Genomic DNA, 54,709 nt, shown 5'->3' on the forward strand with positions numbered 1-54,709 from the left:
CCTTGTTTCTTCAGGTATTCGGTATTGGTATTCCTTCCCCACCCCTTGTGGATGCGCCGAGGAGCGGAGGTCCAGACGGATCAGGGATCGCGTTGTTTGAGCGAAGCGAGTTTAGCGAGACCCCGTCTGGACCGAGCACCGCAGGTTGCCCGCAGCGAAGCGCAGGGACGCAGCAACCAGGGTCGCCTTTTCTTTTGCTTAMTTTTCTTTTGGCGAAGCAAAAGAAAAGTGAGTAGCTGCCGGGCTACCCCCGGCCAGCAAAACTCAGAAGAGCGCACACCGCCGGAGCAAGACCCGAGCTGATCCAGAGCATAGAGGCTCCGGCTGTCACTGAACCGTCATGAACAGGCGACACACTGTGGGACCTCTCCCGGAAGCCGTTCCTGCTCCGCCACTGACCTCAAGCCCCTCCCCCCTCCCCTGAATGGACATCACCTACGGCGCCGACAAGACCGGCCTGCTCTGCGGCTACCGCTTTGAAAACGGCGCGCCCGGCGTGCCGGTGGACCTGATGGAGGCGGCGGCCTGGCTCAGGAGCGAGGCGCCCAAGGGAAAGTCCGACTTCGTCTGGCTGCACTTCAACCTCAGCGACGCGGCGGCGGAGGCCAGCATACGCAAGCACCTGAACGCGGTGCCGGAGTTTTTCGAGGCGCTGCATGAGGGCTCGCGCTCCACGCGCATCGAGGACGCGCACGACACGCTGATCGCCGTGGTCAACGACGTGGCCTACGAGTTCGCCTTCGACCCCGCGGAGATGGCCAGCCTGTGGCTCAACGTGGGGCCGCACATGGCGCTGAGCGCGCGCTCGCACCCGCTGCGCTCCATAGACCGCCTGCGCGATTCGGTCAAGAACGGCAAAAAGCCGCTGGAGTCTTCGGTGTCCTTCCTGAACCACCTGCTGCGCGAGCAGGGCGACGTGCTGGTGCGCATCGTGCGCGACGCGACGGTGCAGGTGGACGTGGTGGAAGACAAATTCCTGGTGGGCCGGCTGCACAACCGCCGTGCCGACCTGGGCAAGCTGCGCCGCGTGCTGGTGCGGCTGCAGCGGCTGCTGGCGCCCGAGCCCGGCGCCCTGTTTCGCCTGCTGCGCCTGCCGCCGCCCTGGGTCAGCGAGCGCGACCTCGAGGAACTGCGCCAGGCCACCGAGGAGTTTTCATTGACCATACGCGACATGTCGGAGCTCAAGGAACGCATCAAGCTGCTGCAGGAAGAAATCGCCGCGCAGGTCAGCGAGGAAACCAACCGCAGCGTCTTCGTCCTGACCATGGTGACGGTGCTGGCCCTGCCGATCAACATCGTGGCCGGCCTGCTGGGCATGAACGTGGGGGGCGTCCCGCTGGCCGACTCTCCGCACGGCTTCATGGTGATCGTCGCGATCATCGGCGTCTTCACCGGCTTCGCAGCCTGGTACGTTTACCGGCAGAAGCAATAACCCGGCGAGGGCGCCTACAGCGTCTCACCCTCGCGCAGCACACCGGCGCTGCGCAGCGCGGCGTCCAGCCAGGGCGCGCTGGTCTGGCCCTGGGCGATACCGGCGATGCGTTTGGCTTCGTCGGCGACTTTTTTCTCGGCCAGCGGCAGCAGCGCCGCGATGCGTTCGCGCTCCACGACCACCACGCCGTCGGCGTCGGCGGTCACAAAATCACCGGGCCGCACCGTGACGCCGCCGGCGCTCACCGGATGGTTGATGCGCCCCGCGATGTTTTTGGTCGGCCCGTTCGGGTTGGTGCCCACCGAGAACACCGGAAAGCCGATCTCGCGCAGCTCCAGGCTGTCGCGCACCGCGCCGTCGATGACCACGCCCGCCAGCCCCAGCTTGCGGCAGGCGCTGATCATGATCTCGCCCATCAGGGCGCTGGTCTGGTCGGCCTTGGCGTCCACCACCAGCACGTCGCCGGGTTGGGCCAGCGCCATCGCGGCATGGATCATCAGGTTGTCGCCGGGCCGCACCTCGACGGTGACGGCCGTGCCGGCGCACTTCATGGACGGGTGCAGGGCCGTGATGCGGCCGTGCAGCGCGCCGCGGCGGCCGGCCACGTCGGCCAGGATGGCGGGCTGGAAGCGCGCGGCGCTGGCAACCACCTCGGCCGGGAGGCGTTCGAAGCCGCGGATGATGTCGGGCACAGGGGTGGCGCTCATGCTCAATCCGCCTTGACGTTGGATTCTTTGATGACGCCGCCCCACTTGCGTTTGTCGGCCACCAGGAATTCGCGGAACTTCTGCGGCGTGCTGCCGACAGGCTCCAGGCCGTCCTGGATCAGGCGTTTCGAAATCTCGGGCATGGCCAGCACCTTGGCGACCTCGCGCTGCATGCGTTCGATCGCGGCGGCAGGCGTGCCCTTGGCGGCGCATAGCCCGGTCCAGGTGACGGGGTCGAAAGCCGGGATTCCCGATTCCGCCACGGTGGGCACGTCGGGCAGCGCCGGCAGCCGGCGCGGGCTGGCCACGGCAAGGATGCGCAGCTTGCCGGACTGCGCGTAAGGCATGGAGCTCACCGGCTGGTCGAAGATCATGGAGACCTGCCCGGCCAGCAGGTCGGTCATGGCCTGACCCGTGCCTTTGTAGGGGACGTGGACGATGTCGATGCCGGCGCGCGCTTTCAGCATCTCGCCGGCCAGGTGGCCGCCCGTGCCGTTGCCCGAGGACGCAAAATTGATGATGCCGGGCTTGGCCTTGGCATAGGCGACAAGCTCCTTCACGTCCTTGACCGGCAAGGCGGCGTTCACCAGCAGCAGGTAGGGTGCGTTGGCGATCTGGGTGACGGGAAGCAGGTCGGTCTCGGGGTTGAAGGGCGCCTTGATCAGGTGCGGCTGGATAGACAGCGTGCCGGTGGTGCACATCATCAGCGTGTGGCCGTCCGCCGGAGCGCTGAGCATCGCGGAGGCAGCGATGTTGCCGCCCGCGCCGGGCTTGTTGTCGATGACCACCTGCTGGCCCAAACCTTCCGACAGCTTGGGTGCGATCAGCCGGGCCACGATGTCGTTGGAGCCGCCCGGTGAAAAACCGACCAGGATGCGGACCGGCTTGCTCGGGAAGGCGTCCGAGGCCAGGGCGCTGGTGCTGACCAGCGGCCCGATGGCGGCAAACAACGGCATCAGGGTCAGGAATGTTCTCAGGTACATAAAACGTCCATTCAGGGAAGTGGCGAAAGAAATGGGAGGGCGGCTCAGCGGCCCAGTTGCTCGCGGGCCTGCGCGATGCGGCGGCAGCCCTCAAGAAGGTGTTCAGTGCTGGCGGCGAAGGACAGCCGGAAGTGCGTGGGCACACCGTAGGCGCTGCCTTGCAGGGCCGCCAGGTTTTGCGCATCGAGTAGATGCATGATCCAGTCGTCGCTGGTCGCGATGCGCGCGCCGCCCGGCGTGCGCAGGCCGAACAGCGCCTCGCACGAAGCGAACACATAAAAAGCGCCTTCGGGTGCATGGCAGCGTATGCCGTCGATCTTGTTGAGCGCGGCCACGACGGTGTCGCGCCGCTGCTGGAACACGCCCCGGTTCACGGCGATGAAATCCTGCGGACCCGCCAGCGCGGCCACGGCCGCGGCCTGGCCTATGGAGCTTGCGCCCGAGGTGCTCTGCGACTGCAGCTTGACCATGGCCTTGATCAGCGCGGCCGGCCCTGCCCCGTAGCCGATGCGCCAACCCGTCATCGCATAGGCCTTGGAGACGCCGTTGATGGTCAGGGTGCGGTCTTTGAGTTCGGGCGCGGCCTGGGCGATGGTGGCGAACGCGCGGCCGTCGTAAATCAGGTGTTCATAAATGTCGTCGGTCATGACCCAGACGTGCGGATGGCGATTCAGCACCTGCGCGAGCGCCACGAGTTCGTCCCGCGTGTAGGTGGCACCGCTGGGGTTGTTGGGCGAGTTGAGGACCAGCCAGCGCGTCTTGCCGGTGATGGCGCGCTCCAGGTCTTCGGGCTGCAGCTTGAAGCCCTTGGCTTCGGGGCAGTCCACAAACACCGGCACGCCGTCGGCCAGCAGCGCGATGTCGGGATAGGACACCCAGTAAGGCGCGGGCACGATCACCTCGTCGCCGGCCTCCAGCGTGCACATCAGCGCGTTGAAGATCACCTGCTTGGCGCCGGTGCCGACGATGATCTCGTTCACGCCGTAGTCCAGGCCATTTTCGGCCTTGAACTTGCGCGACACCGCTTCCCTGAGTTCGGGCGTGCCGCCGACGTCGGTGTAGCGCGTCTTGCCGGCGGCCATGGCGCGCGTCGCGGCTTCCTTGATGTGCTCCGGCGTTTCAAAGTCCGGCTCACCCGCCGTCAGGCCGACGATGTCGCGCCCCTGGGCGCGCAGCTCCCGGGCACGCTGGCCGGCCATGGAGCTGGGCGAGGGTTTGATGCGGTTGAGGCGGCTGGCGAGTTGGATCATGGGAAAAAAGTTCATGCCTGTTGCGATGCGGCCAAGTTTCCGGCACGGCCTGCAAATCGCCAAACGAGTATTCGGCGCGGACAGCTATTCCTTTTTTTCCTGGCGCCCGGCGCTGCGCTACAGTGGCGGGGAATGAACCTCACCTTCAAACAGCTCGAGGCCTTTTTCTTCAGCGCGAAGCTGCAGAGCTTCAGCGCCGCGGCCGTGAAGCTTCACACCACGCAGTCGGCGATCTCCAAACGCCTGGCGGAACTCGAGGATGTGCTGGGCGCGCCGGTGCTGCACCGCAAGTCCAAAGGGCTGGAGCTCACGCCGGTGGGGCGCCGCCTGCTGCCGCTGGCCGAGGAAACGCTCAGGCTCAGGCTGCGCATAGAAACCGAAGTCAGCGTCGACCAGACCCTGGAGGGCACCTTCCGCATCGGTGTGACCGAGCTGATCGCGCTGACCTGGCTCACGGGTTTCATCAAGCGCCTGCAGGAGCTGCACCCCAAGCTCATGCTCGAGCCCGTCGTCGACGCCGGCCTGCACCTGTTCCAGAGCCTGGAGTCGCACAAGATAGACCTGGCCATCATGCCCGGCGTCTACTGGGGCAAGCAGTTCACCACGGTCAAGGTGGCGCAGGTCGAGGACCTCTGGATGGCCAGCCCCAGCCTCAAGATGCCCAAACGCGCGCTCAAGCCCGAGGAGTTCGCGCGCTACCCGGTGCTGGAGCAGTCAACCGGCGCGGCGAAGAACAAGTTTTACGAGGCCTGGCTGGCGCAGCACGGTTTCAAGTTCAACAAGGTCTTCGCCACCAACAGCACCACGGTGCTCAGGGAGCTCACCATCAGCGGCTTCGGCATCAGCCAGATGGCCCTGGAGTACATGCAGCCGGACATCGACAAGGGCTTGCTGCGCATCGTGCGCAGTGACCCCATGCCGCCGCCCATGGTGTACAGCGCGGTCTACCACAGCGACAACTTCAGCCCCGCGATGGACATGGTTGTCCAGCTGGCCATCGCGAGCTGCGATTTTTCGCGCCGCTCCGGCCTTCATGAGAAGGGCGCGGCCCCTGCCAGGCGCCGCGCAACGTAGCCCTTTTCCATGGCGGGGCTCTCCCAGAACCGGCCCTGCGCCGGGCCGAAAACCCCGAAAATACAGGGGTGTCCCAGCTTCCGTTCCACCCGGCCGTTTCCGCCTGGCTAGAAGGCCGGTTCGGCCGCGCCACCGAGGTCCAGGCCCAGGCATGGGCCGTGACCTCGCAGCGCCGCCACGCGCTGATCGCCGCGCCCACGGGTTCGGGCAAGACGCTGGCGGCCTTCCTGTCGGCGATTGACGAGCTGGTACGCGAGGGCCTCGAAAAAGGGCTTTCGAACGAAGTCCATGTGCTGTATGTGTCGCCGCTGAAGGCGCTCTCCAACGACATCCGCAAGAACCTGGAAGAACCGCTGGCCGGCATCCAGGCCGGGCTGGCCGCGATGGGCCTGCCCGACCCCGGCATACGCGCGGCGGTGCGCACGGGCGACACGCCGGCGGCCGAGCGCGAACGCATGCGCCGAGCCCCGCCGCACATCCTGGTGACCACGCCGGAGTCGCTGTACATCCTGCTGAGCTCGGACTCGGGCCGCGCGATGCTGAAGTCGGTGAAAAGCGTGATCGTCGACGAGTTGCACGCGGTGGCCGGCGTCAAGCGCGGCTCGCACCTGATGCTGTCGCTGGAACGGCTGGAGGCGCTGTGCGAGAAGCCGCCGGTGCGCATAGGCCTGTCGGCCACCGTGAAGCCGCTGGACGAGATGGCGCGTTTCCTGATCGGCCAACGCAGTGATCCTGTTGAAATCATTGACGCCGGCCACGTGCGCGAGCGCGACCTGGCGATCGAGATGCCGCGCTCGCCGCTGACCGCGGTGATGCCGATCGAGGTCTGGGACGAGCTCTACGACCGGCTCACCGAGCTGGTGGCCCAGCACCGCACGACGCTGATCTTCGTGAACCAGCGCCGCATCGCGGAACGCGTGGCGCGCCACCTGGCCGAGCGGCTGGGTGAGGAGCATGTGACCGCCCACCACGGCAGCCTGGCGCGCGAGCACCGCCTGAACGCCGAGCAGCGGCTCAAGCAGGGCGAACTCAAGGCGCTGGTGACCACCAGTTCGCTGGAACTGGGCATCGACATCGGCGACATCGACCTGGTGTGCCAGATCGGTTCACCACGCGCGATCAATGCCTTGCTGCAGCGCGTGGGCCGCGCCGGGCACGCCATAGGCGCGATCCCCAAGGGCCGGCTGTTTCCGCTGGCGCTCGACGACCTGCTGGAATGCACCGCCCTGCTGGCCGCGGTGGACCGCGGCGAGCTGGACCGCATCCGCGTGCCGGCCAAGCCGCTGGACGCGCTGGCGCAGCATGTCATCGCCGAGACCGCCTGCCGCGAATGGCCGCTGGACGCGCTCTACGACTGCCTGCGGCGCGCGCAGCCCTACCGCGAACTCACGCTGCATGAATTCGAGCAGGTGGTGCAGATGCTGGCCGACGGCTACAGCACGCGCCGGGGCCGGCGCGGCGCCTACCTGCATTACGACGCCGTCAACCGCATGCTGCGCGCGCGCCGCGGTGCGCGCATGGCGGCCGTCACCAATGCGGGCGTGATCCCGGACCAGTTCGACTACGAGGTGGTGCTGCTGCCGGACGGGCACCGCGTGGGCACGCTCAACGAGGACTTCGCCTTCGAGAGCCTGCCGGGCGACATCTTCCAGCTCGGCAACGCGTCTTACCGCATCGCCAAGGTGGAGACCGGCAAGGTGTTGGTGGAGGATGCCCGGGGGCAACCGCCTTCCATGCCCTTCTGGCTCGGCGAAAGCCTGGGCCGAACCGACGAACTCAGCGAGGCGGTGTCGCGCGTCTGCGAGACCGCCGACAGGCTGCTCGACGACGGCGTGCAGGCCTGCGAACGCTGGCTGCGCGAAGATCTGCGCCTGCCCGCCGCCGCGGCGCAGCAGCTCGCGCTCTACCTGGCGGCCTCCAAGGCCGCGCTCGGCGTGCTGCCCAGCCGGCGCCACATCGTGTTCGAGCGCTTTTTCGACGAGGTGGGCGACACGCACCTGGTGATCCATTCGCCTTACGGCTCGCGCATCAACAAGGCCTGGGGCCTGGCGCTGCGCAAACGCATGTGCCGCAAGTTCAACTTCGAGCTGCAGGCCAGCGCGCTGGAGGACAGCATCGTGCTGTCGCTGGGCCCCACGCACAGCTTCGCGCTGGAAGAGCTGCGGCACTACCTGAAGACGGCCAGCGCGCGCGAGGTGCTGGTGCAGGCGCTGCTGGACGCGCCCATGTTCGGCACGCGCTGGCGCTGGAACGCCACCGCCTCTCTCGCGGTGCGCCGCATGAACGGCGGCCGCAAGGTGCCGCCGCAGTTCCAGCGTTCCGACGCGGAAGACCTGCTGACGGTGGTGTTCCCGGACCAGCTCGCCTGCGCCGAGAACCTGGTCGGCGAGCGTGAGATTCCCGAGCACCCGCTGGTGGCGCAGACCTTGCACGACTGCCTGAACGAGACCATGGACGCCGACGGTTTTGTGCGGCTGCTGGCCGACATCGAGGCCGGCGAGGTGCGCATCAGCACACGCGACCTGGCCACGCCCTCCCCGCTGGCGCATGCCATCCTGAACGCCCGGCCCTATGCCTTCCTGGACGGCGGCGCGGCCGAGGAGCGGCGCACCAAGGCCGTCAGCACCCGGCCGCTGATGGACCCGCAGACGGCCCAAGACATGGGCAAGCTCGACCCGCAGGTGATCGCGCAGGTCCGCGAGGACGCCAGGCCCGACATCCGCAGCGCCGACGAACTGCACGACGCGCTGGTGGTGCATGGCTTCCTCACCATCGATGAAGCGCCGTTTCCCGAGTTCATTGCATCACTTGCACAGCAGCAGCGCATAGCCCGGCTCGGCCTGCCGGCGGGTGGAGAGATCTACGTCGCGGCGGAACGCCTGCACGAGTTCCGCGCCGTCTTCCCGGACGCGGCGCTGTCCCCGCCCATCACACCGACATCCAGCGCGCGGCCCGACGCTGATGCGGCGCTGCGCGAGATCCTGCGCGGGCGCCTGGACCTGCTGGGCCCCGTGACGGCTCAGGCGCTGGGCGCGCCGCTGGAGATGAGCGCCGACGCCATGCTGCCGGCCCTGCTGCAGCTTGAAGCCGAGGGCACGGTGATGCGCGGCGCCTTCACCGCTGCCGGCGCGCAGGAGTGGTGCGACCGGCGCCTGCTGGCGCGCATACACCGCGGCACACGCGAGAAACTGCGCGCCGAGTTCCAGCCGGTGCCGCCGGCGCAGTTCATGCGTTTCCTGTTCCGCTGGCATCAGCTGGAGACTGGCGAAGGCGACGAGCGCCGCGAAGGCGAAGGCGGGCTGGCCGAGGTGTTGCGCCAGCTTGAAGGTTATGCGGCGCCGGCCGCGGCCTGGGAAGAGGAGCTGCTGGCGGCGCGCGTCAGCCACTACCAGCCCGCCATGCTCGACAAGCTCTGCGCCGTGGGCCGCGTGGCCTGGTGGCGGCCGGTGGACGCCGGCGATGCGGCGGGCCGCAAGACGGGGCCGGTGCGCGGCACGCCGGTGCTGCTGTGCGAGCGCGACGCCCTGCCCCACTGGCAGCAGGCGGCCGGCGCGGCGGCGGCAAGCGATGGCACGGCGGGCGCTGAGCCGGTGCTGTCCAGCGCCGCGCGCCAGGTGCTCGAAGTGTTGCGCACACACGGGGCCAGCTTTTTTGCGGACCTGCGGCATGACGCGCGGCTGCTGGGCACCCAGGCCGAACAGGCGCTGGCCGAGCTGGTCGCGCACGGCCTGGCCACGTCCGATTCCTTCGCCGGGCTGCGCGCGCTGGTGATGCCGGAAGACAGACGCAACAAGCTGCGGCGCAGGCCCGGCGCGCTGGACCCGATGGAAGACGCGGGCCGCTGGTCGCTGACGCGGCGGCCGCGGCCGCTGGAGCCCGCGCCGGGCGCTCTGGCCGAACCGCACGTGGAGCACATCGCGCGCGTGCTGCTGCGCCGCTATGGTGTGGTGTTCCGCAAGCTGCTGGAACGCGAAGACGGGCTGCCGCCGTGGCGCGAGCTGTTCTACGTGCTGCGCCGGCTGGAGGCGCGCGGCGAAGTGCGCGGCGGCCGGTTTGTCAGCGGCTTTTCGGGCGAGCAGTTCGCACTGCCGGAAGCCGCCACGGCCCTGCGCAGGATCGCCAAAACGCCGGGGGATGAGCGGGTCGCCATCTCGGCCGTCGACCCCTTGAACCTCGCCGGCATCCTGACGCCGGGTGACAAGGTGCCGCGGCTGCCCGGCAACCGCCTGCTCTTCGAAGCCGGCGTGCCGGTGGCCGTGCAGTGCGGCGGCGAGATCCGCTACCTGCGGGAACTTGATGCGGCTGCGCAGTGGGAGATGAAGAAGCTGCTGGTTCGCCGCTAGAAGAGTGGGGCCGCGACCGGCTTACTTGAGATGGGCCTTGTAGAAAGCAGCCAGCTTGTCAAACGGAATCAGATTCACGCGGTCATACAGGTCCACGTGGCCGGCGCCGGGAACAATGAACAGTTCCTTGGGTTGGCCAGCAAGCTTGTAGGCCTCTTCGCTGAACTCCCGGGAGTGAGCTTCGGCACCGGCGATGAACAGCATGGGACGCGGCGAGATCGTCTCGATGTCGTTAAAGGGATAGAAGTTGACGAACTTGACCTCGGTCGAAATGGCGCGGTTCTGCGTCAGCTCAAGGGTCCGGCCTTCGGGGATGGCCCAGCCGCGCGGCGTGCGGTAAAAATCGTGGAACTCACGCGTGATGGGATCGGCGTCCTTGGGAAGCTCCACCGGSAGATAGTTGCCCCACCGGGTTTCACCGCCCATGAATTCCACATAGCGCTGTTCCGCGGCTTTGGCGATCATTTCCTTGCGCTGTTCGACTGACTGCGAATGCTTGAGGCCGTTGCGGGTCACTCCGCCCATGTCATACATGCTGACGGTTGCGATGGCTTTCAGGCGCGGGTCGATCTTCGCCGCACTGACGGCAAAGCTGCCGCTGCCGCAGATCCCGAGCACGCCAATCCGGTTGCGGTCCACAAAAGTCCGCGTGCCCAAGAAGTCCACCGCTGCGCTGAAATCTTCGGAATACATTTCCGGCGCGACGGCGTTGCGGGGAAACCCTTCGCTTTCGCCCCAGAAAGACAGGTCTATGGCCAGCGTCACAAAACCCTGTTCGGCGAGCTTCTGCGCGTACAGATTGGAGCTTTGCTCCTTGACCGCGCCCATGGGGTGGCCGACGACGATCGCGGGATTTCTGGCATTGCGGTCCATGCCCTTGGGGACAAAAAGATTCCCCACGACGTCCATGTGGTACTGGTTTTTGAAGCTGACCTTTTGCAGGGTCACCTTGTCGCTTGTGTAGAAGTTGTCGGCACCGGTGGGCATATTGGCTCCTGTTGCAGTGAATGAACTGGCGAGAAGCGCCAGGATGAGGATCAGTTTTTTCATTGAATATTTCTCAAGGTTGAGAGTCGACACCCGGCGCGGCCCTGTCGATGACTGCGCTCAAACGGCGTACAGGTATTTTTTGCGTTTCACACCACCATGCGGTAGCGCATTCCGGTGGTTTTCTTGCCTGATCCTCTGGCGGCACGGCGTTTTTGTGGACATCGCCCGGACGCTGGGGATACAGTGCCTCCATGAAACTGAAAGACGATACGGGACCGCACCGCCCCGCGCCACCGGGCTCTGTGCACGAGGCGCTGGCACGCAGCATCTCGGCATGGTCGGGCGGCAAGAGGGATTGCGCGACGCCCATCGCCAACCTGGGCTTCTTTCGCCGTGAAGCGCCTTCGCCACCCGTGGTTTGCCTGATCGAGCCCAGCATTGTTCTGGTCGCACAAGGCGCCAAGCAGCTGGTGGTCGGCAGCGAGGCCTATCCCTACAACGCCGACCGCTTTCTGCTCACCTCGCTGGACTTGCCCGCGAATTCGGCGGTGATCTCGGCCAGCGCGAAACACCCTTGCCTGGGATTGGCGCTGAAGCTGGACCTGCGCATGCTGGCGGAACTGATCGCGCAGGGCGGCTTGCCGCCCGTAAAGGATCGCTCCGCGGGCAAAAGTGTGGGTATAGGCACTGTGACGCCGGCCCTGCTTGAACCGTTCAAGCGCCTGGTGGACCTGCTGGAGGAACCCGCGGCCCTGCCGGTTCTTGCGCCGCTGGTGCAGCGGGAGATCCACTACCGGCTGTTGCTGAGCGACCAGGCGGCACTCTTGAGGCAGATCGCCTCGGTGGACAGCCAGGGCCACAGGATTGCCAGGGCCATTGACTGGCTCAAGCTGAACTACGCCTCGCCGCTGCGTGTTGAAGAACTTGCAGGACGCGTGCACATGAGCGCGCCGACCTTTCACCACCACTTTCGCCAGCTCACCACGATGAGCCCCTTGCAGTACCAGAAGTGGCTGCGGCTCAACGAAGCCAGGCGGTTGATGCTCAACGAGCACCTGGACGCGGCAAGCGCCTCATTCCAGGTGGGCTACGAAAGCCCGTCGCAGTTCAGCCGCGAGTACGGCCGGCTGTTTGGCACGCCGCCCAAACGCGACATCGCGGAGCTGCGCCGCCAGGCCGCCGTCAGTGCCTGAGGGCGAAGCGCTTATCGGGGCAGCCCGGCCTCAAAGCGCTCCAGTTCTTCCTCAAGCGTGCCGCGGCTGCTGAAATCCCGCTTTGCCTGGCCATACCAGTATTCGGCGTTTCCCAGGTCGCCTTCCTGGACATGCAGGATGCCGTGCAGCCAGGCGGCCGTCTGTGATTCATCACTTTGCACGAGGGTGTGCGCCTCATCCCAGCGCCCTGCGCGGATATGCAGCAGGGCTTGGCGAAGAATGTCCATCGAAAGCTCCTTGAATGAATGATTTGATTTAACGCGGTGTCCGTGTCTTGCTAGCCGGCGGGCCGGCGACGGGTGCGTGCCGCGCCATCAGTTCGGCCACCCACTCGATGAACACCCGCAGCTTGGCGCTGACATGCCGGTTTGGCGGGAAGGCCACGTACAGCGGCATGGGATCAAGATGCCAGTCCCCGAACAAAGGCCGCAGCTCGCCGCGAAGCACATGCTCCCTGGCCATATAGTCCGGCAGCCACAGCACGCCCAGGCCCGCCAGGCCGGCCGCGAGGTAGGCGTTACCGTCGTCGAACGCAAACAGGTGGCGGCCCTGCACCTTGAGGCTCTCGCCGCCCTTGTGCATGGCATAGGGAAAGGCCTTGCCGGTGCGCGCCCACAGAAAGCCGACGATGCGGTGCTCCGTGTCCTCAAGCTCCCGCGGGTGCGCGGGCGTGCCGGCGCGCGCCAGGTAGTCCGGTGCGGCATACACCCCGAGTTGCAGGTCGCCCACCTTGCGGGCCACCAGCGACTGGTCGCTCAGTTCGCCGCCGCGCACCACGCAGTCCACGTTGTCGGCGATCACGTCCACCATGCGGTCGCTGACGCCCATGTCGAGCTGGATCTCGGGGTAGCGCGCGTGGAAGGCCGGCAGGGCCGGCACCAGGATCAGGCGGGCCAGGGGGCTGGGCACGTCGACCCGCAGCCGGCCCCGCGGCGAGGCCGACGCGCCGGACAGGCTGGTCTCGGCATCGTCCACGTCGGCCAGCACGCGCAGCACACGCTCGTAATAGGCCGCGCCATCGGCCGTGACCTTGACCTGGCGCGTAGTGCGGTTGAGCAGCTTCACGCGCAGCCGTGCCTCCAGCTGCTGCACCAGCTGTGTCACGCTGGTCTTGCTCATGTGCAGCGTCTCGGCCGCCTTGGTGAAGCTGCCCGCCTCCACGACGCGGGCGAAGGCCTGCATGGCATCGAAACGGTCCATCTCTGCCCCCATAGTGATCGATTGTTTGGATTCTACGAACAGTGATGGACAGGCTTGCCTGTTTATCCGAAAGACCCGGCGCCCTACAGTATCTTCATCGTTAACCACGGGCCGATTCAGGCCTGATTTTTTGAATGAAGGAGATTGAGATGACACAACGCGACGTCGTTTTCCCGCCCGGGCGCAGGGCACTTTATGAACGCAACCGCTATTCACCGGCGCTGAAGTCCAACGGTTTCCTGTTCGTGTCGGGCCAGGTCGGCAGCCGCGAGGACGGCTCGCCCGAGCCCGACCTGCAGACGCAGGTGCGGCTCGCCTTCGACAACCTGAACGCCATCCTGAAAGCCGCGGGATCCAGCTTCGACGACGTCGTGGACGTCACCGTCTTCATGGTGGACCCGCAGTCGACCTTCGAGACTATCTGGAAGGTGGTGCCGGAATACTGGGGTCAGGCGCCGCATCCCACGCTGACCGCCGTCGGCGTGACCTGGCTGTATGGCTTCCAGTTCGAGATCAAGGTGATTGCGAAGTTGCCGGAAGGCCGATGAGGATTGGCCTGGGGAGCAGCCGGGAATCGCTCAGCCCGCGTCACCCATCGCCCGGTGAACCAGCAGCGTGTCCGTGAATTGCTCGAAGGCCACGACCTTGCCGTCCTGCAAATGCCAGACATGGGCCACGCGGGCCTGCATGTCTTTTCCGGTGGCGCGGTAAGTGCCGTGGTAGCTGCCCACGCCGATGATGTGTTCACCAGCGTCGATGAGGTTTTGCAGTTCGAAGCGATAGCCGATCCAGTCCCGGCCTAGCACGGAAAAGACGTTGTCGGCCACTGCTTGCGGCCCGACCCAGGTGCCCGCGCAGGGAAAGCCCGCCATCTCGGTCCAGCGCACCTGGGGCGAGACATGGGCCATCATCTCGCCGATGTTTCCCTGAGCCGAAGCTGCGTAGTGGGCGCTGACGATGTCGAGATTCGACATCATGGCTTCAGCCCCATTTCATCTCGCCCTTGGCGACCTTGGCGCCGATCTGCAGCGCCACGCCCATGCCGGCGTTCGGGTAGCGCCGGGTCATGGCCGCGATGAGGGCGCCGCTGTCGGCGGCCTTGGCCAGCACTTCCTCGAAAGCCACGAGGTAGTCGCGTGTGTATTGGATCGCGCTTGCGTCCACCGCCGCCGTGACCGCCATGTGGCCGGGGACCACCACGGCGGGTTTGCGCGCGGCCATGGCGTCAAGCGTCTTCACCCATGCGGCGCGGGCCTCGGCGCCCTGGGTGTCGGCGGTCCACACATGGACGCCGGAGAACAGCAGCACGCCGCCAAAGATGGCGTTCAGCGAAGGCACCCAGATGTAGCGGCGATTGGCCAGGCCGTCGGCATCGACGATTTCGATGGCCTGGCCTTCCAGGGTGAGGCTGCGGCCGTCAAAGGCTTCAGGCATCACGATGTCCGCCAGCGCCTGTGGGCCGTTCTCCTTGAGCTGCGGGCCCCAGGTGGCGAGTTTCTTTTCCACATTGCCCTTGATGGCCGCGATGGTCGCCGGTGCGGCGATCACCTTGGCGTCGGGAAACGCCGCCTTGATGGGCGCCAGGCTGAAGTAGTAGTCAGGGTCGCTCTGGCTGATGTAAATCGTCGTGAGCTTTTTGCCGGTGGCCTTGATGGCCTCGGCCAGGGCCTTGCCGTCGGGAAGCGTGAAGCCCGCGTCGATCAGGACGGCTTCACGCTCGCCGGAGATCAGTACCGGGGCACGGAAGAATCCGTGCTCGCCGGCGGGGAAATGTTTCCAGGTCAGTTGGGTATTTGCAGCCATAGCGCTTTTCACTCCTAGGATGGCCGTCGCGACAGCCGCGCCGGCTACAATTTTGATTGCTTCTCTTCGTGTTGTCATGGTTTTTCCTTCTTCCTTCTTCTTGAACAGTTAACTGAAAGGGGTTGCGGGGATGGGGGCAGCGCCGGGCTCAGGCCGCCTCGAGCGCGCCGGCCAGCGCGCTCGGGTTGGAATAGAAGGCCGCGTGGTTCACGACCCAGCGCTTCGCGCCGGATTCGACCACCAGGGTGGGCACGCCATGCGCGCCGAACTCCCGCATCAAGGCCCGCGCACGATCCGTGCGGGACTGGGTGGCCGAGAGAAGACCCTCATCGGGTTGCGCCACCAGTACGGCGGCCTGTTCAAGGCCGAGCCCGCGCAGAACGCCGGCCAGCGTTTCCAGCGAGGTCGTGTCCTGGCCATCCACGTAGCGCGCAGTCTGGATCGCATTGAGGGCTTCCAGCTCCCGGTCCGGTGCCGTCAATGACACCGCCGTGAGCGCCAGGGTGGCGGGGCCGCTGTCAAACAGCCGTTGACGATCACCGAGAACCCGCTCGCGGTACTGCTCGGTGAAGCGCTGTCCCGTCAGGCCTTCGATGCGCTGGTCGTTGGACCAGGCATAGGCGGCGAACTCAGCATTCATAGGCCTTGCGCCCTCGCCGGCGAAAAGCCCGGTGGGCAGCAGTTCGATATTGACAGCGGGAACTTCGCTCAAGGCCGACAGCGCCGGCATGGCGCCGTAGCACCAGCCGCACAGCGGGTCGAACAGGTAATAGAGGGTCTTGGTCATGGGTTCTTTGGAGTTTTTGCCAGGTGTTCTTTGCGTTCTTTGCTCACTGGCTGTGATCGTAGGCACAATGCATTGACTGTTAAAGGCATCTCTGATAAACACAATGTATGTTTAAAGCAAACAATCAAGACGAAGGCGGCCTCGGCGGGCTGGGCAACCTGAGGCGCCTGGCCTACTTCGCGGCGGTGGTGGAAACCGGCTCCTTCACGGCGGCGGCGGATCGCCTGGGGATCACCAAGGCGGTGGTCAGCCAGCAGGTTGCCCGGCTGGAGCGTGAGTTCCGCACATCGCTGCTGGTGCGCACCACGCGCAAGGTGCAGACCACCGAACTGGGCCAGGCTTTTTACCTGCGCTGCGCGCTGATCCTGCGCGAGGCCGGGGATGCCTTCGATGACCTGGCCGAAACCTCGGCGGAGCCCTCCGGCGTGCTGCGGCTCACCGCCCCCTTCGACTATGGCGTCGGCATCGTGGTGCCCGCCATCGCCGCCTTCACCCAGCGCTATCCGGCGTGCAAGGTCGATGCCGTGCTCACAGACCAGACGCTGGACCTAATGTCGGGCAACATCGAACTGGCGATCCGTGTCGGCTGGCTGGCCGAGACCAGCCTGCAGGCAAGAAAAATCGGCTCCTTCCGGCAATTGCTGGTTGCATCGCCGGCCATGAAGCCGCAAGTGGCGCGGCTCACCGGCCCTCAAGACATCGCCGGCCTGCCCTTCATCGCCAACACCGCCTTGCGCGACCACCTGACCTGGAATTTCTCGCTCAACGAGACCGAGCGCCAGGCGGTACACGTGCAGGCCTCGATTTTTCTGGACGCCACACTCGCCGTGCGCGAAGCCGTGTGCCAGGGCGCGGGGCTTTCAGTGCTGCCGGACTACGCGGTGGCAAACGACCTTGCGGCCGGTCGCCTCATCCAGGTGCTGCCGCAGTGGCTTCTGCCTTCGGGCGGCATCCATGCGGTGTTTCCGGCCGCGCGCTTTCGCCCCGCGAAGGTCCGTGCTTTTGTCGACCTGCTGGCGGAGAGGGAGCAGCAGCGGCAGGGCGCTTGACGTGTGAATGCCGGCGCCCCTCAAGGCATCAAGCCTGCGGACCGGTAAGCGTCGATGGTTCTGTCGTAGACGCGCACATCACCGCAACCACGGGCGACCAGTTGCGCGCCCTCCACCGCGGACAGGATGGCAAACGCCCGGCGCTCAATCGCGTCGGGGCTCTGTAGCGGATCATGGGTCGCCAGCACCTCGGACAGCCAGGCGACATTGGCCGCGTTGAACTTCTCGACCTCTGCCTGTACTTCAGGCGAGAGGTCATCACGCTCGGCGGCCAGCATCCCGCACAAACACATCCGGTTGCTTTTAAGCAGGGCGCCCCGAAAAACTTCAGCGTATCCCGTCATCCGCTCGTGGGTGTCTTTGCTCTTGCTCGCCAGGCTCTGCAGGTGCAGGACGAGGTCTTCGGTATAACGCCGGGCGAGGGCCACGGCCAGGTCGTCCTTGGTCGGAAAGTGGTAGTGGATGCTGGCGCTCTTGATGCCGACCTCTTTGGCCAGTTCACGGAAGCTCAGGGCGTTGTATCCCCTGGCCTGCACCATCAGCCGGGCGGCCGCCATGATGCCTTCCTTGGTATCGATCGCTGAAGAAGCCATGTCTCATCCCCTTTAAAAAAAGCTTGACGTCAAAGACGGCGAGATCCTAAAATTCTACCTATCGATAGGTAGATAACATCTCATTCGAGATTGTCTCTATCGGTAAATCCGTCATTTTAACCTATCTACCACTTGGTAGTTATTGAAAACTCATATGAAATTATTCGACAACCCTGGCACCCCCAATCCCGCGCGTATCCGCATCGTTCTGGCCGAAAAACATCTGGACGGCCAAATTGAATTTGAAAAAGTCAGCCTCATCAGCGCCGAACACAAGCAGGAAAGTTTTCTGGCCAAAAACCCTCTCGGCGTCCTGCCGGTACTCCAGCTCGACGACGGCCTGTACCTGTCCGAAAGCACCGCGATCACGGAGTACCTCGACAACCTCGACGGCGCACCGACCCTCACGGGCAGGACGCCCCGGGAAAAGGGCGTGATCCACATGATGCAACGGCGCGCGGAGGCCATGGTGCTCGATCCGATCGGTATCTACTTCCACTATGGGACGCCCGGCCTCGGCGCCGACCTCCTTCCGTTCAAGAGCCCGGACTGGGCACATCGCGGCGAATGGGCCGGGCGCGAGCGCGCCAAGGCGGAGTCGGGCTTGGCGTATTTCGACCAGGTGCTCGCGGCCACGCCCTATGTCGCTGGCGAGGACTTTTCGATGGCCGACATCACGCTGTTCGCGGGCCTGCTTTTTGCCGATGTCGCCGGGATTTCCGTTTCCAGGGACCACACAGCACTCCAGGCATGGCGCGCCAGGGTGGCGGACCGCCCAAGCATCAGGAACCGCAGCGGCCAGTCGCTTGACGCGGATGACCTTCGCCGCCTTGGCTTTTAAGCGCCACGCCTTTTCCTGCCCATTCCCATCTCACAGAACGAAAAAATGACCAGCAACTTTCCTCATCAAAACCAGGCCGCGGAGCCTGCACGTGTTGCGCGCCGCAGTCTCATGCTCGGTGTCGCCGGCGTAGCCGCCGCCGGTTTGGCCGCCGCGCCGGCCCTGGCTGAAGCCAAGGCCAAAGCTCAAGCTCGCACCGCCGGAGCAAAGCTCGGTTCCAGCACCTTCACCACCCAAGACGGCACGATCCTCTATTACAAGGACTGGGGGAGCGGCCCGGCCGTCGTTTTCAGCCACGGCTATCCGCTGTCCTCGGATGCCTGGGAAAACCAGATGATGTTCCTGCTGCACAAAGGATTTCGCGTCATCGCGCTGGACCGCCGGGGTTTCGGCCGTTCGAGCCAGCCCGGCACGGGCTACGACTTCAACACATTTGCCGACGACTTGGCGACCCTGGTTGAACTGCTGGACCTCCGGCAGGCGACCTTCGTCGGGCATTCGATGGGCGGCGGCGAAGTCGCCCGCTACATCGGCCGCCATGGCGAGAAGCGTGTCGCGAAAGCGGCGCTGATCGCCGCGGTCACGCCCTTCCTGCTGAGAACGCAGACCAATCCCCACGGCGCACCGGTGGAGGTCTTCGACGGCTTCCGCACCGCTGTCCAGGCTGACCGCTCCCAGTGGAACAAGGACGTGTCCATGCCCTACTACAGCTACAACCGCCTGGGCGCAAAGGTATCGGAGGGCGTCAGGGAAGAATACTGGCGCCAGGGACAGGCCACGGGAATGCTCGCCGCCTATCACGCGATCGGTGCATTTTCCGAGACCGACTTCCGGGAGGACCTGAAGAAGATCAGCGTTCCGACGCTGATCGTGCACGGCAGCGACGACCAGATCGTGCCGCTCGAAATTTCAGGCGCGCTGTCGAAGGCCTTGGTCAAAAATTCCGAACTGATCGTCTACGAAGGCGGCTCGCACGGCCTGATCGTCACGCAAAAAGACAGGCTCAACGCGGACTTGCTGGCCTTCCTGAAAGCGTAGCGTCGGCGTGGCGACCCCATCGCACCGGTTTCAGGACAAGGCGCTTTTTTTCTGAGTACCGGGCACGCAGTCCGGGCATCACGCAAGCGTGTTGATGCCCGGATTGCCCGACGGCTATACCCCTTCAACCGGGCCGGATATCTCGGTGCGGCAAGCCGCCGGCGATCGGCGCCTGTTCAGGCGGCATGGCTCTTCTATTTGGCAAGGTGTTGATCTAAGACAAGCTTGCGTGGCTCGCCGCCCCCACAGTCGGAACTGCCGAACCGGCACAAAAGACCAAGGAAAAGCCACATGAAACGGACCCTGCCCCCAGGCGCCATCGCCGCCGCCATCTGCATCCTCGCCGCGGCTTTGTCCGTGCAGGCGCAGCCCGCTGCGCACCCGGCACATGCCGCTGCCGCATCCGGCGCCACGTCAAGTGCTGCGACACCCGCCGGGATCAAGCGTTACGAACTGCACACCAACATCGTCGACGGAAAAATGGTGTTCGTCGGCGACAAGGGACAGGTGAACCCGACCCTCACGGCCAACGCGGGCGACACGATCGAGATCGTGCTGGAAAGCGGGGAAGGCGCGGAGCACGACCTGGTGATCCCCGAACTGAACGTCGCCTCGCCGAAGTTCAACGGCAGTAGCGGCAAGGCTACGCTGCGCTTCAAGGTTCCGCGCTCCGGCACTTTCACCTATTACTGCTCCATCCCCGGCCACCGGCAGATCGGCATGGAAGGCCGGCTGCAAGTCAACGGCCCCGCCATCGCCCAAGGCGCCGCGCCGGCCGGCAGCGACTCCAGCCAGGCCGCGCTTGCGCTCTACACCCCGGCCCCCGTGCCGCAGCGCGCGGCCGATCCGTCCGCCATCAGCGTGGCCGCCAACCCGGCCGCGGTACCTCCCGCCACAGGGGCCCGGGCGCCCAGGACCCTGAAGTACCGCATGGAAACAGTCGAGCTGCCCGGCAAGCTCGACGACGGCACCAGCTTTACCTACTGGACTTTCAACCGCCAGGTGCCCGGCCCGATGCTGCGCGCCCGCGTAGGCGACACCATCGAGCTGACGCTGGCCAATGCCCGCGACAGCAAGATGATCCATTCGATCGACCTGCACGCGGTGACCGGCGGCCACGGCGGCGGCGAACACACGCAGGTCGCTCCGGGCCAGGAGAAGGCCTTCACCTTCAAGGCGCTCAACCCGGGCCTGTACGTGTACCACTGCGCCACGCCTTTGGTGCCGCAGCACATCGCGGCCGGCATGTACGGAATGATCCTGGTCGAGCCCGTGGACGGCTTGCCCAAGGTGGACCGCGAGTACTACGTGATGCAGGGCGAGATGTACACGGGCCGCCCGCACGGGGCCAAAGGGCACCAGGAGGCCGACCTCGAGAAGATGGCCAATGAGCTGCCCGACTACTACGTCTTCAACGGCGAAGTCGGCGCGCTGAACAAGACCCACAAGCTGCAGGCCAGGGTGGGTGAAACCGTGCGCATCTACTTCGGCGTCGGCGGCCCCAACAAGATATCGTCTTTCCACGTCATCGGCGAGATCTTCGACACCGTGTACAGCGAAGGCTCCTTCACGGGCATCAAGCACGACGTGCAGACCACGCTGGTGGCGCCCGGCGGCGCGACCATCGTCGAGATCAAGGTCCAGCACCCTGGAAGCTACCTGCTGGTGGACCACGCCTTGTCGCGCGCCGGCAAGGGCGCGGTGGGCGTGCTTGAAGTCAGCGGCGAGCCGGTTCCCGGCGTCTACAAGGCCGGCGTGCTGTAAGCACGTCCCCTCACCCTCGACCTAGGAGAATCCCATGGGCTCATACAAAAAACTCTGGTTCACGCTGATCGGCGTGCTGATCGTCACCTTCTCGCTGCTGGGCTACTACGGCACCGAGGTCTACCGCCAGGCGCCGCCTATCCCCGCGCAGGTGACGGCACCGGACGGCAAGGTCCTGTTCAACCGTGAGGGCATCCTCGACGGCCAGACGGCCTGGCAGTCGGTGGGCGGCATGCAGCTGGGCTCCATCTGGGGCCACGGTGCCTACCAGGCGCCGGACTGGACCGCCGACTGGCTGCACCGCGAACTGGGCGCGTGGCTGGAACTGGCCGCGCAGCAGCTGCACGGCAAGGCCTACGCCGCGCTCGACGGGCCGGCGCAAGCCGCGCTGCGCGAGCAGCTCAAGGCCGAGTACCGCGGCAACCGTGTCGACCAGGCGGAGGTGCTGAAGCTGTCGGAACGCCGCGTCCAGGCCCTCGCCCAGACCGCCGGGTACTACGACAAGTTGTTCTCCGACGCGCCCTCGCTCCAGAAAAGCCGCGAGCACTTCGCGATGAAGGAGAACACGCTGCCGAGCGCCGAGCGGCGCCGGCAGATGACGCAATTTTTCTTCTGGACCGCCTGGGCCGCCGCGACCGAGCGTCCCGGCCAGAAAGTCACCTACACCAACAACTGGCCCCACGAGCCGCTGATCGGCAACCGGCCGAGCAGCGAGAACATTGTCTGGTCGATCGCCAGCATCGTGGTGCTGCTGGCCGGCGTGGGGTTCCTGGTCTGGGCCTGGGCCTTCCTGCGCGACCATGACGAGCCACTGCCGGCACCCGCCGCGCGCGACCCCCTGACCACCTTTGCGCTCACGCCCTCGCAGCGAGGCCTGGGCAAGTACCTGTTCCTGGTCGTGGCATTGTTCATCTTTCAGGTGTTCGTCGGCGGGTTTACCGCGCATTACACCGTCGAAGGGCAACAGTTCTACGGCATCGACGTCTCGCAGTGGTTTCCGTATTCGCTGACCCGCACCTGGCACATCCAGGCCGCGTTGTTCTGGATCGCCACCGGCTTCCTGGCGGCGGGCCTGTTCCTCGCACCGCTGATCAACGGCGGCAAGGACCCGAAGTTCCAGAAGGCCGGCGTGGATGTGCTGTTCTGGGCGCTGGTCCTCGTCGTTGTGGGTTCCTTCACCGGCAATTACCTGGCGATCGCGCAGGTGATGCCGCCCGAATGGAATTTCTGGCTCGGGCACCAGGGCTACGAGTACGTGGACCTGGGACGCCTGTGGCAGATCGGCAAGTTCACCGGCATCCTGCTGTGGCTGGTGCTGATGCTGCGCGGCGTCGTCCCGGCGCTTCTGAAGAAAGGCGGCGACAAGAACCTGCTGGCGCTGCTCACCGCCTCGGTGGGCGCCATCGGCCTGTTCTACGGCGCAGGCCTTTTCTACGGCGAGCGCACCCACCTGTCGGTCATGGAGTACTGGCGCTGGTGGGTGGTCCACCTCTGGGTGGAAGGCTTCTTCGAGGTCTTCGCCACCACGGCACTGGCCTTCATCTTCTCCACGCTCGGCCTGGTCTCGATACGCATGGCCACCGCCGCGAGCCTGGCATCGGCGTCCCTGTTCATGCTGGGCGGCATTCCCGGAACCTTCCACCACATGTACTTCGCCGGCACCACCACGCCGGTGATGGCGGTCGGCGCGAGCTTCAGCGCCCTTGAGGTGGTGCCGCTGATCGTGCTGGGCCACGAAGCCTGGGAGAACTGGCGGCTCAAGGCGCGCGCCGCCTGGATGGAAAACCTCAAGTGGCCGATGATGTGCTTCGTCGCCGTCGCCTTCTGGAACATGCTGGGCGCCGGTGTCTTCGGCTTCATGATCAACCCGCCGATGTCTCTGTACTACATCCAGGGGCTGAACACCACGCCGGTGCATGCGCATGCCGCGCTGTTCGGGGTCTACGGATTCCTGGCGCTGGGCTTCACGCTGCTGGTGCTGCGCTACCTGCGCCCGGACTACCGGTTCAGCGCGCCGCTGATGAAAACCGCGTTCTGGGGCCTCAACGCCGGCCTGGTGCTGATGATCTTCACGAGCCTGCTGCCCATCGGGATCATCCAGTTCCACGCCAGCGTCAGCGAAGGCCTGTGGTATGCGCGCAGCGAGGAATTCATGCAGCAGCCCCTGCTGCAGAACCTGCGCTGGGTGCGCACCTTCGGCGACGTCGTGTTCATCGTCGGCGCGATGGCGATGGCGCTGCAGGTGGTGCTGGGCTTGCTAAACAAGGCGCCCAAGCTGCCGCAGCCCGAGCCGCGCCTGGGCGAAGCACGCGGTTGAGCATCCGCATCCGGTGGCCACGCGCTTGCAGGATTGCGCAAGGCCGGCAGCCGCACGGACGGCTGGCACGGGCCACGCATCACTTCACCGCGGCGCGGGCGGCTTCGGCCTTGCGTTTGGCTTCGTCGGCCTTGTGTTGCAAGTCCTGGGCTTCTTTCTCCGCGTCCTTGGCTTTGGCTTCCTTGTCGGATGCCGGGCTGCCGGCCAGCGCATTGCCGGCGAGAGTGCCGGCAGCCGCGCCCACGGCGACCGCACCCATGGTGCCCATCAAGCCAGGCCCGCGGGCAGCGGGGGCGGCCGCGGCGGCCGGCGCTGCGGTGGTGGCGGGAACGGCGACGGGTGCCGGGGCCTTGGCCGCCACCGGAGCTGATGGGGCCGCTGGGGCATTGCCGGCCCGGGCGGCCGGCATCGATCGGCCCCCGCTGCCGATTCGTTTGGCGAATGCCAGCGAGGGAACGGTCATTGAAGCGATGGTCACGGCGATCACGGTAGCAGCGGTGCTGCGAAGAGAAGTGTTCATGGTGTTCCTGAAATAAAAATGGATGAGAAAGAGAGGGCTGCCTGGCTCAGTCGAATATTTCGCTGAGCCAGGACTTGGGCTTGCGCCTGCCATAACCGCTGTGGTGGCGGTAGTCCGAATCCTCGAAGTCGGGACGGCGGGCCGGTTGCTGGTAGGCCGGCTGCGGCGCGGGTGCGGCGGCCGTGTCGCGCGCGATGAGCTTGTCGAGCTCACCGCGGTCCAGCCATACGCCGCGGCATTGAGGGCAGTAGTCGATTTCGACGCCTTGGCGCTCCGTCATGACCAGGGTGACGTCGGTGCAATGAGGGCATTTCATAAGTTTCTCCTTGACCTTGAATTAGTCGTTGCTGCCGCCGAAGCCGAAGAGGCTCAGCAGGCTGGTGAAAAGATTGAACAGCGAGACAAAAAGGCTGACGGTGGCCAGCACGTAGTTGGTCTCACCGCCGTTCACGATGCGGCTGGTTTCGAACAGGATCATTCCCGCCGAAAGCAAGGCCACCACGGCCGACACGGCCAGCGCCAGCGCGGGCAGCTGCAGGAAGATCGCCGCCAGACCGGCAAGAATTGCGATCACCATGCCGGCGAACAGGAAGCCGCCCATAAAGCTGAAGTCGCGCCGTGTGGCCAACACCCAGCCGGACAAGGCCAGGAAGGTCACGCCCGTCGTGCCAAGCGCCAGCGTCATCGCCTGCGCGCCACTCGGCAGGGCCAGGTGCATGGCCAGCACAGGGCCCAGCGTATAGCCCATGAAGCCGGTGAGGGCAAAAACCGCCGGGACAGCCCAGCCGCTGTTCTGCACCTTGTGGATGAGGAACAGCAAGCCGAAATACCCGGCCAGCGTGATGATCAGCCCCGGGGCCGGCAGCTTGAAGACGACGCCCAGCGCGGCCATGGCGGCGCTGAACAGCAGCGTCATGGACAACAAGGCATAGGTGTTACGGAGCACCTTGTGCTTCGCGATGCCGGCGACCCAGCCGGAGCCGGCGGTTTGAGTTGGGAAAGCTAATGGTCGGTTCATGGTTTTCCTTTCGTGATGCAGACAATCTGCGAGGGGTCATTACAGAATAGGACTCTCATGCACAAAGAAAAAGCAGACAATTGTTGAATAACGATCCCGTGAAACCTGAAGATGAGCCTCGCATTCAACTACCGGCACCTGTACTATTTCTGGGTGGTTGCCAAGGAAGGCGGCATGTCGCACGCCGCGGCGCGGCTGGACATGGCGGTCCAGACCATCAGTGCGCAAGTGCGCGAACTGGAACGGGACCTGGGATGCCAGCTGCTCAAACCCGCCGGGCGGGGCCTGGCCCTGACCGAAGCCGGCGACCTGGCGCTGCGCCAGGCCGAGCAGATTTTTCAGTTGGGCGAAGCGCTACCCGAACTGGTGCGCAGCGCCGCCCAGGCGAAATCGGTCCGGCTGACGGTAGGCATTGCGGACGGCTTGCCGAAACTGGTGGTGCAGCGTCTGCTCCAGCCGGTGCTGGGCACACCCGACCTGCGGCTCGTCTGCCACGAAGGTGAAATGGCCGACCTCCTGGCCGACCTGGCCATGCACCGGCTGGATGTCGTGCTGTCCGACCACCCCGCACCGTCCAATCCGCACCTGAAGGTGCACAACCATTCACTGGGCATTTCGGGCATGGGCTGGTATGCGTCGCAGCATTGGTGGAAGCTTGCTCAAAAGGATTTCCCCGCGTCGCTGGGCAAGGTGCCCGTCCTGTTGCCCACTTCGCATTCCACCGTTCGCGGGCCGCTGGACCAGTGGCTGCTTCAACACGGGCTGCGCCCGCGCGTTGTCGGTGAGTTTGAGGACAGCGCGTTGCTGGAGACCTTCGGCGGCAGCGGCCTGGGCGTTTTCCCCGCGGCGCTGTCGGTACAGGATGACCTCCTGAGGCGGCACCAGGTCCGCTTGCTGGGTGCTTGCGAAGGCGTGAATGAGCACTACTACGCCATCAGCACCGAACGCAAGGTGAAGCACATCGTGGTCCAGCAATTGCTCAACCCACGTTGATCAAGCCTCCCAGCGCTCGCTGCGCCTCGTTCTCCAGCGCGATGGCATCGTCGAAATGGCGAAGGCCGATGTCGTTGAGGACCCGTTTGAAGCTGGCCGCAACCGCCGGTTGAAGCAACACCAGCCTGGCGCCGATTTGTTGGGACGCTAATTCGAGCTCCTGGTCGGGAAACACTTTCCAGACCAACCCCCAGGCCAGCGCCTGCACGGGTGAGAACTCCTCGCCCAGCAGCATCAGCGCCTTGGCGCGTGCAAGGCCTGCACAGGCGGGTAGCGTTGCGGTCAATCCACCGGTCACAAACACCCCGATGGAGGCCTCCGGCAGTTTGAAGCGGGTGCTTTCCCCCGCGACCACAATGTCCGCATTGAGCATCCACTCGAAGCCGGCGCCGACAGTCCAGCCATGAACCGAAGCAAGCACCGGCTTGGGCAGGGACACCAGCGCCTTGGACACAGCCTGCACCAATACCAAATCGTCTTCGGTGGGGGGCGCACCGACGTCTCTCCCCGCACAGAATGCCCGGCCCTTGCCTCGCAGCAGCAGCACCCGGACGGCATCGTCGCGCGAGGCCTGGTCAATGGCGGCAAGAAGCGCGCGGGCAAGCTCGTTGTCAATCGCATTGAGTTTGTCGGGGCGGTTCAAGGACACGGTCATGATGCCATCCGCGGACTCGACCAGCAGTTTGGGAGTTGTTGTCATGGATGTGATTCTGAACCCGGAAGCCATCAGCGAACGGACAAATTTCCGGCTCAAGGTTTTCTCCCAGGCCGTACACACACCGGCCGAAGGAGCGGCGGTTTTACCGCGCCGGCTTCAGGTCCGCAGGCCGGGTTCGGTCAAGGGGTCGGTCGATGGCCGCGGTTTAGGCTGCGCATAGCGCTCTACCGACAAGTCGTCGGCGCGGATCTCGGGTGCGCGGCCGCTCATGAGGTCGGCCAGCACGCGCGCAGAGCCGCAGGCCATGGTCCAGCCCAGCGTGCCGTGGCCGGTATTCAGGTACAGATTGGGCAGCGGCGTGCGGCCCACCAGCGGTGTGCCGTCCGGGGTCATGGGCCGCAGGCCGGTCCAGAAGGTAGCGGCCTCGGCATGGCCGGCGCCGGGGAACAGCTCGTTCAGGCACAGCTCCAGCGTTTCGCGGCGCCGCGGGTTCAGGCGCAGGTCAAAGCCGCGCAGCTCCGCCATGCCGCCCACGCGGATGCGGCGGTCAAAACGCGTGATGGCGATCTTGTAGCTCTCGTCCAGCACGGTCGACACCGGCGCGCGGTCCGCATCGGCAATGGGTACGGTGATCGAATAGCCCTTGACCGGATAGACGGGAATCTTCACCGCTTCGGCCAGCATGGCCGTGGAATACGAGCCCAGCGCCATCACATAGGCATCGGCCGTGAGCAGGCGGCCGCCCTGAAGTACGCCGGCCACGCGGCCCGCGCTCAGCTCCACGCGATCAATGGCCTCGCCAAAGGAGAAACGCACGCCCATGGACTGGGTCAGATGCCCCAGCCGGGTGGTGAACAAATGGCAATCCCCGGTTTCGTCGCCGGGGAGGCGCAGGCCGCCGGCCAGCGCTTCGGTGGCGATGGCCGGCTCCGCGCGCGCCAGGTCTTCCGGTCCGAGCAGTTCATAGGGCACACCCGCGGCGCGCAGCACGGCCACGTCCTTGCCGACGGCGTCGAGCTGCGCCTGGGTGCGGAACACCTGCAGCGTGCCGCCCTCGCGGCCTTCGTAGCGCAGGCCGGTGTCTTCGCGCAGCCGCGCCAGGCAGTCGCGGCTGTATTCGGCCAGCCGCAGCATGCGCTCCTTGTTCACCGCATAGCGCCGCGGGCTGCAGTTGCGCAGCATCTGCCACATCCAGCGCAGCTGGTCCATGCTGCCGTCCAGGCCGATGGCCAGCGGCGCATGCTTCTGGAACATCCAGCGCAGCGCCTTGAGCGGCACGCCGGGCGCGGCCCACGGCGCCGCGTAGCCCGGCGACACCTGGCCGGCGTTGGCGTAGCTGGTCTCCAACGCCGGGCCGGGCTGGCGGTCGACCACCGTCACCTCGTGGCCCGCGCGGGCCAGGTAATAGGCCGTGGTGGTGCCGATGACGCCGGCACCGAGGACCAGCACCTTCATGTCAAATTGCCTTGACAGACGTACTTGGTGTGCAGGTATTCGTCCAGGCCCCAGTGCGAGCCTTCGCGGCCGTAGCCCGATTCCTTGACGCCGCCGAAGGGTGCGGCCTGCGCAGCGATGGCGCCTTCGTTGATGCCGACCAGGCCGGTCTCCAGCGCGGAGGCGACGCGCCAGACGCGCTTGATGTTGTTGGAAAAGAAATAGCCGGCCAGGCCGAAAGGCGTGTCGTTCGCCTGCGCGATCACCTCGTCTTCGCTGCTGAACCGGAATATGGGCACCACCGGGCCGAATGTTTCCTCGCAGGACAGCTCCATGTCGGTCGTCGCGCCGGTCAGCACCGTGGGCGCGTAGTAGTTCGGGCCGTTGGCGACTTCCGTGCGCACGCGGCTTCCGCCCACCACCGCCTTCGCGCCTTTGGCCACGGCGTCGTTCACGTGGCGCTCGATCTTGTCCACCGCCCGCCCGTTAATCATGGGGCCGATCTCGGCCTCCGCCCAGCTGGCCGGGCCGACCCGCAAGGCGCCCACGCGGGCCGCCAGCTTGTCGACGAAGCGGTCATGCACGGCCTCGTGCGCGAACACGCGATTCGGGCTGACGCAGGTCTGGCCGCCGTTGCGGAACTTGGCGGCCATCAGGCCCTCGACAGCGGCGTCCAGGTCCGCATCCTCGAACACGATGAAGGGTGCGTTGCCGCCGAGCTCAAGCGACAGCTTCTTGACCGTGCCGGCCGACTCGCGCGCGAGCACCTTGCCGACGGCCGTGCTGCCAGTAAAACTGACCTTGCGCACGCGGCCGTCGCGCAGCCACTCGCCCACCACTTCCGGCGTGCGCTCGCGCGAGGCGGGCACGATGTTCAGCACGCCGGCGGGCACGCCCGCTTCCTCGGCCAGCTTCACGAGGGCCAGAGACGTGAGGGGCGTGTCTTCAGCGGGCTTGGCCACCACCGTGCAGCCAGCCGCCAGCGCGGGGGCGATCTTGCGCGCGATCATTGCCGCGGGAAAATTCCAGGGCGTGACCACGGCGACGACGCCGACGGCCTCCCGCAGCACTAGAAAGCGCTTGCTGGACACCGGCGCGGCGATGATCTCGCCGTGGGCGCGCACGCCCTCTTCGGCAAACCACTCCACATAGCCGGCGCTGTAGGCGATTTCGCCGCGCGACTCCGCGAGCGGCTTGCCCTGCTCGCGTGAAATCAGTTCGGCCAGCGGCTCCACGTCGCGCTCGATCAGCGCCTGCCATTTTTTGAGGATCAGGCAGCGCTCGCGCGGCGGGCGTGCCTTCCAGGCGGGCAGCGCCTGCGCCGCCGCGTCGGCGGCCAGCCGCGCGTCCGCCGCGCCGCCGTCGGCCGCCAGGGTGATCAGGCTGTCGTCGGCGGGATTGCGCACCTCGAATTGGCGGCCGTCCTGGGCCGCCTGCCAGCGGCCCGCGATGTAGTTCAGTGTTTGCATGTCAGTTCAATCAAGTTCAGTTCAGAAAAAATTCACGCTGGCGCCCAGGCGCCGATCTCCAGGCGCGCGCGGCGCTCACGGGACCGGGCCTTAGGGATCAGGCCGTGCACTCGCGCGGTTGCACCTGGGTCTGCTGCAGCTTCAGCAATTCGTCGGCGCTGCGGTGGCAGAAGACTTCCACGCCGCCTTCGAGCTCATGCCGCGGCGGCGTCTTGCTGTCGCACAGGCCGGCCACACGCAGGGGGCAACGGTCCAGGAAGCTGCAGATGCCCGCGCGGTCGACGGGCGCCTGCACCAGCGGCAGGGCCGCGCGCTGCGCCGCCCCGACCTCGTCCAGCCATCCCGGGCGCAATTCCGGAACGGAGTTGGCCAGCAGGTGGAAGTAGGGATGGCGCGGCGCATGCGCGAAAGCCGACCGGGTCAGCGACTCCACCTTCTGGCCGGCGTACAGCACCACGATCTCGTCGCACACCGCGCGCACGGTGTTCATGTCGTGGCTGATGAACATGTAGGACACCCCGAGTTCCTTGCGCAGCTGCGCCAGCAGGTCCAGGATGGCAGCGCCCACCACCGTGTCCAGCGCGGAGGTGACTTCGTCGCACAGGATCAGGTCGGGGTCGGCGGCCAGCGCGCGCGCCAGGTTGACGCGCTGCTTCTGCCCGCCGGAGAGCCCGGCAGGCAGGCGCCGGGCGCAGGCCTGCGGCAGTTGCACGAGGTCGAGCAACTGCGCGATGCGCTTGTCCAGCGCCTCGCCTTTCAGGCCGCGGTACAGCTGCAGCGGCCGCGCGAGGATGTCGGAGATGGTGTGCGAAGGATTGAGCGCCGTGTCCGCCATCTGGAACACGATCTGGATACGGCGCAGTTCCTCGGGCGAACGCTGCGACACCAGGCGCGGCAGCGGCTTTCCGTCGAACATGATCTGGCCGCCGGCGGGGCCTATCAGGCCGGCGACGGCGCGGGCCAGCGTGGTCTTGCCGGAGCCGGACTCGCCGATGACGCCGATCGCCTGGCCGCGGTACAGGGTCAGGCTCACATCGTCGAGCACCGGCGAGGCGGGCCGGCCGTGCTTGTCCAGGGGCCCATAGCCGGCGACCAGGTTGCGCACCTGAAGCAACGGCGTGGCGCCCTCGGCCACCGTCTCGCCGCTGCGCGCCTTGGGATTCGCCGCGGCGATCAGGCTACGCGTGTAGTCGTCCTTCGGCGTGTTGATGATCTGCGCCGTGGTGCCGATCTCGCGCTCGGCGCCGTCGCGCAGCACCAGGATGCGGCCGGCCATCTGGGCCACCACCGCCAGGTCGTGCGTGACGTAGACCGCCGTGGTCTGGCGCTCGCGCACCACGCGGCGGAAGGCGTGCAGCACCTCGATCTGGGTGGTGACGTCCAGCGCCGTGGTGGGCTCGTCGAAGATCACCAGGTCCGGGTCGCTCATCAGCGCCATCGCGGCCATCAGGCGCTGCAGCTGCCCGCCCGAGACCTGGTGCGGATAACGCTGGCCGATGCTGTCGGGCTGCGGCAACGCCAGCTCGCGGAACAGCGTCACGGCTTTTTTCTCGGCCTCTGCGCGCGGCATCAGCGAATGGATGTGGGCGGTTTCCACCACCTGGTCCATGATGGTGCGCGACGGGTTGAAGGAAGCGGCGGCGCTCTGCGCGATGTAAGAGACGCGGCGGCCGCGCAGGCGGCGCCGTTCGGATTCAGACAGGCCCAGCACATCGGTGTCGCCGATGCGCACGCTGCCGCCGGCGATGCGGCAGCCGTGCCGCGCATAGCCCATGAGCGCCAGGCCTATGGTGGTCTTGCCGGAGCCGGATTCGCCGATCAGCGCCAGCACCTCGCCGGGCTCGATGCGGAAGGAAACGCCTTTGACGATCTCGGTTTCGCCGCCGGCGGCCTGCGCCACAACGCGCAAGTCATTCACGAGGACAGTGGCACCCATTAATGTTTCTCCCGGTCTGCGTCGGTATGTCCCGGCAGGTTGTCGATCACCAGGTTGACCGCGATGGTCAGCACGGCGATCGCGAAGGCCGGGGCGAGCACGGAGACACCGCCCACCGGCAAGGCACCGAGGTTCTCGCGCACCAGGGAACCCCAGTCGGCCATCGGCGGCTGCACACCCAGGCCCAGGAAGCTCAGGCTCGCCAGCAGGCGCAGGGCGTAGACGAAGCGCAGGCCCATGTCGGCCAGCAGCGGGCCGGTGATGTTGGGAAGGATCTCACGGCGCATGATGTAGGCCCGGCGTTCGCCGCGGGCACGCGCCACCAGCACGTAGTCCATGGCGTTGATGTTCACGGCCAGCGATCGGATGATGCGGTAGGCGCCCGGCGCGTAGACGACGGCCGTCACCGCGATCAGCAGCGGGACCGAGGAGCCAAAACCGGCGATCACCACCAGCGCGAACATCTTGCTCGGGATGGACACCAGCGTGTCCAGCACGCGGCTGAGCACCGCGTCGACCGCGCCGCCCGCCACGGCGGCCAGCAGGCCGAGCACCGCCCCCACGCCGCAGGCGATCAGCGTGGCGACAAAGGCCACACCGATGGTGTAGGGTGTGCCGACAACGATGCGCGTGAGCATGTCGCGGCCCAGGTAGTCGGTGCCCAGCCAGTGCTGCGCGCTCATGCCCTGGAACACGCCGGCGTCGGACATTTCGCCCAGCGCGCTGTCTGGCACGAAGCAGGCGAAGATCCCCACGGCCACCCAGAACGCCAATACGGCCAGCCCGAGTTTGCCGGCACGCGACCAGCCCGCGAGCCAGGCGCGGCGCCGGGTGGCGGCCGCCGAAGGAACAAGTGTTGCAATATTCATAGGAAAACCTTCGCGCTGCGCGCTGCGGTGCTCATTGATGCCTCAATCGCGGGTTGGAGACGATGCCGCACACGTCGGCGAGCATCACCAGGACCAGGTAGGCCGAGCAGAAGATCATGGCGCAGGCCTGCACCAGCGGCATGTCCCGCTGCGCGACGCCGTCCACCATGAGCTTGGCGATGCCCGGGTAATTGAAAATCACCTCGACGATGATCACGCCGCCCAGCAGGTAAGACAGGCTCAGCGCCACCGCGTTGGCGATGGGGCCGATGGCGTTGGGCAGCGCGTGGAACAGCACGGTGCGCGCGGCGCTCGCGCCTTTGAGCCGCACCATCTCGATATAGGCCGCGGCCAGCTGGTCGATGACGGCCGCGCGCGTCATGCGCAGCATCTGGGCCACGATCACGCTGCCCAGGCTGAGCACCGGCAACGCGAAGGAGCGCAGCATCTCGCCCGGCGACGAAACGTCGACCGCGTACGAGAGCGCGGGCAGCCATTTCAGCTGCACCGCGAACACCAGCACGGCCAGCGTGGCCACCAGGAATTCCGGCACCGACACGACGGCCACCGTCGCCATGCTGGTGAAACGGTCGAAAGCCGAGCCGCGCCGCAAGGCGCACAAAATGCCCAGGCCGAGGGCCAGCGGGACGGAAAACACCGTCGTCACCGCTGCCAGCTGCAGCGAAGCCGGCAGGCGGCTGGCGACGGCCTCACCCACAGGCATGCCGGTGACCACGGACTTGCCCATGTCGCCCTTGGCCATGCCGCCCAGCCAGTCGAAGTAGCGCAGCATCGCGCTGCGGTCCAGTCCCATCTCCTTGCGCAGCGCCGCCACCGCCTGGGGCGTGGCGTCCTGCCCCAGCGTCTCTTCGGCCGCGTCGCCGGGCAGCACGGAGGTGATGGCGAACACCACCGCCGACACCGCCAGCAGCGAGCCCAGGCCCGCGAGGATGCGGCCGCCGACCAATCGCAAGATCGTCATGTTCATACGAGGCTCTTCCATCCAAGTGCCCGCGCGGAACCGGCTTTGCCGGGCCGCAGAGGGCGCCCCCTCGAGGGGGAAGCGCCGAAGGCGCTACGGGGGGGAGTCACGCTTCTATCCAGACGTGTTCGGCGAAGCTCGAGCCCATCATCCCGCCCAGCGGGATGGGGCTGAGGCCCTTGAGCTTCTTGCTGTGGCCGTCCAGGCTGGAGAGGAACATCGGAATGCCGATGCCGCCTTCGTTGTGGATCATGACCTGCATGTCGGCGTACATCTGGGCGCGCTTGGCCTGGTCGGTTTCGCCGCGCGCGGCCACCAGCAACTGGTCGAACTTCTCGTTCTTCCAGCCGGACTCGTTGGTGGGGGAGTCGGACTTGAAGAACAGGGTCAGGGCCAGGTCGGCCGTGGGGCGCGTGTTGATGTTGCCGAAATTGACCGGGTGCTTCATCCAGTGCTGCGACCAGTAGCCGTCGGCCGGCATGTTGCGCACGTCCAGGTTCAGGCCGGCCTGCCGCGCCGCATGCTGCAGCACCAGAGCCATCTCCACCGAGCTGGTGGCGGCCGTCGAGGCCACCACGGGGATCGTGGCGCTGCCCAGATTGGCCTTTTTCAAGTGCCACTTCGCCTTCTCGGGATCGTAGGGGCGCTGCTTCAGGCCTTTGAAGAAGAAGCGGTTGCCCGGATCGATGGGCTGATCGTTTGCCACGACGCCACGGCCCAGCTGGATGGACTTGAGCATCTGCTCGCGGTTGAACAGCAGCTTCATGGCCTGCACGAAGTCCGGGTTGCTGCCCGGGCCGCTGTCGCGCCGCATGATCAGATCGGTATACGAAACGCCCTTGGTCTCGAAGATGGCTGCCTTGCCGCTGGCGTTGACGCGGTCGATCGAGCGCGGGTTGACCCGGCCGATCAGATCAAGTTCACCCGCCAGCAGCGCGTTCACGCGCGCCGTTTCGTCGCTGATGCCCACGTGCTCGATCTCGTCCAGGTAAGGCCGGTTGGACTTCCAGTAGTTGTCGTTGCGCACGGCGATCGCGCGCACGCCGGGTTTGAACTCCTTGACCTTGTACGGCCCCGTGCCGATGCCCGCGTTGAAGTCGGTCGTGCCATCCTTGACGATGTGGAAGTGGTAGGTGCCCAGGATGGCCGGCAGGTCGGCGTTGGGGGCCACCAGGCGGATGGTGACTTCATTGGGGCCGGTGGCCGTCACGTCCTCGATCTGGTCAGCCAGTACCTTGGCCTTGGAGCCGATGGCCGGGTTCTTGTGGCGCATGATGGAGAACACCACGTCGGCCGGCGTGAGCGGCTTCCCGTCGTGGAAGGTCACGCCCTTGCGCAGCTTGAATATCCAGGTCTTGGCGTCCTTGGTGCTGAACTCCTCGGCCAGCTGGGGCTGCGGTGTCAGGCTCGCGTCCAGGTAGGTCAATCCGTTGTAGAACATGAAGCCGCGGGAATAGTCGGTGCCGTTGCCCTGCTTGGCCGGGTCCAGGGTGTCGCTCACCCCGGAAGTGGCTTCGGCGACCCTGATGCGGCCGCCCTTGCGCGGCGTTGGCGTTTGCGCCTGTGCATTCGCGGCAAAGCCCGCGATGCTGCCGGCCAGGGCCGCCTGCATGCCGCCGGCCGTCAACATGGCCAATACATCGCGCCGGCTCGCGCCGCGTTGCAACGCACCCAGGATGCGTGTGCTCTCTTCGGGGCCGATCAGGCCGTCCAGCTGCTTGTTATCTGCCATGGTTTTCTCCTAGTCATCTCGTGGGTGGGGTAAAGGCATTGGAGCACCTGCCGACCGGGGATATACCTCGATCACGCCGGGGCGCTTGGTTAAAACTGCGGTTTTGCGGATAGCCGGCGGCATGGTGTGCGGCGCGCCCCCGACGGCTTGTGCTGCCCTGCCGGGGCCGCCCGCCCTTGCGATGCCGCGGCGCATACAGGCCCATCCGGCGCATGGGGAAACCAGTCAGGGTGCCGCGGCAATCGAAGCCGATGGACTCCGGGCGAAGGGTCATGAAAGCGTCCTCCTTGAAAGGTGGTGCAAAGCCTGTGCCGGTTCACCGGCGCCATGCAATGAATGCTATTGAACCATCGCCGCAGATGCTGCGGTTGTGCGCCGCTTGCGCACCGTTCATGCCGAATGCCCACGCTTAAACGGCAGATCAATTCCGGTCAAGGGCGTACCATGACTTCGATTCTTTTGAGAGGGCAAGCATGGAATATGACGACACAATGCGCGGGTTGCGCAAAGGCAATTTCACCGCGGGGCAGCGCGGAATCCGCCGCACCGCCGCGAAGGGCAAACGCCCATGAACGTCTCCCTTGTTGAGCAGCTCAAAGCCGCCGGCCGGCTGGATCGCCTGTTCATAGACGGTGAGTGGGTCCTGCCCGCGGGGCAAGCCCGGGCCAGCGTCATCAACCCGTCGACCGAAGAACCCATCGCGCGGATCGCCTTGGGAACCGCACAAGATGTCGGGGTGGCTGTGGCCGCCGCTCGCAGCGCCTTCGCGACCTGGTCTGTCAGTTCTCCCGAGAGCCGGGCCTTGCTGCTCGGCCGCATCCATGCCCTGATCCTCGAGCGGGCCGAACTCTTCGCCCAGGCGATCTCGCTGGAGATGGGCGCCGCCATCGGGTTTGCGCGCAGCACACAGGTGCCGGTCGCGGCCGAACACATCCGCGTGGCCCGGGACAACCTGGCCGGCTATCCCTTTCTCTCCCACCGAGGCGACGTGACTATCCAGCGCGAAGCCATCGGCGTGTGCGGCCTGATCACCCCCTGGAACTGGCCGCTCTACCAGATCACCGCCAAGGTCGGCCCCGCCCTGGCAGCCGGATGCACCGTCGTCCTGAAACCCAGCGAGCTGTCGCCCCTGAGCGCCTTGCTGTTTGCCGAGGTGGTGCAAGACGCCGGCATCCCGCCGGGCGTGTTCAACCTGGTGAGCGGCAATGGGCCCGAAGTCGGCGCTGCGCTGTCGGCACATCCGGACGTGGACATGATCTCGATCACCGGCTCAACCCGGGCCGGCGTGCTGGTGGCCCAGGCGGCGGCCCCGACGGTCAAACGCGTGGCCCAGGAACTCGGCGGCAAATCGCCCAACGTGATCCTGCCGGACGCGGACCTGGTGCGCGCCGTGCCCGCCGGCGTGGGGGCAGCATTTCGCAATGTCGGCCAATCGTGTAGCGCACCGACCCGCATGATCGTGCCGCGCGAGCGCCTCGAGGAAGTTGAACGGATCGCGCTGGAAGCGGCCTTGAGCTTTGTTGTGGGCGACCCGCGCTCGCCGCAGACCACGCACGGCCCGGTGGCCAACCGCGCGCAGTTCAACCGGGTGCAGGAAATGATTGGCATCGGGATTGCCGAGGGCGCGCGCCTCGTCTGCGGCGGCCCGGGCCGGCCTGAGGGCCTGGAGCGCGGCTTCTATTGCCGCCCGACCATCTTCTCTTCGGCTCACTCCCAAATGCAGATCGCGCAGGAAGAAATCTTCGGGCCGGTGCTGGTGATCATCGCCTATGACAGCGTGGACGAGGCGGTGGAGATCGCCAACGACACGGTCTACGGCCTGGGCGCGCACGTGCAGGGCCAGGACCTGGCCGCGGCGCGGGCGGTGGCGGCGCGCATCCGGTCCGGGCAGGTGCACATCAACTACCCGGCCTGGAGCCCCCATGCCCCCTTCGGCGGCTACAAGCGCTCGGGCAACGGCCGCGAATACGGCATCGAAGGCCTTGAGGAATACCTGGAGACCAAGGCGATCCTGGGCTTCGGGCAGGAGGAGACAGCATGAGCGCGGCCTTGGTACAAAAAATGCAGACACCCAGCAACGACCAGAATCCATCCATGTCCCAGCCCCAGCCCCTGCGCCTCCTCGAGACTTCCAGCACCCCGCCGGCCAGCGCCGACGTCGTCGTGATCGGCGGCGGGATCATCGGCGTCTTCACTGCTTACTACCTGGCCAAGCGCGGGCTGTCGGTCGCCCTGGTCGAAAAAGGCCACATCGGCGCCGAGCAATCGAGCCGCAACTGGGGCTGGTGCCGCCAGCAGAACCGCGACGCGCGCGAACTGCCCATGGCCACCCGAAGCCTCGAACTCTGGGACCAGTTTGCCGCCGACAGCGGCGAAGACACGGGCTTCACGCGCTGCGGCTTGCTGTACCTCAGTGATGACGAGGCCCAGATTGCCGGCTGGGCCAAGTGGCGCGAATTCGCGACGACCGCCGGCGTGACCACACACATGCTGAGCGGCCGCGAGGCTTCGGAGCGTGGCCAGGCGACCGGCCGCGCTTGGAAAGGCGGCGTCTTCTCACCCAGCGACGGGACGGCCGACCCGGCCAAGGCGGCGCCCGCGGTGGCTGCCGCGCTCATGAAGCTCGGCGGCAGCGTCCACCAGAACTGCGCCGCGCGCGGCATCGAGATGGAGGGCGGCCGGCTCAGCGGCGTCGTGACCGAAGCGGGGACCATCAAGACCAGGACGGCCGTGCTAGCGGGCGGTGCGTGGGCGTCCTCGTTCTGCAACCAGCTCGGCGTGCAATTTCCGCTCGCCACGATACGCCAATCCATCGTGCGCCTGTCGCCGGTGGCGCAGCAACTGCCGGCCGCGCTGACCAGCCCGCGCGTCGCCGTCACCCGGCGCCCCGACGGCCACTACGTCCTGGCCATCAGCGGCCGTGGGCGCGCCGACCCCACGCCGCAGCTGCTGCGCTTTGCGCCGCAGTTCATCCCGATGTTCGCCAAGCGCTGGCGCAACGTGTTTCCCGGCGGCCTGGAAGGCATACGCTGGGGCCACGAAACCCGTGCGCGATGGAAGCTGGACGCCCCCACCCCGATGGAACGGGCGCGTATCCTCAACCCGACGCCCGACCCCGCCGGTGTCCGCGAAATCCACCGCCGTGCCGTCGACCTGTTGCCCGTGCTGCGCGAAGCCCGCATCGCCAACACCTGGGCGGGCTACATCGACAGCACACCCGACGGCGTGCCGGGCATCGGGGAACTGCCGCAAGTGCCCGGCCTCATCCTGGCCGCGGGTTTTTCGGGACATGGTTTCGGCATCGGCCCCGGCGCGGGCCACCTGATCGCCGACATCGTGTCGGGGGCCCAACCGATCTTCGATCCGAAGCCTTTTGACCCCGCCCGGTTCAAGGAGTCGATGTGGGGCAAAGTGGCTGATTTCTAGGCTTGCCGCGCGAGGCCGTGCGGATCACGGCCTCGTCAAGGCATCGCGGCTTCTCACTGGCAAAACACGGTCGTAGTTGCTCGCAACACTTCACATGCCTCCCCGTCCAAAGCCACCGCACAGTGCTCGACGCCATGCGGTACGACGATGAACTCCCCCGGCTCGACAATCTCTTCACGGTCGCGAAACCTCATGAGCAGGCGTCCCCGATGAACAAAGAACAGTTCATCGCCGTGCTGCCGAAATGACCAGGGAGAGCTTCCCTCGAACCTGGCCACCCTGAATTGCAAGTTGTTGACCTGGCCCTCGGCTTTGCCGGCAGGCGCAGTTGACAGGTTCTTCTTGCGAATCGGCGAAAGGTGTTTGTTCAGGGCAGCGACGTCGCGAATGATGGCGCTGAGCTGGCTTGGCACGTCCTTCCCGCCGGCCGGGTATTTGCCGTCCAAAGCCGCAGTACCGATCGTAAAACCCGCCGCGCCGGCATTCTGGACGACGGCAATTCGTTCGGGGGTATCGATCGAACCCGCCATGAAGACAGGTTTGGAGACCGCCGCGCACACGGCCTTCATCAAGTCGGGCACGTTTTCCGCCGAACGGTATGCCAGCAGGTCCAGGCCATGCACGCCATCTTTGGCTGTGATCGCCTTGGCACTTTCAACAATTTCCTCGATGCTGCCTTCCAGCACGCTGGGGTGGCCGGTGATCCGGCCGGCGAACGGAAAGTATTGGATGCCGGTGCCCTTGAGGATGGGCAGCACGTCGTCAACGCGTGTGCCCCCCAGAAGAACGTCAACGCCGATTTCGACGGCCGCCTTTGCCGACACAATTTCGCTTTCGCGGTCCAGCGACACGACTTCCAGATAGGAGCTTGCCCCGCCCGCCTTGATGGCCGCATTGAGGCCCTTCAGCTGCTCGATCGGCAAGCCGATGTCCTTGAAGCCCATGTGCCGCACGCCGAGGCTGAGCGCAGTCTGAAGTTGCTGCGACGCGTCCGGAACCGTGCGGTCGTTGCGTGTAAGCATGAAGATGAAACGTAGGCCCATGATGGTGCTTCCTTTTTGACTTTTGACTTTTGACTTTTGACTTTTTGAATTAGTTCGTTTTGGTTTTCGCGGCGACGAGGCGCTTTGCATAGGCAAGCGCCGTTTCCAGGCTTGCATGGTCTGCGACACCCTTGCCCGCGATGTCGAATGCCGTGCCGTGATCCGGGCTGGTGCGCACGAAGGGCAGGCCCAGCGTGATGTTCACGCCTTTTTCCAGCCCGAGGTACTTCACGGGGATCAGCCCCTGGTCGTGGTACTGGGCCACGACAACGTCGAATCGGCCCTGGCGCGCCTGCATGAAGACCGTGTCGCCCGGATAAGGGCCGGTGGCATCGATGCCCTCGGCGCGGGCCGCCTCGATTGCGGGCCGGATGATCCTGATCTCCTCGTCCCCGAAGAGGCCCCCTTCACCCGCATGCGGGTTAAGGCCCGCCACGGCGACACGCGGGGCCGCGAAGCCGAGCGCCTTCCCACCCTCGTGCGCAAGCCGGATGGCGGACATCTGGGCGTCGAAATCACCTTGTTCTATCGCTTTGCGCAGCGACGTGTGGATGGTGACAAGCACCGTGCGGATGTCGTCGTTCGCAAGCATCATCGCCACGCGCTTGGCACCGCCGTAGTCGGCCAGGATTTCAGTATGGCCGGGGTAGCGGATTCCCGCGCTGGCCATGGCCTCCTTGTTGATCGGCGCCGTGACGACGCCGCTCACTTCGCCGGACTTCGCCGCTGCAATCGCTGCAACGATGGCATCGAAGGCGGCCTGCCCGGAGATCGCACTGATCTGCCCGATGGGCGGCGGCTCGGTGATGCGGGTGGCCTCGACGACCTCAATGACCTTCGGCTGGAACCGGGCCGCATCGGGCGCCCGGATGCGCCGTACCTCGATGTCCAGCCCGAGCCGGCGCACGGCGTCCTGCATGACGACATGGCTGCCGAACACGACGACGCGTTCGCCGCCCTTCGCCAGTACCTTCGCCACGATCTCCGGCCCGATGCCGGATGCGTCGCCCATGGTCAGGGCAAGCGGGGGGGAAATATTCTTCACAGTGAATCCGTTCATAAAGGTTGGGTTGCTCCACGTATCCGCGCGACGGCGCGCTCCAGGGCGTCATCGCCGCCAAAGCCGCCGGCCTTCATGCCGAGCAGGAGCGAGCGCCCATCGCCAAGCCTGGCGCGGCCCAGCGGGAATCCGGGATCAAGTTCTTGCAGGATCTCGAACTCACGGACATTGAGAAGATCCAGGATGGCTTCCATCGTGTCGCCGCCGGTGGCGACCAGCGCGCCGAAGCGCGGGTCTTGAAGCTGCCCGGCCGCGTCTTGCGCAATACGGCGCAGCAGCGCGGCCGGGTCCTGCTCGCGCGTCCTGGGTCCGCGCAGCAGCATGACGCCGCCGGCCTGCTGGAGCTGGTCGGCCTGTAGGTGGCTGCGCAGGTTCGCGCTGCCGATGACGACCAGCACATCGCTGCTGATGCCACCGATCGATGGCGCCGGAGTCTTCGCCGGCGCAAAACGCCGCGACAGCGCCGCAGCCATCCCGGGAGAGCCAACCCAGAGGACCGACTCCGGCTCCTCAATGGAAGCAATCCGCGAGTCGAGTTCTTCCTGCGTCAGCGCATCGAGCAGCGTGACATTCTTGATGCACTTCGGGACCAGGTCGGCCAGCGCGGAACGGCGCGCGGGATGTACGGGGTCTTGGCCATACGAACTCCGCGAGACCGGTATGCCGTCAACGAGCTGGATGCCGCCCACCGTCGTCCGCCCGGCCTGGGGGAAAGCCGGTGCAAACACCATGGATTTGCGGCCGCTCGCCGCAAAGCATGCTTCAAGCTCCTCCGTGATGTGGCCGCGCAGCGTGGAGTCCACCGTTTTGTAGAGCAGGTCCCGGCCGGCAAGCTGGCCGGTCAATCGGGCGACACGATCGAATGCCTGCGACGACGTCGCGGACCGCGAAGCGCTGTCGACCGCGACCACCCCGGCCGCTTGGCGCGGAAGCTGGCCCCTTCCGATCGCCGCCGTCAGGCCACGGGCGACGAAAGGTGCCGCGCCATCCGCCGCGCTGGTCAGGTCGTCGGCGAGGATCGCCATGCTGGGCTGACTGGACTGGTTGGGCTGGTAACTGGTGCGCATGCATCAATTATCAAAACCTCATCAAGCTATGAAAAGCGATAGTTTCTGAGGGATACCGGTGATATATTGTCACCAATGGATCGTTCAGACATTCCTTCGCTCGACGACCTGCGGGCATTCGAAGCCACAGCGCGGCTGGGCTCGGTCCGGCTTGCGGCGGACTCGCTGGCGCTCACGCACGGCGCCGTCAGCCGCCGTATCACCAAACTTGCCAATGACATCGGGGTCAGCCTGTTTGAAAAGAACGGGCGAGGCCTGCGCCTCACGCCGGCCGGCGAGACACTCAACCTTACCCTCGGCAGGTTCTTCGGCGAACTGGGCGCCACCGTGCAAAGCCTGCGCGCCACCCGCGCCGGGAAAACCGCCCTGGTGCTCTCTTGCGAACCTTCAGTTGCCGCGCGGTGGCTCATTCCACGGCTGGGCGCTTTTCAAACGGCGCATCCGGGCATTGCCCTGCACCTCTCCGTGGGTGGAGGGCTTGTGGACTTTCGCAAGAACCAGGTGGATCTGGCGATTCGACGGCTGGATTTCGCCGTGCCCGAGGCGTGGAACGTCCGGCCCCTTTTCGCCGAAAGGGTCGGGCCCGTGATGAGGCCGGAATGGGTGCCGCGCTTCGAACACGGCGACTATCTCGCGCTCGGGTCGAAGACCCGGCCCGATGCATGGGCGCAATGGCTGAAGGCCCATCCGTCGGCGCGCCGGCCCACGGAGATCCGCTACTACGACCATCACTCCCTGATCGTCGAGGCCGCGGCCGCGGGCCTGGGTGTCGCCCTGAGCCCGCTCGTACTCGCCGTTGACGACGTGGAACGGGGAAGCCTGGCGGCGCCCGCCGGCTTTGACCCTGATGGCAGTCAGTATGGCTTGATATGGCTGGGGGCTGGTGAACTGCAGGGCGCGGAGTTTGAACTCGCCGAGTGGCTGCTCGCACAGTTCAGCCGCCTGAGCCCCGCAGCGAACGCCGCGCCGGCACGGCGCCCGAAAGCCGGCGCCAAGCAAAGTTCCGGCAAGCCCCCGGATTGAAACGGATTCCACTTGCACCGCACATGAATGCGGCATTTCGAAAGGCGGGGAATTCATAGACTCATATCCATCCCAACAGCGTGGATCCTTCTATGACATTCAAACCCAAATTCATCAGCTTCGACTGCTACGGCACGCTCATCAACTTCGAGATGGGCCCGACCGCCAAAAGCCTGTTCAAAGACCGCGTTCCGGCTGGCCGGATGCCGGCCTTCCTGGACAGCTTTCGGGCCTATCGCCTCGACGAAGTGCTGGGCGAGTGGAAGCCCTTCTTCGAGGTCGTGGAGAATTCGATCCGGCGCGCCTGCAAGGCACACGGCATAGCCTGCCAAGCGTCTGACGCCGCCGCGCTGTACGACGCCATCCCCACTTGGCAACCGCACCCGAACGTCGTCGAGGTCCTGGAGGCGATCGCGCCGCACGTGCCGCTGGTGATCCTCTCAAACTCGATGGTCGATTTGATCCCGGCCAGCGTCGCCCACCTGAAGGCGAAGTTCCACGCGGTCTACACCGCCGAGCAAGCGCGCGCCTACAAGCCGCGCTTCCAGGCCTTCGAATACATGTTCGACCAGCTCGGATGCGCGCCCGACCAGATGATGCATGTCTCGTCGAGCTTCCGCTACGACCTGATGACGGCCTCCGACCTGGGCTTTATGGCCAAGGCCTTCATAGACCGCGGGCATGAGCCGACGTCCGACGCCTACGGTGTCAGCCGTTTGACCGACGTCCGCCAGCTTCCCGGCCTGCTCGGCCTATGACCGAACTGAGCACCACCGCGCCCGACCTCGCGCCGGCGGCAGTGGAGGCCCTGGTCCGCCGCCTCTACGGCATCGAGGGTTCCACCCGGCCATTGGCGGGCGAGCGTGACCAGAACTGCCTGGTGGAGGCGGCCGATGGCTCTCGCTACGTCCTCAAGATCAGCAACCCGTCGGAGTCCCCCGCGGTCGTCGACTTCCAGATCGCGGCACTCGACCACATCGCCCGCATGTCACCGGAGCAGCCGGTGCCGCGCGTCGTGCGGACACTTGAAGGACACACGCACGATACGGTCGCGCTAGCCGGGGGCGTCCAGACACGCGTGCGCATGCTGAGCTACCTGGACGGCATCCAGATCCGTGAGACCGTGCGCACCGCCGCGCAGCGGCGCGCCATGGGAGCCGGACTCGCCGGCCTGAACCGCGCGCTGCACGGCTTCGCGCATCCGGGCGCGGCGCACGACCTGCTGTGGAACGTCGCCACGGCGCACCGGCTGGGCGCACAGCTCGACAGCCTCGTGGACGGCAAGCAACGCGCGCTGGCCCAGGCCTTCATGGCGCGCTTCACCACGCACGTGCTGCCGCGCCTGGCCTCGCTGCGGTCCCAGGTGATCCACAACGACTACCACCTCTACAACGTGCTGGTCGCCCCCGGCGACGAAGCGCGCATCGTCGGCATCATCGACTTCGGCGACATGGTGCATGCACCGCTCGTCGGCGAGGTGGCGACGGCCGCCGCCTTCCACATGGCCGGCAACGCCGATCCTTTCGAGGGACCGGCCCAGTTCGTGGCCGCCTATCACGCGGTGCTGCCGCTGACCGGCGCCGAACAGGAAGTCCTTGCAGACCTCCTGGCCACGCGCCACCTCATCACGGCGTTGATTTCCGAATGGCGCGCCGCGCGCTATCCCGAGAACCGCGCCTACATCATGCGGCACAACCCCGCGGCGTGGGAAGGCCTGGCCCAGATGGCCGATCTTTCCCGCGACACCGCACGCGACCGGCTGCTGCCAGGCGTACACGTACATATACAAACAGGAGCCACCCCATGAAAAGCACCACCGACCTCAACATGGTCAATGCCTATATCCCCGGCCGCGCCGACGTGGGCCCGGCCACCGCGCAAATGATCGCGCGCCGCGACGCCCTGCTCGGCCCGGCCTACCGCCTGATGTATGAGCGGCCGCTGCACATCGTGCGCGGCGAAGGCGCCTGGCTGATAGACCCCGAGGGGCGCCGCTATCTCGACGCCTATAACAATGTCACCTCGCTCGGGCATTGCCATCCAGCGGTGACCGAGGCGATCTGCAAGCAGGTGCAAACACTGGCGACGAACACGCGCTATCTGCACGACACGATTCTCGAACTGGCCGAGCGCCTGCTGGCAAGCGTGCCGGGGACCGACCTGGCCCACCTGATGCTGACCTGCACGGGCAGCGAGGCCAACGACCTCGCCTATCGCATCGCAAAGGTCCGCACCGGCGGCACCGGCATGATCGTGACCGACACCGCCTATCACGGCATCACCGACGCGGTGGCCAAGTTCTCGCCCTCGCTGGGCCCGAGCGTCGATCTCGGCGCGCACGTGCGCCTGGTGCCGGCTCCGCGCCAGTACCACGCCGGGGGCGCCGACCTGTCCGAACGCTTCACCCGCGACGTCGAGGCGGCCATCGCCGACCTGCGGCGCCACGGCATCCAGCCGGCCGCGCTGATCGTCGATTCGCTGTTCACCAGCGACGGCATCCTCCCCGGACCGCAAGGCTTCCTGAAGGGTGCGGTCGACGCGATCAAGCGAGCGGGCGGCCTCTTCATTGCCGACGAAGTGCAACCCGGCTTCGGCCGGACCGGCGAACATCTTTGGGGCTTCCAGCGCCATGGCGTGGTGCCCGACATCGTCACCATGGGCAAACCGATGGGCAACGGCCAACCGATCGCGGGACTGCTGGCGACCGCCGACGTCCTGGCCGAATTCGGCAAGAGTTCGCGCTACTTCAACACCTTCGCGGGCAATACCGTCTCCTGCGCGGCGGCACTGGCGGTACTGGACACGATAGAGCGGGACGGCCTGGTGCGGCATGCCGCCAGGGTGGGAAAAATCCTGCACGACGGCATCGCCGCCCTGGCAGCCCGCCACGAGGCCATCGGTGACGTGCGCGGTGCGGGCCTGTTTGTCGGGGTCGAACTGGTCTCCGACCGGGCATCACGCGCGCCGGACCGCGGCCTGACGAGCCAGGTGGTCAACCGGATGCGCGACAAGGGCGTGCTGATCAGCGCCTGTGCGATGGGGCACAACGTGCTCAAGATCCGCCCGCCCCTGGTGCTGTCGGCGGACCAGGCCGGCCTCGTCATCCAGGCGCTCGACGAATCCCTCATCGAAGCGCGCACGGCTGGCACGCGCTAGCCGCGATCAACATCCGGCGCTACCATCCGGCCATGACCCCGGCAATGTCTCTCGACCGCTTCGACCTCAAGATCCTCGCGCACCTCGAGCGCGAGGGCCGCTGCTCGAACGTCGAGCTGGCTGACGCCGTCGGCCTGAGCCAGAGCCCGTGCCTGGTACGGACGAAGCGGCTGCAGGAGATCGGAGTGATCCGCGGCTACGGCGCCGACATCGCGCTGGAGAAGCTGGGCAATTGTGTGGTCGTTTTTTCCGAGGTAACGATCAGCAGCCACCGGCCTCCCGATTTCCGCAAGTTCGAACAGGCCGTGGACCGGCACGGCGAAATCGTGGAGTGGTACAACGTCAGCGGCGGTTACGACTACCTGCTGAAAATCGTGGCGCCGAACGTCGCCCATTTCCAGGCGCTGATGGAGAGCCTGCTAAAGGAAGACATAGGCATCGGGAAGTTCTCGAGCCGGATTGTCCTTCGCCAGTCATCGGGCAAACGCACGCATCCGCTCCATCTCATCGCGGCGCAGCTGGACCGGGGCTGAAAGCCGCGACCCTCAACGCGGCGGCCTGAGCCCGAACGCCAGCCTCACGCCCGCAGCCGCCATCAAACCCGCGGCCCAGAAGACACCCGCCGCGCCGATCAGCGAGCCCGCCGCGCCGGACAGCATGGGTATGCCAACGCTGGACGCGTTGATCACGATCACACGCATGGCCACCGCTTCGCCGTAGCGGTGCTCGGGCGCGAGCTGGTGCAGCAGGCTCATGACCATGGGCTGCACGCTGCCCAGGGTGAAGCCCAGCAGCACGGAGCATAGGCCCATGGCCAGCGGCGCGTGCATCAGCGGATAGAGGCCGAACAGGAGGGCGGTGGCGGCCATCGCGCCGACGAGGATCGCCCATTCGCGCAGCTGTGCCGCTACCAGCGGCGTCAAAAGCCGCACCGCGGCGGCGGCGATGCCGAAGGCGCCCAGGATGCTGCCGATCACCGAGGCGGAGAAGCCGCGCTCGTGGCCGAGCACCGGCACCAGGAAGGTGTGCACGTCCCAGCACGATGACAGCAGGCAGGTGACGATGAGGAGCCGGCGCAGGCCCACGTCGCGCCACAGGTCCCAGGCGCCGCCTTTGCGGTAGGCCGCGTCGGGCGGCATGGACACACGATCCGCCGCGCCGCGAACCGACAGCCAGCCCAGCAGCGGCAGCACGGCAATCGCCACGAAGGCCGCACGAAACCCGGCGCTGTCGATCATGACGCCGGCCAGCACCGGTCCCAGGACATTGGACAAGGCCAGGCCGATCGCCAGCCATGAAAATGCCTTGCGGAGTGCGGCCGGGTCGCTCGCAATGCGCGCGGTATGGCGCTGGACCGCGATGATGGCGACACCGCCCGCGCCGCCCGTGAGCACGGCGCCGGCGCACAGCACGGGGAACACCGGCCACGCGGCCACCATCGCGCAACCGGCCACGGCCGCCAAAGCTGATCCGATGATCGGCCTCTTGAGCCCATGGCGTTCGCAGTAGCGGCCTGCGGGCAGCGCGAGGAAGACCTGGGCCAGCGCGAACAGCGCGATCAGGAATCCCACCGCCGTCTCGCCATGGCCCAGGCGCAGCGCCTGCAGCGGCGCGGCCATGCGTGTGCCGGTCACGCAGGCGTTGAGGAAGAGCTGGGCCAGCACCAGCCGGGCCAGTTCACCGCTTGGGCCGGGGTGCGGGAGGGACTTCAGGACAACTTGTCCTTCAGCCGGTAGTAAGCGCCGACCAGGGGCAGGAACCAGGGAGGGCCGAAGTGGCCCGGGATGGCCGGCCAGCTGAAGTCTTTCCAGGGATTCAGGTCGGTGCGCCCGTCCATGACCTCCGCCATGATGCTTCCCATCAGCGTCGACATCTGGGTGCCGTGGCCGCTGTAACCCATGGAATAGTAGATGCCGTTGCGCTCACCGGCGCGCGGCAGCCGGTCACGCGTCATGTCGACCATGCCGCCCCAGCAATAGTCGATGCGCGCATCGCGGAGTTCGGGAAACACCTCGTGCAACGCGGTGCGCAGGATGGCGCCGCTTTTTTCGTCCGACGCCGGGTCGGAGACGGCGAAGCGGGCGCGCCCGCCGAAGAGCAGGCGGTTGTCGGGTGTGGTGCGGAAGTAGTTGACCAGATTCTTGGTATCGACCGCCATCCTGCGCTTCGGCAGGAGCCGGTCCAGCGTCTCTATCGGCAGGGGTTCGGTGACGATCAGGAAGGCGCCGACCGGCACGATCCTGCGCCGTATCCAGCCCAGCGGCCCGGTCTGTGAGGTGCCGCTCGCCAGGAATACCTGCTTGGCATGGAGGCGGCCCGTCGGCGTTTCGACGATGTGGCCGCCGCCGGGCGCCGGCCGCAAGCCCGTCATCGGCGAGCGCTCGTGGATTTCGGCGCCGCGCCGCGCCGCCGCTTCCGCCAGGCCGCGCACGAAGCGCCCCACATGCATGCCGGCGCCCTTGCGGTAAATCAATCCGCCGTAATAGCGGTCCGAACCGACCTCGTTTGCCAGGTCCGCGCGGCTGACCATTTCCGTGTCGGGATCGACCGTGGCGGCCAGTAATTCCTGGCTGCGCAGCAGCTTCTCGTAGTGCTCGGGCTTGGCCGCCAGCTTGATCTTGCCGACGCGCGCGAAGCTGCAATCGATGTTCTCTTCGGCGACCAGGCGCTCGACCATGTCGACCCCGGCATCGAAAGCCCGGTAGAGCCGGTTCGCGGTGTCCTTGCCGAGCTTGGCCGACATCATGCCGTAGTCCTGCGCGAAGCCGTTGTTGCACATGCCGCCGTTGCGGCCGGATGCCGCGTTGCCTATCGTGTCCGCTTCCAGCAGCACGACGCGGGCGCCCTTCTTGGCCAGCGCCAGCGCGGCCGAAGCACCGGTGAGGCCGCCACCGATCACCGCCACGTCGCAGCTGCCCTGCACCGGCCCCGGCGTGGCGCTCTTGAAGGCTTGCGATGTGTCCAGCCAATAGGATGTCAGTTTCATATCACCTCTGGGGTCATTGTTGTTTAGTTTGTTTAATTGAACGACTGGTTGGCGAGGCCGAACATGCGCGCCGGGCCGGTGGAGGCAGGCGGTGTCCCGAGGACCATGGCGGTGGCCGTATCGACCTGCCGCAGGCCGATGCGCTCCAGCCACGGCCCGAGTTGCAGAGCGGCGGACGTGTCGACCCGCACGAACACGTTTCCGAGGCGCGCGAGCGCCGCCTCGATCAGGGCTTGCGCATCGTCCAGGCTTTCGGCGACCACGGGGCCGATGACATGGCCGCGGCCGAAGCGGCGGCAAATGGCATAGCCGCGCGGCACGCCATCCTGCAGCAGGACATGGCCCTCGCCAAGCTCGAGGAGGCGGCGCAGCGTCGCCGGCCTGACCCAGCCCGTCGCTTGCTGGTCCAGGCGCACGACCGCCTCGAAATCCGAAGCGGCCATCGCCCTGACAAGGCCAGTTGGCGGCGCCTCATGGCGCTCCGTGGGAATGCCCTGGTACTGCTCAATGACGCCAATGGGCACAAAGCCGCGGCGCTGGTAAAGCGCCTGGCCTTCGACCGTCGAGTTCAAGGTGATGCTGCGCGGGTGCGCCGCCGCCAGCAGCGCATCCATCAGCCGGGCGCCGTAACCACGGCCTTGGGCGGCCTTCGTGACGATGATCATCCCGGCGGAGGCGTGGGTCTCGCCGTACGGCCACCAGGCCGCGGTGCCCATCACCTCGCCGGCGTTGTCCTGCAGCACAAAGCCCCGGCCCAGTTGCAGCGCGACCTCCCAGTCCTCAAGCCGGTAGGGCCAGGCCATCTCCTGCGACAGCTTGAGGGCGCCCTCCAGGTGGGCGTCGGCAAATGGAACAAGGTCCACGCCGTCGTTCACTTGATGGCGAGAATGGAGGGACGTGGTCAAGGCGCTTGTCATGATGGCTCCGGTTCGGTGGCTCAGGCCGTGACCCAGACCTTGCGCACGGTTTCAAGCGTGCGCCAGGTTCCGGTGTAGCCGGGCTTCATGATGAAACAATCGCCCGCCCGGTAGGTCACCGGGGGCTGTCCGTCCTCGGTGATCTCCGCCACCCCGGACAGGATCAGGCAGAACTCCCAGGTGTCGCCCTTGATGGAGCGATTGACCCCCGGGGTCGACTCGAACACGCCGGCGCGGACCTTGCCGTCCTTGGCGCTGTCGACGTCCCAGCTGCGGCACACGATGTCGCCTTCGATGACACGGTCGGCGGGCGGCCGGTATTCACGCGGCTCGCCCAGCTGGTCGAGCTTGAAGGTGACGAGGAGGTTGTTGGGCATGGCAAGCAGATCCTTCATGCGTCGAGCCAGACGTTTTCAGCGAAGTTATAGCCCATCAATCCGCCCAGCGGGATGGGTGACAGGCCCTTGAGTTTTTTCGTATGACCGTCGATGCTGGACATGAAGAAGGGGATGCCTATGCCTGAGTCTTCGTGGATCATGACCTGCATGTCGGCGTACATTTTGGCGCGCTTGGCCGTGTCGGGCTGCACCCGCGCGGCCAGCAGCAGCTGGTCGAATTTCGGGTTCTTCCAGCCTGCCTCGTTCCATGGCGCGTCAGACTTGAAGAACTGCGTGAACAGCTGGTCGGCCGACGGCCGGGGGTTGATGTTGCCGAAGCCCACCGGGTGCTTCATCCAGTGCTGCGACCAGTAGCCGTCCGCCGGCATGCGGCGCACGTCGAGGTTCAGGCCGATCTGGCGTGCGGCGTGCTGCATCACCAGCGCCATCTCCACCGAATAGGTCGCCGCAGGAGACACCACCACCGGGATGGCCGCGCTGCCGAGGTTGGCCTTCTGCACATGCCACTTTGCCTTCTCTGGGTCGTAGGGCCGCTGCTTGAGCCCCTTGAAGAAAAAGCGGTCGCTGGGGTGTATGGGCTGGTCGTTGGCCACCTCGCCGTAGCCCATCACGACGGACTTGACCATCTGCTCGCGGTTCACCAGGTGCTTCATCGCCAGCACGAAGTCCGGGTTGGCGCCGGGTGCGCTGTCACGGCGCATGACCAGGTCGGTGTAGAGGCCGGCCTTGGTTTCAAAGATCGCGTGCCTGGGGCTGCCCTGGATACGGTCCACCGAGCGCGGGTTGATGGCCATGGTCAGGTCGATCTCGCCGGTCAGCAGCGCGTTGACACGTGCCGCCTCGTCGCTGATGCCCACATACTCGATCTCATCCAGGTAGGGGCGGCCGGGCTTCCAGTAGTTGTCGTTCCGCACGGCCAGCGAGCGCACGCCCGGCTTGAACTCCTTGAGCTTATAGGGGCCTGTGCCAATGCCCGCCATGTGCGCGTTCACGTCGGTGACGCCGTCGCGCAGGATATGGAAGTGCCAGGTACCCAGGATGGCCGGCAGGTCGGCATTCGGTGCTACCAGGCGGATGGTCACTTCATGCGGGCCGGTGGCCTTCACCTCCTCGATCTGCTCGGCCAGCACCTTGGCCTTGGAACCGGTCGATGGGTCCTTGTGGCGCATGATGGAAAACACCACGTCGGCGGAGGTGAAGGGCTTGCCGTCGTGAAAAGTCACGCCCTGGCGCAGCTTGAAGACCCAGGTTTTGGCGTCCTTGGTGCTGAATTCCTCGGCCAGCGCGGGCTGCGGCGTCAGGCTGCCGTCAAGCGAGGTCAGCCCGTTGTAGAACATGCAGCTACGGATGTAGTCGGTGTGGTTGGAGCACTTGGCCGGGTCCAGCGTGTCGCTGAGCGCGGCGGTCGCCCCGGCGACCTTGATGCGCCCGCCCTTGCGCGGGGCCGCCGCCTGCGCCGCAAACGCCGTCGAGGCCAGGCCGCCCGCCAGCATGGCCAGCACGTCGCGCCGGCTCGCGCCGCGCTGCAATTCGCCCATGATGCTGCGGCTTTCTTCGGGCCCGATCAGGCTGCTTGTCTGTTCTTGTTTTGTCATTGTGTTTATGTCTCCTCGGTGGAAAAAGTCAGGCGAGCCTGGGCATCACGGGACTCACGCGCCGCCGTAGATGATCCAGATCTTGCGAGTGGTCTCGATGCAGCGCCACTTGCCGACGTAGTCCGGCTTCATGACGAAGTTGTCGCCGGCCTGAATGCGGATGGGCTCCTTGCCGTCCTCGATCAGCTCGGACACGCCGGAGAGGATGTGGCAGTACTCCCAGACGCCGCCCTTGATCGAGCGGATGGTGCCGGGCGTGATTTCCCACACGCCGGTGCGCAGCTTGCCGTCGGCCGTCTGCTCCACGTCCCAGTTCGCGAAGCGCGGATCGCCGTCGAGCAGGCGCTCAGGCAAGGGGGCGCTCTCGCGGCCGGGACCGAGGTTGTCGAGTTTGAAGAAAGTGAGGTTGCTCATGGGTATCGGGTCTTTATGCAATTGAATGAAGGCGGAAAGGCGAGAAAACGGGAAGCCGGTCGCGTGCCGGATTACAGGCCGACCAGCGCCGGCAGCCCGTTGATGTCGCGGATCTCCACGTGGCTGTAGAACTCGCTGGGCTTGGGCTCGTGGCCGCGGTTGACGAAGACCTTGTTCTTGATGCCCATGTCGTGGGCCGACATCAGGTCGTAGCGGGGGCTGGAGGAGACGTGCAGGATGTCGTCCGGCGAGCAGCCCAGCTGGTCGAACATGTACTCGAAGGCCTGCAGGCGCGGTTTGTAGGCGCCGGCGTCCTGCGCCGTGTACACCTTGTGGAAGGGCGCTTCCAGCTTGCGGACGTTGGCGTCGATCTGCTCGTTCATGGCGTTGGACAGGATCACCAGCGGGATCTTGTTGCCCACGCGGGTGAGCGAGAACGGCACGTCGGTGTGCGGGCCCCAGGTGGGCACGGCGTCGTAGAACTTCTGCCCGTCCTCATCGCGGTAAGCGACCCCGTGGCGCTTGCAGGTGCGCGCCCACGCGGACTTGAGCACCTGGTCGTAAGGCTTCCAGTCGCCCATGGCCTCGTCCAGCCGCAGGGCGCTGAAGTCCTTGAGGAACTGCTGCATGCGCTCGGGCGGCAGTTGCTCTCCGACGATGCCGTGCGCCACCTCGTGCATACGGAAGTAGATGAGCGTGCCGTAGCAATCGAAACTGATGTACTTGGGTCGGAAAATCATGGTTTGCCTCGTGGGTGGTAGGGTGGAAAAAGGGTTCAGGCGACGGAGGGGAAACGGCCGGCAGGCACGGGGAGCGGGTGGCAGGCGACGGACATCGGTAAGCTTTATGTTGTACGCGGTGGTTCAATAGGAGCAATCCTAGGCAGCATCCGCCGCAGTTGTTGCGGTTCTGCGCGGCGCGAACGCAGCATTCATTCGCAGTACCGCGGGCTCCAGGCGCTTTGTGCCGTTCTTCCAGCGGCCGTGGCCGGCGCCAAGATCGTACAAGCCGCCGGCCCTTGCGCCGAGCATCATCTTCCCCAAACCGCCCTTGACGTTTTGAAGGAAAAGCCCCATGCCCGACCACGTTTCCATTCCCCAGGCCGCACTTGAGGCGGTGGGCCGCCCGCTGCCCGACGGCGTGACGCTTCGCCGGCTGCAAGCGGATGATCTGGAAGCGGCGCAGGCGCTGTCGCGCGAGTTCGGGTGGCCGCATCGCCTGGAGGACTGGCAGTTCGGCCTGGCGCACGGCCAGGGCGTCGCCGCGGTGCGCGACGGCGCGCTGGTCGGCACGGCGATGCATTGGGCCTGGGGAAAACAATACGCGACGGTGGGCCTGGTGCTGGTGTCCCCCCACATGCAGGGGCAGCGCGTGGGCCAGCACCTCATGCACGCGGTGATGGCGGGGCTGGAAGACCGCACCGTGATGCTGAACGCCACACCTGAAGGCCGCGGCCTGTACGAGCGGATGGGCTTCGCCATCACGGGCGAGATCCGGCAGCACCAGAGCCTGGCGGCCCCGGCCCAGCTGGTGGCGCTGCCCCAGGGCCAGCGGCTGCGCCCACTGGGACGCAATGACGCAAAAACGCTGGTCGCCCTTGATGCGCGCTCGGCCGGCATGCCGCGCGAAGCCATGCTGCGCCAGCTGCTGGCCGAAGGCGAAACGGTGGTGCTGGCAAGCGGCGGCGAAGCCGTGGGATTTTCCGTCGTACGGCGCTTCGGGCGCGGCCATGCCATCGGTCCGGTCGTGGCGCCCGACCTCACCAGCGCACAGGCGCTCGTCGGCCACTGGTGCAGCCGCTTTGCCAGCAAGTTCCTGCGCATCGACGTCGACGCCACCGGCGGGCTGCCCGAATGGCTGGAAGCGCAGGGCCTGCTGCGTGTGAGCAGCGTCACGACCATGGTGCGCGGCGGTCCGCTGGAGCGGGGCCCGGCCGTGGACGGCTGGGCGCTCGTTAATCAAGCGATGGGCTGACGATGGCGTTTTTGTACAAAGGCCCCGCGCAACGCGGGGCCGTGTGGGCCGAGCAGTTCGCGCGCAGGATGCCGCAGCTGCCGTTTCTGACCTGGCCCGAGATCGGCGACCCGGCGCAAGTGCGTTTCCTCGCGGCCTGGGAGCCTCCGCCGCGCATCACCGAAGCCCTTCCCAATCTGGAGCTGCTGTTCTCGGTGGGGGCCGGTGTGGACCAGTTCGATTTCTCGGCATTGCCACCCGGGCTCACCGTGGTCCGGATGGTGGAGCCGGGCCTGACGGCTTGCATGTGCGAATACGTCAGCTGGGCCGTGCTGTCGCTGCACCGGGAGATGCCGCTGTACCTGCATCAGCAAAGCCTGGGCCAATGGAAGGAGCGCCCCGTGCGGCCGGCCTCCACGCGGCGCGTGGGCGTGATGGGCATGGGCATGCTGGGGCGCGCGGCGCTCGCGCAGTTGCGACTGCTGGGCTTTGACTGCGCCGGCTGGAACCGCTCGAAGCGCAACGAGCCGGGCGTGCGCTGCTACAGCGGCGAGGCGGAACTGGACGAGTTCCTGGCCCGCACCGACATCCTGGTCTGCATGCTGCCGCTCACGCCCGAAACGCGCGGCATCCTCGGCCGGCGCGTATTCGACGCGCTACCGGAAGGCGCCTGCC

At 66.3% G+C, this 54,709-nt stretch carries 51 protein-coding genes (1 of these 51 cut by a window edge); 21 read left to right on the plus strand and 30 right to left on the minus strand.

Annotation, left to right across the window (positions count from 1 at the left end; genetic code table 11):
• Window positions 1–424 precede the first annotated feature (424 nt).
• Window positions 425–1,432, plus strand: coding sequence for a transporter (locus tag AC1D1Y_RS07880; RefSeq protein ID WP_477681849.1), 1,008 nt, complete (start codon window positions 425–427; stop codon window positions 1,430–1,432).
• Window positions 1,433–1,446: 14 nt separating this feature from the next.
• Here the strand turns inward: AC1D1Y_RS07880 and AC1D1Y_RS07885 are convergent, their stop codons facing one another.
• The 3 genes from AC1D1Y_RS07885 to AC1D1Y_RS07895 are packed head-to-tail and all read right to left on the minus strand — an operon-like array spanning window position 1,447 to window position 4,372.
• On the minus strand, window positions 1,447–2,139 hold the full coding sequence (locus tag AC1D1Y_RS07885) for an RraA family protein (RefSeq protein WP_477681850.1): 693 nt from the start codon (window positions 2,137–2,139) through the stop codon (window positions 1,447–1,449).
• 2 nt (window positions 2,140–2,141) lie between these two features.
• Window positions 2,142–3,122 carry a Bug family tripartite tricarboxylate transporter substrate binding protein gene (locus AC1D1Y_RS07890; RefSeq protein ID WP_477681851.1) on the minus strand — a complete coding sequence of 327 codons (981 nt, stop codon included), beginning with the start codon at window positions 3,120–3,122 and terminating at the stop codon, window positions 2,142–2,144.
• Between the two features lie 44 nt (window positions 3,123–3,166).
• Window positions 3,167–4,372, minus strand: a complete 1,206-nt coding sequence (locus AC1D1Y_RS07895; RefSeq protein WP_477681852.1) for a pyridoxal phosphate-dependent aminotransferase — start codon at window positions 4,370–4,372, stop codon at window positions 3,167–3,169.
• On the opposite strand from AC1D1Y_RS07895, the gene AC1D1Y_RS07900 reads away from it, so the two are divergent.
• The 3 genes from AC1D1Y_RS07900 to AC1D1Y_RS07910 all read left to right on the plus strand — a co-directional run bounded on the left by AC1D1Y_RS07900 (window position 4,371) and on the right by AC1D1Y_RS07910 (window position 9,789).
• Window positions 4,371–4,508, plus strand: coding sequence for a hypothetical protein (locus AC1D1Y_RS07900; RefSeq protein WP_477681853.1), 138 nt, complete (start codon window positions 4,371–4,373; stop codon window positions 4,506–4,508). The two genes, AC1D1Y_RS07895 and AC1D1Y_RS07900, sit on opposite strands and share 2 nt — an antisense overlap.
• Entirely contained in the window at window positions 4,505–5,446 is a 942-nt protein-coding gene (locus AC1D1Y_RS07905; protein WP_477681854.1) for a LysR family transcriptional regulator, read from the plus strand. Before AC1D1Y_RS07900 ends, AC1D1Y_RS07905 begins: the two co-directional genes overlap by 4 nt.
• A gap of 68 nt (window positions 5,447–5,514) precedes the next feature.
• Window positions 5,515–9,789: an Lhr family helicase gene (locus AC1D1Y_RS07910; RefSeq protein ID WP_477681855.1), complete on the plus strand. Its 4,275-nt coding sequence runs from the start codon at window positions 5,515–5,517 to the stop codon at window positions 9,787–9,789.
• A gap of 21 nt (window positions 9,790–9,810) precedes the next feature.
• Here AC1D1Y_RS07910 and AC1D1Y_RS07915 read toward each other — a convergent pair whose 3' ends face one another.
• Entirely contained in the window at window positions 9,811–10,839 is a 1,029-nt protein-coding gene (locus AC1D1Y_RS07915) for an alpha/beta hydrolase (protein WP_477681856.1), read from the minus strand.
• Window positions 10,840–11,030: 191 nt separating this feature from the next.
• On the opposite strand from AC1D1Y_RS07915, the gene AC1D1Y_RS07920 reads away from it, so the two are divergent.
• The gene (locus tag AC1D1Y_RS07920; RefSeq protein ID WP_477656057.1) at window positions 11,031–11,972 is read left to right on the plus strand and encodes an AraC family transcriptional regulator; all 942 of its coding nucleotides are present in this window, start codon (window positions 11,031–11,033) and stop codon (window positions 11,970–11,972) included.
• A gap of 11 nt (window positions 11,973–11,983) precedes the next feature.
• On the opposite strand, the gene AC1D1Y_RS07925 is transcribed toward AC1D1Y_RS07920, so the two are convergent.
• Window positions 11,984–12,220 (minus strand): hypothetical protein, encoded by a 237-nt coding sequence (locus AC1D1Y_RS07925; RefSeq protein ID WP_477681857.1) that lies wholly within the window; start codon window positions 12,218–12,220, stop codon window positions 11,984–11,986.
• Between the two features lie 28 nt (window positions 12,221–12,248).
• Window positions 12,249–13,193, minus strand: a complete 945-nt coding sequence (locus AC1D1Y_RS07930; protein WP_477681858.1) for a LysR family transcriptional regulator — start codon at window positions 13,191–13,193, stop codon at window positions 12,249–12,251.
• 149 nt (window positions 13,194–13,342) lie between these two features.
• Between AC1D1Y_RS07930 and AC1D1Y_RS07935 the strand changes: the two genes are divergently transcribed.
• On the plus strand, window positions 13,343–13,741 hold the full coding sequence (locus AC1D1Y_RS07935) for a RidA family protein (RefSeq protein ID WP_477681859.1): 399 nt from the start codon (window positions 13,343–13,345) through the stop codon (window positions 13,739–13,741).
• Window positions 13,742–13,771: 30 nt separating this feature from the next.
• Here AC1D1Y_RS07935 and AC1D1Y_RS07940 read toward each other — a convergent pair whose 3' ends face one another.
• The 3 genes from AC1D1Y_RS07940 to AC1D1Y_RS07950 all read right to left on the minus strand — a co-directional run bounded on the left by AC1D1Y_RS07940 (window position 13,772) and on the right by AC1D1Y_RS07950 (window position 15,783).
• Window positions 13,772–14,170: a nuclear transport factor 2 family protein gene (locus AC1D1Y_RS07940; RefSeq protein ID WP_477681860.1), complete on the minus strand. Its 399-nt coding sequence runs from the start codon at window positions 14,168–14,170 to the stop codon at window positions 13,772–13,774.
• Window positions 14,171–14,174: 4 nt separating this feature from the next.
• Complete coding sequence (locus AC1D1Y_RS07945; RefSeq protein WP_477681861.1) at window positions 14,175–14,996, minus strand: MBL fold metallo-hydrolase; 822 nt, start codon at window positions 14,994–14,996, stop codon at window positions 14,175–14,177.
• A gap of 148 nt (window positions 14,997–15,144) precedes the next feature.
• Window positions 15,145–15,783: a DsbA family protein gene (locus AC1D1Y_RS07950; protein WP_477681862.1), complete on the minus strand. Its 639-nt coding sequence runs from the start codon at window positions 15,781–15,783 to the stop codon at window positions 15,145–15,147.
• 107 nt (window positions 15,784–15,890) lie between these two features.
• Here AC1D1Y_RS07950 and AC1D1Y_RS07955 point away from each other — a divergent pair, with 107 nt between their 5' ends.
• On the plus strand, window positions 15,891–16,832 hold the full coding sequence (locus AC1D1Y_RS07955) for a LysR family transcriptional regulator (protein ID WP_477681863.1): 942 nt from the start codon (window positions 15,891–15,893) through the stop codon (window positions 16,830–16,832).
• Between the two features lie 20 nt (window positions 16,833–16,852).
• Here the strand turns inward: AC1D1Y_RS07955 and AC1D1Y_RS07960 are convergent, their stop codons facing one another.
• Complete coding sequence (locus tag AC1D1Y_RS07960; RefSeq protein ID WP_477681864.1) at window positions 16,853–17,425, minus strand: TetR/AcrR family transcriptional regulator; 573 nt, start codon at window positions 17,423–17,425, stop codon at window positions 16,853–16,855.
• A gap of 154 nt (window positions 17,426–17,579) precedes the next feature.
• On the opposite strand from AC1D1Y_RS07960, the gene AC1D1Y_RS07965 reads away from it, so the two are divergent.
• The 4 genes from AC1D1Y_RS07965 (at window position 17,580) to AC1D1Y_RS07980 (ending at window position 23,385) form a co-directional block, all read left to right on the plus strand.
• Complete coding sequence (locus AC1D1Y_RS07965) at window positions 17,580–18,266, plus strand: glutathione S-transferase family protein (RefSeq protein WP_477681865.1); 687 nt, start codon at window positions 17,580–17,582, stop codon at window positions 18,264–18,266.
• 45 nt (window positions 18,267–18,311) lie between these two features.
• Window positions 18,312–19,304 carry an alpha/beta fold hydrolase gene (locus AC1D1Y_RS07970; RefSeq protein ID WP_477681866.1) on the plus strand — a complete coding sequence of 331 codons (993 nt, stop codon included), beginning with the start codon at window positions 18,312–18,314 and terminating at the stop codon, window positions 19,302–19,304.
• Between the two features lie 291 nt (window positions 19,305–19,595).
• Entirely contained in the window at window positions 19,596–21,068 is a 1,473-nt protein-coding gene (gene nirK, locus AC1D1Y_RS07975; protein WP_477681867.1) for a copper-containing nitrite reductase, read from the plus strand.
• A gap of 34 nt (window positions 21,069–21,102) precedes the next feature.
• Window positions 21,103–23,385: a nitric-oxide reductase large subunit gene (locus AC1D1Y_RS07980; protein WP_477681868.1), complete on the plus strand. Its 2,283-nt coding sequence runs from the start codon at window positions 21,103–21,105 to the stop codon at window positions 23,383–23,385.
• A 79-nt stretch (window positions 23,386–23,464) separates the two neighbouring features.
• Here AC1D1Y_RS07980 and AC1D1Y_RS07985 read toward each other — a convergent pair whose 3' ends face one another.
• The 3 genes from AC1D1Y_RS07985 to AC1D1Y_RS07995 are packed head-to-tail and all read right to left on the minus strand — an operon-like array spanning window position 23,465 to window position 24,923.
• Complete coding sequence (locus AC1D1Y_RS07985) at window positions 23,465–23,905, minus strand: ABC transporter substrate-binding protein (RefSeq protein WP_477681869.1); 441 nt, start codon at window positions 23,903–23,905, stop codon at window positions 23,465–23,467.
• Between the two features lie 46 nt (window positions 23,906–23,951).
• The gene (locus tag AC1D1Y_RS07990) at window positions 23,952–24,221 is read right to left on the minus strand and encodes a TFIIB-type zinc ribbon-containing protein (protein ID WP_477681870.1); all 270 of its coding nucleotides are present in this window, start codon (window positions 24,219–24,221) and stop codon (window positions 23,952–23,954) included.
• 21 nt (window positions 24,222–24,242) lie between these two features.
• The gene (locus AC1D1Y_RS07995) at window positions 24,243–24,923 is read right to left on the minus strand and encodes a Bax inhibitor-1/YccA family protein (RefSeq protein WP_477681871.1); all 681 of its coding nucleotides are present in this window, start codon (window positions 24,921–24,923) and stop codon (window positions 24,243–24,245) included.
• Between the two features lie 111 nt (window positions 24,924–25,034).
• On the opposite strand from AC1D1Y_RS07995, the gene AC1D1Y_RS08000 reads away from it, so the two are divergent.
• Window positions 25,035–25,916 (plus strand): LysR family transcriptional regulator, encoded by an 882-nt coding sequence (locus tag AC1D1Y_RS08000; protein WP_477681872.1) that lies wholly within the window; start codon window positions 25,035–25,037, stop codon window positions 25,914–25,916.
• On the opposite strand, the gene AC1D1Y_RS08005 is transcribed toward AC1D1Y_RS08000, so the two are convergent.
• The 7 genes from AC1D1Y_RS08005 to AC1D1Y_RS08035 all read right to left on the minus strand — a co-directional run bounded on the left by AC1D1Y_RS08005 (window position 25,903) and on the right by AC1D1Y_RS08035 (window position 34,996).
• Entirely contained in the window at window positions 25,903–26,670 is a 768-nt protein-coding gene (locus tag AC1D1Y_RS08005; RefSeq protein ID WP_477681873.1) for an enoyl-CoA hydratase/isomerase family protein, read from the minus strand. The two genes, AC1D1Y_RS08000 and AC1D1Y_RS08005, sit on opposite strands and share 14 nt — an antisense overlap.
• 60 nt (window positions 26,671–26,730) lie before the next feature.
• Window positions 26,731–28,029 carry a D-amino acid dehydrogenase gene (locus AC1D1Y_RS08010; protein WP_477681874.1) on the minus strand — a complete coding sequence of 433 codons (1,299 nt, stop codon included), beginning with the start codon at window positions 28,027–28,029 and terminating at the stop codon, window positions 26,731–26,733.
• Window positions 28,026–29,477 carry an NAD-dependent succinate-semialdehyde dehydrogenase gene (locus AC1D1Y_RS08015; RefSeq protein ID WP_477656077.1) on the minus strand — a complete coding sequence of 484 codons (1,452 nt, stop codon included), beginning with the start codon at window positions 29,475–29,477 and terminating at the stop codon, window positions 28,026–28,028. The genes AC1D1Y_RS08010 and AC1D1Y_RS08015 overlap by 4 nt, the downstream gene beginning before the upstream one ends.
• A 97-nt stretch (window positions 29,478–29,574) precedes the next feature.
• A complete protein-coding gene (locus AC1D1Y_RS08020; RefSeq protein WP_477681875.1) occupies window positions 29,575–31,413 on the minus strand; it encodes an ABC transporter ATP-binding protein in 1,839 nt (612 codons plus the stop codon).
• On the minus strand, window positions 31,413–32,282 hold the full coding sequence (locus AC1D1Y_RS08025; RefSeq protein ID WP_477656079.1) for an ABC transporter permease: 870 nt from the start codon (window positions 32,280–32,282) through the stop codon (window positions 31,413–31,415). Before AC1D1Y_RS08025 ends, AC1D1Y_RS08020 begins: the two co-directional genes overlap by 1 nt.
• Window positions 32,283–32,313: 31 nt before the next feature.
• Window positions 32,314–33,270, minus strand: a complete 957-nt coding sequence (locus AC1D1Y_RS08030; RefSeq protein WP_477681876.1) for an ABC transporter permease — start codon at window positions 33,268–33,270, stop codon at window positions 32,314–32,316.
• A gap of 100 nt (window positions 33,271–33,370) precedes the next feature.
• A complete protein-coding gene (locus tag AC1D1Y_RS08035; protein ID WP_477681877.1) occupies window positions 33,371–34,996 on the minus strand; it encodes an ABC transporter substrate-binding protein in 1,626 nt (541 codons plus the stop codon).
• 568 nt (window positions 34,997–35,564) lie between these two features.
• Here AC1D1Y_RS08035 and AC1D1Y_RS08040 point away from each other — a divergent pair.
• Both AC1D1Y_RS08040 and AC1D1Y_RS08045 read left to right on the plus strand, forming a co-directional pair.
• Window positions 35,565–37,037: an aldehyde dehydrogenase family protein gene (locus AC1D1Y_RS08040; protein WP_477681878.1), complete on the plus strand. Its 1,473-nt coding sequence runs from the start codon at window positions 35,565–35,567 to the stop codon at window positions 37,035–37,037.
• Window positions 37,038–37,090: 53 nt separating this feature from the next.
• Window positions 37,091–38,422, plus strand: a complete 1,332-nt coding sequence (locus tag AC1D1Y_RS08045; RefSeq protein ID WP_477681930.1) for an NAD(P)/FAD-dependent oxidoreductase — start codon at window positions 37,091–37,093, stop codon at window positions 38,420–38,422.
• A gap of 53 nt (window positions 38,423–38,475) precedes the next feature.
• Here the strand turns inward: AC1D1Y_RS08045 and AC1D1Y_RS08050 are convergent, their stop codons facing one another.
• Genes AC1D1Y_RS08050 through AC1D1Y_RS08060 form a run of 3 tightly spaced genes read right to left on the minus strand, consistent with a single transcriptional unit; the run spans window position 38,476 to window position 41,592 of the window.
• Entirely contained in the window at window positions 38,476–39,465 is a 990-nt protein-coding gene (locus AC1D1Y_RS08050) for a cupin domain-containing protein (RefSeq protein WP_477681879.1), read from the minus strand.
• Window positions 39,466–39,514: 49 nt separating this feature from the next.
• Window positions 39,515–40,525 (minus strand): 4-hydroxythreonine-4-phosphate dehydrogenase PdxA, encoded by a 1,011-nt coding sequence (pdxA, locus tag AC1D1Y_RS08055; RefSeq protein WP_477681880.1) that lies wholly within the window; start codon window positions 40,523–40,525, stop codon window positions 39,515–39,517.
• The gene (locus AC1D1Y_RS08060; RefSeq protein WP_477681881.1) at window positions 40,522–41,592 is read right to left on the minus strand and encodes a four-carbon acid sugar kinase family protein; all 1,071 of its coding nucleotides are present in this window, start codon (window positions 41,590–41,592) and stop codon (window positions 40,522–40,524) included. The genes pdxA and AC1D1Y_RS08060 overlap by 4 nt, the downstream gene beginning before the upstream one ends.
• 75 nt (window positions 41,593–41,667) lie before the next feature.
• Between AC1D1Y_RS08060 and AC1D1Y_RS08065 the strand changes: the two genes are divergently transcribed.
• The 5 genes from AC1D1Y_RS08065 to AC1D1Y_RS08085 all read left to right on the plus strand — a co-directional run bounded on the left by AC1D1Y_RS08065 (window position 41,668) and on the right by AC1D1Y_RS08085 (window position 46,304).
• Window positions 41,668–42,615 carry a LysR substrate-binding domain-containing protein gene (locus AC1D1Y_RS08065; protein ID WP_477681882.1) on the plus strand — a complete coding sequence of 316 codons (948 nt, stop codon included), beginning with the start codon at window positions 41,668–41,670 and terminating at the stop codon, window positions 42,613–42,615.
• A 92-nt stretch (window positions 42,616–42,707) separates the two neighbouring features.
• Complete coding sequence (locus tag AC1D1Y_RS08070; protein WP_477681883.1) at window positions 42,708–43,373, plus strand: haloacid dehalogenase type II; 666 nt, start codon at window positions 42,708–42,710, stop codon at window positions 43,371–43,373.
• Window positions 43,370–44,422: a phosphotransferase gene (locus AC1D1Y_RS08075; protein ID WP_477681884.1), complete on the plus strand. Its 1,053-nt coding sequence runs from the start codon at window positions 43,370–43,372 to the stop codon at window positions 44,420–44,422. Before AC1D1Y_RS08070 ends, AC1D1Y_RS08075 begins: the two co-directional genes overlap by 4 nt.
• A complete protein-coding gene (locus tag AC1D1Y_RS08080) occupies window positions 44,419–45,771 on the plus strand; it encodes an aspartate aminotransferase family protein (RefSeq protein WP_477681885.1) in 1,353 nt (450 codons plus the stop codon). Before AC1D1Y_RS08075 ends, AC1D1Y_RS08080 begins: the two co-directional genes overlap by 4 nt.
• Before the next feature lie 32 nt (window positions 45,772–45,803).
• Window positions 45,804–46,304 carry an Lrp/AsnC family transcriptional regulator gene (locus tag AC1D1Y_RS08085; protein WP_477655440.1) on the plus strand — a complete coding sequence of 167 codons (501 nt, stop codon included), beginning with the start codon at window positions 45,804–45,806 and terminating at the stop codon, window positions 46,302–46,304.
• Window positions 46,305–46,316: 12 nt separating this feature from the next.
• On the opposite strand, the gene AC1D1Y_RS08090 is transcribed toward AC1D1Y_RS08085, so the two are convergent.
• The 7 genes from AC1D1Y_RS08090 to AC1D1Y_RS08120 all read right to left on the minus strand — a co-directional run bounded on the left by AC1D1Y_RS08090 (window position 46,317) and on the right by AC1D1Y_RS08120 (window position 52,821).
• A complete protein-coding gene (locus AC1D1Y_RS08090) occupies window positions 46,317–47,435 on the minus strand; it encodes an MFS transporter (RefSeq protein WP_477681886.1) in 1,119 nt (372 codons plus the stop codon).
• Between the two features lie 44 nt (window positions 47,436–47,479).
• A complete protein-coding gene (locus AC1D1Y_RS08095) occupies window positions 47,480–48,757 on the minus strand; it encodes an NAD(P)/FAD-dependent oxidoreductase (protein WP_477681887.1) in 1,278 nt (425 codons plus the stop codon).
• Window positions 48,758–48,789: 32 nt separating this feature from the next.
• The gene (locus AC1D1Y_RS08100; protein ID WP_477681888.1) at window positions 48,790–49,674 is read right to left on the minus strand and encodes a GNAT family N-acetyltransferase; all 885 of its coding nucleotides are present in this window, start codon (window positions 49,672–49,674) and stop codon (window positions 48,790–48,792) included.
• 20 nt (window positions 49,675–49,694) lie between these two features.
• The gene (locus AC1D1Y_RS08105; RefSeq protein ID WP_477681889.1) at window positions 49,695–50,051 is read right to left on the minus strand and encodes a cupin domain-containing protein; all 357 of its coding nucleotides are present in this window, start codon (window positions 50,049–50,051) and stop codon (window positions 49,695–49,697) included.
• A gap of 14 nt (window positions 50,052–50,065) precedes the next feature.
• Window positions 50,066–51,667 (minus strand): ABC transporter substrate-binding protein, encoded by a 1,602-nt coding sequence (locus AC1D1Y_RS08110; RefSeq protein WP_477681890.1) that lies wholly within the window; start codon window positions 51,665–51,667, stop codon window positions 50,066–50,068.
• Between the two features lie 54 nt (window positions 51,668–51,721).
• On the minus strand, window positions 51,722–52,081 hold the full coding sequence (locus AC1D1Y_RS08115) for a cupin domain-containing protein (RefSeq protein ID WP_477681891.1): 360 nt from the start codon (window positions 52,079–52,081) through the stop codon (window positions 51,722–51,724).
• Between the two features lie 71 nt (window positions 52,082–52,152).
• Window positions 52,153–52,821 carry a haloacid dehalogenase type II gene (locus tag AC1D1Y_RS08120; protein WP_477681892.1) on the minus strand — a complete coding sequence of 223 codons (669 nt, stop codon included), beginning with the start codon at window positions 52,819–52,821 and terminating at the stop codon, window positions 52,153–52,155.
• A 334-nt stretch (window positions 52,822–53,155) separates the two neighbouring features.
• On the opposite strand from AC1D1Y_RS08120, the gene AC1D1Y_RS08125 reads away from it, so the two are divergent.
• Window positions 53,156–54,055, plus strand: a complete 900-nt coding sequence (locus AC1D1Y_RS08125) for a GNAT family N-acetyltransferase (protein ID WP_477681893.1) — start codon at window positions 53,156–53,158, stop codon at window positions 54,053–54,055.
• 2 nt (window positions 54,056–54,057) lie between these two features.
• On the plus strand, window positions 54,058–54,709 hold the 5' portion of the coding sequence (locus AC1D1Y_RS08130) for a 2-hydroxyacid dehydrogenase (protein ID WP_477681894.1). It continues 275 nt past the right edge of the window; the window shows 652 of its 927 coding nt (coding positions 1–652); it begins with the start codon at window positions 54,058–54,060; its stop codon lies off the right edge, out of view.

The organism is Polaromonas sp. P1_G1 (genome assembly GCF_056405595.1).

What these genes read in the sequence shown, in the direction of transcription:
- AC1D1Y_RS07880 (WP_477681849.1), top strand. Translation starts at nt 425, where the DNA reads ATGGACATCACCTACGGCGCCGACAAGACCGGCCTGCTCTGCGGCTAC.
- AC1D1Y_RS07885 (WP_477681850.1), bottom strand. Translation starts at nt 2,139, where the DNA reads ATGAGCGCCACCCCTGTGCCCGACATCATCCGCGGCTTCGAACGCCTC.
- AC1D1Y_RS07890 (WP_477681851.1), bottom strand. Translation starts at nt 3,122, where the DNA reads ATGTACCTGAGAACATTCCTGACCCTGATGCCGTTGTTTGCCGCCATC.
- AC1D1Y_RS07900 (WP_477681853.1), top strand. Translation starts at nt 4,371, where the DNA reads ATGGGAAAAAAGTTCATGCCTGTTGCGATGCGGCCAAGTTTCCGGCAC.
- AC1D1Y_RS07895 (WP_477681852.1), bottom strand. Translation starts at nt 4,372, where the DNA reads ATGATCCAACTCGCCAGCCGCCTCAACCGCATCAAACCCTCGCCCAGC.
- AC1D1Y_RS07905 (WP_477681854.1), top strand. Translation starts at nt 4,505, where the DNA reads ATGAACCTCACCTTCAAACAGCTCGAGGCCTTTTTCTTCAGCGCGAAG.
- AC1D1Y_RS07920 (WP_477656057.1), top strand. Translation starts at nt 11,031, where the DNA reads ATGAAACTGAAAGACGATACGGGACCGCACCGCCCCGCGCCACCGGGC.
- AC1D1Y_RS07925 (WP_477681857.1), bottom strand. Translation starts at nt 12,220, where the DNA reads ATGGACATTCTTCGCCAAGCCCTGCTGCATATCCGCGCAGGGCGCTGG.
- AC1D1Y_RS07930 (WP_477681858.1), bottom strand. Translation starts at nt 13,193, where the DNA reads ATGGACCGTTTCGATGCCATGCAGGCCTTCGCCCGCGTCGTGGAGGCG.
- AC1D1Y_RS07935 (WP_477681859.1), top strand. Translation starts at nt 13,343, where the DNA reads ATGACACAACGCGACGTCGTTTTCCCGCCCGGGCGCAGGGCACTTTAT.
- AC1D1Y_RS07940 (WP_477681860.1), bottom strand. Translation starts at nt 14,170, where the DNA reads ATGATGTCGAATCTCGACATCGTCAGCGCCCACTACGCAGCTTCGGCT.
- AC1D1Y_RS07945 (WP_477681861.1), bottom strand. Translation starts at nt 14,996, where the DNA reads ATGGCTGCAAATACCCAACTGACCTGGAAACATTTCCCCGCCGGCGAG.
- AC1D1Y_RS07950 (WP_477681862.1), bottom strand. Translation starts at nt 15,783, where the DNA reads ATGACCAAGACCCTCTATTACCTGTTCGACCCGCTGTGCGGCTGGTGC.
- AC1D1Y_RS07955 (WP_477681863.1), top strand. Translation starts at nt 15,891, where the DNA reads ATGTTTAAAGCAAACAATCAAGACGAAGGCGGCCTCGGCGGGCTGGGC.
- AC1D1Y_RS07960 (WP_477681864.1), bottom strand. Translation starts at nt 17,425, where the DNA reads ATGGCTTCTTCAGCGATCGATACCAAGGAAGGCATCATGGCGGCCGCC.
- AC1D1Y_RS07965 (WP_477681865.1), top strand. Translation starts at nt 17,580, where the DNA reads ATGAAATTATTCGACAACCCTGGCACCCCCAATCCCGCGCGTATCCGC.
- AC1D1Y_RS07970 (WP_477681866.1), top strand. Translation starts at nt 18,312, where the DNA reads ATGACCAGCAACTTTCCTCATCAAAACCAGGCCGCGGAGCCTGCACGT.
- nirK (WP_477681867.1), top strand. Translation starts at nt 19,596, where the DNA reads ATGAAACGGACCCTGCCCCCAGGCGCCATCGCCGCCGCCATCTGCATC.
- AC1D1Y_RS07980 (WP_477681868.1), top strand. Translation starts at nt 21,103, where the DNA reads ATGGGCTCATACAAAAAACTCTGGTTCACGCTGATCGGCGTGCTGATC.
- AC1D1Y_RS07985 (WP_477681869.1), bottom strand. Translation starts at nt 23,905, where the DNA reads ATGAACACTTCTCTTCGCAGCACCGCTGCTACCGTGATCGCCGTGACC.
- AC1D1Y_RS07990 (WP_477681870.1), bottom strand. Translation starts at nt 24,221, where the DNA reads ATGAAATGCCCTCATTGCACCGACGTCACCCTGGTCATGACGGAGCGC.
- AC1D1Y_RS07995 (WP_477681871.1), bottom strand. Translation starts at nt 24,923, where the DNA reads ATGAACCGACCATTAGCTTTCCCAACTCAAACCGCCGGCTCCGGCTGG.
- AC1D1Y_RS08000 (WP_477681872.1), top strand. Translation starts at nt 25,035, where the DNA reads ATGAGCCTCGCATTCAACTACCGGCACCTGTACTATTTCTGGGTGGTT.
- AC1D1Y_RS08010 (WP_477681874.1), bottom strand. Translation starts at nt 28,029, where the DNA reads ATGAAGGTGCTGGTCCTCGGTGCCGGCGTCATCGGCACCACCACGGCC.
- AC1D1Y_RS08015 (WP_477656077.1), bottom strand. Translation starts at nt 29,477, where the DNA reads ATGCAAACACTGAACTACATCGCGGGCCGCTGGCAGGCGGCCCAGGAC.
- AC1D1Y_RS08020 (WP_477681875.1), bottom strand. Translation starts at nt 31,413, where the DNA reads ATGGGTGCCACTGTCCTCGTGAATGACTTGCGCGTTGTGGCGCAGGCC.
- AC1D1Y_RS08025 (WP_477656079.1), bottom strand. Translation starts at nt 32,282, where the DNA reads ATGAATATTGCAACACTTGTTCCTTCGGCGGCCGCCACCCGGCGCCGC.
- AC1D1Y_RS08030 (WP_477681876.1), bottom strand. Translation starts at nt 33,270, where the DNA reads ATGAACATGACGATCTTGCGATTGGTCGGCGGCCGCATCCTCGCGGGC.
- AC1D1Y_RS08035 (WP_477681877.1), bottom strand. Translation starts at nt 34,996, where the DNA reads ATGGCAGATAACAAGCAGCTGGACGGCCTGATCGGCCCCGAAGAGAGC.
- AC1D1Y_RS08040 (WP_477681878.1), top strand. Translation starts at nt 35,565, where the DNA reads ATGAACGTCTCCCTTGTTGAGCAGCTCAAAGCCGCCGGCCGGCTGGAT.
- AC1D1Y_RS08045 (WP_477681930.1), top strand. Translation starts at nt 37,091, where the DNA reads ATGTCCCAGCCCCAGCCCCTGCGCCTCCTCGAGACTTCCAGCACCCCG.
- AC1D1Y_RS08050 (WP_477681879.1), bottom strand. Translation starts at nt 39,465, where the DNA reads ATGGGCCTACGTTTCATCTTCATGCTTACACGCAACGACCGCACGGTT.
- pdxA (WP_477681880.1), bottom strand. Translation starts at nt 40,525, where the DNA reads ATGAACGGATTCACTGTGAAGAATATTTCCCCCCCGCTTGCCCTGACC.
- AC1D1Y_RS08060 (WP_477681881.1), bottom strand. Translation starts at nt 41,592, where the DNA reads ATGCGCACCAGTTACCAGCCCAACCAGTCCAGTCAGCCCAGCATGGCG.
- AC1D1Y_RS08065 (WP_477681882.1), top strand. Translation starts at nt 41,668, where the DNA reads ATGGATCGTTCAGACATTCCTTCGCTCGACGACCTGCGGGCATTCGAA.
- AC1D1Y_RS08070 (WP_477681883.1), top strand. Translation starts at nt 42,708, where the DNA reads ATGACATTCAAACCCAAATTCATCAGCTTCGACTGCTACGGCACGCTC.
- AC1D1Y_RS08075 (WP_477681884.1), top strand. Translation starts at nt 43,370, where the DNA reads ATGACCGAACTGAGCACCACCGCGCCCGACCTCGCGCCGGCGGCAGTG.
- AC1D1Y_RS08080 (WP_477681885.1), top strand. Translation starts at nt 44,419, where the DNA reads ATGAAAAGCACCACCGACCTCAACATGGTCAATGCCTATATCCCCGGC.
- AC1D1Y_RS08085 (WP_477655440.1), top strand. Translation starts at nt 45,804, where the DNA reads ATGACCCCGGCAATGTCTCTCGACCGCTTCGACCTCAAGATCCTCGCG.
- AC1D1Y_RS08095 (WP_477681887.1), bottom strand. Translation starts at nt 48,757, where the DNA reads ATGAAACTGACATCCTATTGGCTGGACACATCGCAAGCCTTCAAGAGC.
- AC1D1Y_RS08100 (WP_477681888.1), bottom strand. Translation starts at nt 49,674, where the DNA reads ATGACAAGCGCCTTGACCACGTCCCTCCATTCTCGCCATCAAGTGAAC.
- AC1D1Y_RS08105 (WP_477681889.1), bottom strand. Translation starts at nt 50,051, where the DNA reads ATGCCCAACAACCTCCTCGTCACCTTCAAGCTCGACCAGCTGGGCGAG.
- AC1D1Y_RS08110 (WP_477681890.1), bottom strand. Translation starts at nt 51,667, where the DNA reads ATGACAAAACAAGAACAGACAAGCAGCCTGATCGGGCCCGAAGAAAGC.
- AC1D1Y_RS08115 (WP_477681891.1), bottom strand. Translation starts at nt 52,081, where the DNA reads ATGAGCAACCTCACTTTCTTCAAACTCGACAACCTCGGTCCCGGCCGC.
- AC1D1Y_RS08120 (WP_477681892.1), bottom strand. Translation starts at nt 52,821, where the DNA reads ATGATTTTCCGACCCAAGTACATCAGTTTCGATTGCTACGGCACGCTC.
- AC1D1Y_RS08125 (WP_477681893.1), top strand. Translation starts at nt 53,156, where the DNA reads ATGCCCGACCACGTTTCCATTCCCCAGGCCGCACTTGAGGCGGTGGGC.